Source organism: Azonexus hydrophilus, from assembly GCF_038368255.1.
In the GTDB taxonomy this organism is placed as follows: domain Bacteria; phylum Pseudomonadota; class Gammaproteobacteria; order Burkholderiales; family Rhodocyclaceae; genus Azonexus; species Azonexus hydrophilus.
Genome location: NZ_CP151407.1, coordinates 170,887 through 226,450, shown reverse-complemented (window position 1 = coordinate 226,450; position 55,564 = coordinate 170,887). Strand labels below are relative to the sequence as shown.

Genomic DNA, 55,564 nt, shown 5'->3' with positions numbered 1-55,564 from the left:
CGAGACCCTTGAGGTCTTTCGGTAGAAGCTCCTGGAACGCCATCATGCTCGGCGCACGAGACAGCAAGCGATTCAGTTGATACTTCAGGGAGGAACTGTCCGGCTCATTGGAGATGATGCACCGGCAGATATTGACCACCTGATCCCGGTTGTTCTCCAGTGCGTAGCGTGCCAGCGCCAGAACTTCTTGCCATTTAGCCATTTCGTTCTCTTTTTCGTCCTATTCGTCTGCTTCGAGATCGCGAAGCATTTCGTGGTGTTGTTGAATAGCTTCCGGCTTGCAACCCATGCAAATCCAGTGGCCGCCGACAACCTCCAAATGAGGCGACGGGGCACCGCACATGGCGCAAATCTCGGCGGAGGATGTGTCCATGATCTTTTCCCGGCCAATCAGAGGGGGGTGACCGCAGTAACGCGCAGACCGCGCAGGTCGGGGCCTGCTTCGTTCAGTGCATCGTCACGATCGCATGCGGAAACGATGAAGGCGAATGTCTGCCCATGCTCATCGATTGCGCCAACGCTCCAGGTTCTCCAGGCCATCATTCGCTCCTTTCGCTAGGGACTTGTCCACTGACGCGACAGACGGTGGCTGGGCCGCCTCCACGGGGTAGGAAGTTCTAGGGTTTTGAGAATTTGACATGCTCAATTCTCAAGTCCGTTATGCCAACCCGCTGATTGACTTGAACAAGAGGAAGTCATATTAGACCAATACCACGCAGTCATCCTGCGGGCGGTATTTGTATTGGGGGAAACGCTCGCGCCATGCCATAAGCTCGCGCTCAAGGTCTTGCGCGATGCCGACTGGATATACCTTGGCCGGATGAATCCACGGCAATAATTGAACTTCACCGGAGGCCGCATTTGCGCTTGGCAGAATAGCCCCCACGAAACCAAGAACCTCAACAATTCCAGGAAGCGACAACTCCAATTGCTCATGAACCGGGAGCCTCAGCGTTGCTTCCCCTGGTGTGATTGAAATCGTGGTTGTGACATCCTTTTCGGAATTTGCACAGAACAGGTCGAGGGCGATGTAGGTCATTGCCCCACACTCATAGGCGTACATTCGCAGCCGTGCGCTCTGGTCAATTCGACCAGCAATGTAGCTCTTGACCTGTTCCAGCCACCCCTTGTATTGCGGGACAGCCTGCAAGTCCTGCTTGCTGCAATCAATTCGGATGGTATCGAGTAGGCTCATGATCCCTGTTCCTTGTCAGTCTGTCGAAGTGACGGTTGCTTGAATCTTGGCCGCAATTTTCTGTAACTCGTTCTGGGCAATCGCAAGCTCTTCATCAGTTAGGCCAGATTGTTCCTGCTGCCATGCGGGTTCGGCATTCTCAACCAAGCCCGCAGCAAAACTCCTAGCCCAGTTTTTTGCGAAAATCTTGCGAGCAGTCGACATAGCGCTTTTCCTAGGCAGCGACTTCGAGTTGAACACGGACGACCTTGAAGCCTAGGGCCTCGCGTTTTGCCGCACGTTCGGCATCTCCCCACCAGGCACGCGTCTCGGCTTCGCTCGGCGCTAAGGTATCCATCCAGAGCGAATCGTCAGGATTCTGGATAATCCAGCCGGTGTGCTTGGCTGCCCAATCGTCATCACCATCCACCGGCAGAGGGTCGGCGTCCTGGGAGAGAGTCAGCAATACCGCCTTGACCGTTAGCCTCTCGTACTTCTTCTCCGATTCGGTAAGCTGGATACCTTTCTTTTTCTGGCTCAACTGGGCAAACCGAAAGCGCCCATTGGCATCAACTGGCGCATAGAGTGTGCAGCGTCCCGGCATGTCTCTGTTCCTTTTCCGATCCATCAGGCCCCGTATGGGGCGCCAAGTTTGATTGCAGCAGCGTCAATGCGACGAAGCTGCCCATGCTGTTTCTTCTTCAGGGTTTTGATGACCGACTCCATTCCTGTCACGGACTCAAGGATTCCAATTGCCGCCTCGGTAAGCTCGATGTCTCGGGTTGCTTTACTGTGGTCATTCAGCGCTTTACGCAAGTTGGTCATGGCCTTTTCCTTGATTCGTTTAATCTGGCTCTATTTTAGGTGCGAAATCGCACCATGTCAAGAAGCGTTTTCAAACAATTTTCGCGCCCGTTTCAATACCGCATCGGGGCAGGGCGAGCGACGAGCACTTTCTGGCGCAGCGAGATAGGCCTTCCACTGGGAAACCGATAGCGGGCGAGCCTGGCGTTTATTGAACGCATCGAGCGCATTGAGCTGAGTCATGCCGGCGGCTTCGATTAGTGCGCGGAGCTTTTGGCCATTGTCTGTATCTGTCATGCAATCTTCCGTGGTGCGAGATAGCACCGATCATAGCACCGCCTCAAACATTTTGCGAAGCGTGTCATCGAAGACGGGCAGGTACGGCTCAAGGTGGTCCAGGTCGGAGTGTCCCATTAACGATTGAATGTCCGTAAGCGACTGCCCCGCGGCAAGTAGCCGCGAGGCAAATGTGCGCCGACCGCTGTGGCTTGAGCAAAGCGGCAGCCCGGCCGCTCGATACAGCCCCTTGATGTAGCTCTGCAGACTGTCAGCGGCCAGGTATTCAACGACTTCGCCGGCTGTATTGCGCGCTCTCTTGCGATTGAGTTCATAAGGCCCACCCTTCCAGGTCAGAATGAGGCGCGCCCTTGGCATCAAGCCGCGATATTGGCGTCCATCGAGCGAGCAGCCGAACCGCTTGGACAGACGCCATTCGATGTAGCGATCCATTGCGGCGATCAGCTTTGGATTGGTCAGGTACGCCAGGCGCTGCCGGCACCCCTTCGTGATCTCAGCACGGAGGCTGATTTCGGTGCGCAATAGACCGGATGGCAGAAGCACGTCAGCGACCGTCAGCCGGGCGATCTCAGTAACTCGCATACCGCAACCAAAACTGAGCCACAAAACAAGAACGTCTCGCTCTGGATGGCGGCTAGTGGCTTCAGTGACGCGCATCAGGTGGCGAAGCTGGGAGGGAAGGAGGGCCGCTGCACGCTTGGTCATTTGGATGGTCCTCGTAACGCGATTAAAAATGCGCGCAGTTACGATCGAATGACATGCAGATCGCCCGACAAGAGTACAACATCATGGAGCCGCCCAACAAGCAGCATCCTCGGAAAGACTTTTCGTTACGAGAGCCGGCACCGTCAACGAAAAAACCCGCCGAGGCCAGAAGGCCAGGGCGGGTTCGAGTTTGAAAGATTGGTTGCCTAGCTCGCTTGTGCGGCAGGCGCCTTCCGGAGAGCGCCCAGTGCATCCTTGCACTTCTGAACGTGGCAGTCGCAGTGGTTGCTCTTTTGTTTCAGCAGGCCACAGTGCGGGTGGTGCTCCGACTGGGAAGCGTGTTGCAATGCGGCCTCGATTTGCTGGAAAAGTACCTTATCCATCTTTATCTCCTGATGCCGGAGTACGTCGCCCAAAGGGCTTATTGTACCCTTGGGCGATTGTTTGATTGGCGGCCGGTTGCCCGGCCTATCTCGTAACGCGATTCTCTCGGTTTAACCGCGATCCAGCACGTAGTCACAAACCGCAGCCGTTTCGGCTTGGGTTAGGTAGGCGCCCTCAATTTCCAGTACGGAACTACAGTTCTGAAAATCGTGGTCTTCCCACTTGCCACGGTGGTCACACTGCTCACCGGCACGCTTCATGTAGAACGAATCGACCGGAAGCGAACCGAGAAAGCGGTGGACTGCGATCTCTTCTTCCAAGTCCAGCGTGCATTGCTCACCACGCCCGTCTCGTGCCCACATCGGCGTGAAGTTGCTCTCATACACCACCATCGTTCCCCGTTCATCGGTCACGATTTCAGCCGTGTCCTTGTTTAGGTACTTGCGGACAGCCTCGGAGAGCCTGATGCCCGGCTTCAGCACAATGTAGTTCATTGAGCGAATGCCCATGATTTTCTCCTTGAATCGCGGAGCATCCCCTGGCGGGGATGGGTATCCCCGCTTGGGTTTTGAATGTAACGAGCCAGTTTTCCTCGGCGTCGCCACCTTGGAACAGGCTATTTGTCACATCCCCGGCCTGTGGGATGTGCCTTGCGGCTTTTCTGCCAAGTGATACTCGGCGATCAAGTCGGTGCAGTGCTTGTTGGCCTGATTGACCAAGTCGGCCTGCGTCCGAATTTTGTTGTGCAGCTCAGTGGCTTCCTTCTCGATGGCGGCGCCGAACATCACGTGCACCGGCTTGCCTTCGAGAACGGCGCGCGCATTGCCTGCGTTTGCCATTGGATACCCCATGCGCTCACCTGCGAGCACCATAACGGCTTGCGATTGTCCGTAGTTCACGGTTTTTTCCTTTCTCGGAATACGCTATTTCCCAGAGACACCTTCCCCAGATGGGAGGTGAATCCCATCGTGGCAGTTGTTTAATGTGTCAGGCCAGTTTTCCTACCTGGCCGTCGTACGGTTGGTTTGTTCCTCCACCGCGGTATAGAAAAACTTTTCCCGTGGTCGAAGGAAACCCGCCAAGGCCAGAGGCCAAGGCGGGTCGAGTCGTCACTTTCGTAACGTCATTTGTCACATACCCGGTGATGGGCTGTCTGCGAGTTGCTCGATGGTGGTTCCGACAAGATCGCCACCATCTCGCACCACAGTCTTCTCACCGTTGGTGTAATTGACACAGTCCTCGCTGTAAAAGCCGAGACTATTCAACATTGAAACGAGTTCGTCACTTCGACGACTGCTCATATCGATTTCCTTTTTCGTAACGCTATTTATCAGGCCGGCATTGCGGAACGTAGTTCGCGCACGCAGTCACTGTATTCGGCAGACATCGCTGGGTTGGAAAGTTGCGAGTTGCGTGCAATCTTTTCCGCATATGCGATGGCTGCTTGGTGCTCTCCGAATTCCCGCAAAAGAATTTGCGAGGACACGGACATACCGTTTGTTTTAAGCATTTTGCTTCTCCTAAAAGAAGCCCCGTTGCGCCATCAGTCCCTTGCGGGAAAGCTGATCCGCAGGGGCGTTGTTGTCGTAATGCGCTATTTCTCCCGGCTATTGCGCCGGAGCGCTCGCTGCGGCAAGACTGCCTGTAGCAAGACTCCGGTGAAGCGGCCTTGGCTGCTGGCCGGCGGAAGCCTCCGGAAGCAACACGACAGTGCCGCCATCAAGAGCTAAGACCTCGCCAGTCACACTCGAACACATGGGATTTCTGGGCGTCCAGGTGGCCCATTGACCGATGCTTGGTGCCATTTTCAGGGTCGAACTCGACTCCAAATCATCGGCTGCATTTTCAAGATATTCGGCTTCGGAAACTTCTTCTGTGGTTACGCCCTCGGCTTCTGGGGTAACTTTCAAAAGAGATTCTTCGGCCTCAACCTCTGAAGATGCCTTGCAATAAAAATCCGCAGCGTCTTCATAACCATCTGAGTTTTCCTCGTCAGGTATGTAGTAGTTCACACGGAAATACTTTGCTTGCTGTAACACTTTCATTTTCCTTCTCCTTGTTTGATGCCCAAGGAGGGAGTTCGCCCGGAAGGGGCGATTGAACTCCCCCGTGGGCGATTGATTAATGTGATGAGCCAGTTTCCCGGCCGGTTTTCGTAACGATTTCTACTCCTGGTCGTTGCTTGGTCTGGTGTTCTAGGCCGCAACGTACTCAGGATCTCACATGCCCGGACTGCGGGATGCGCCTTGCGGCGTTTCGGTGACATCGGTGCCGGGCCAAAGCTGCGAAGAGTTGATTACCCAACCTTTCACTGCTTGCAAACGCACTCCAAGCGTTTGGACGAACTTGGCATAGTCTGCTTTGGTTCCGCAGTACAACGTGACCTGCAACTCAGATTGAATGCAGAAGTCCGAGTCCAGCCCCAGTTCAGAAGCAACGGCGCTACATTGCTTTCGCACGTAGTCGTTTAGGGGTCCATACCCACAACCAATCGAATTGAATGGCTCCGGATAGACAACCGGATAAGCGTTGGAGCGCCGGGCTTCATCCTCTGCCTTGTTGTAGGCACTGCTGGAATCTGCGGCATAGCTTTCCTCAGCCAACTTTAGAATAACCAGGACACTCGTGGCCATTTAAGTTCCTTTTCCGCCCGAATGGGCTTGTTTGCCTTCGGCGCATCGCCCGGAGGCGGTCTGCGCCTCGGGCGGTTTTTGAATGTTCCAGCCAGATTTCGACCGGATTTGCCCTGCTAATGGGAAAAGGGGCAAACTGGCCCCTTAGTTACTTCCCTCGGCGATCAGTCTTACCTGAAGCACCTTCCCATTTGGGTATGCACTTTTTGCCTGTTCACTTGCGTGATCAGCTTCTTCTGCTTTGCACTCGAAGTGAATAAGGCTTTGGACTCCCGTTTCGTCACGGAGACTGACACGATAGTCTTTCAGTACGATGGGATTCCTTGCCGCTTTATCCGCAATTCGAGATTTAAGTGCGTCAGCATCACTGGGTAATGCAAAATCCGCATTACTACTCGGAGGCAATTCACAAAGACCTATGATTGCCCAACTTAGCTGATTTTCGTCAATGAACTGTTCGACGATTGCTTCGTCTGCAGCGGCGACCACAATGACCAAGTCATCTGTATCGTTACCACTGCCATCAAAGCCACGGACGATAAGTTCGATCTTTTCGTTGATTCGAAGTTCTTGCCCAGAGTGAGTCGAGGCATTTCCCTTCGTTATGGCTATATTGTTTTCGTGCATGGAATATCTCCTGAAAATACGCGGAGACACCATGCCCTTGTGGGGATGAGTCCCCACTGGGTTGAAGTTTAGTGGCTGGTTTTGGTGGGTTACCCAGGTTAGACCAGCTACCTGTCTTGGCATACGCCATATGAAATCCAAGTGTAGCATAGCTGAACACTTGGTTCACCGTCCTGGCAAAGCCTCATTTCATGTGCCGATAGCCTTGATCAAACCCTTTTAGGCGGCAAGACAATCGTTGCGACAGCCCATTCTTCAATAGAGAAAAAGGAGACTGAGGCCTGTTTTGTCTGAGCCGTATGGGTCACCGATGCTTTCATCTCGGATGCCTCCTGGGGAGCGTCAGAGAGCGGTAGCAATACCGTGACTTCCTCTTTTGAAGAGAAGAGTTGAGCCAATGTGTCATCGAGAGCCGCAGGGTGGGCGTGTTCTCGGCCGAGATAGACGATCGGCGAGGCAGTTTGCTCTGCGTTGAATTTAAGGCGTGAGCAGATGCCACGTTGTTCCGCCCGGTCTTTCAGCCGGGATGCAACGGAATCATCAAGCGGCGGGAGCGAAGAATAGATTCCGTGGTCAGCGAGACGAACCGCAAATTCCGGGTCGTCGCAAAGGACATGGATCGAGACAACGGTGCTTTTTGAGAGGTAAAGCGCCTTGAGAAAAATCCCGAACTCAAAAGAACGGAAATCACTTTCTGGACAGTGGCGTGTTTCCAAAAGGGTGCCTTCCTTGTCTGCACTGAAAAGAGAGAGCGAGGAACGGTCTTGCCTAGATACAGGGCTTTGGCGCGCTGCTGTGAAGGGTCGAGCCTCTTCGAGGGCGGAGAGATCAATGTCAAGCACAACCTCGGCTTCGCGCTCGGAAGCCGGCAAGCGTGCTGCAAGGGAAAGAGCATCGAAATCGTCGCCCTGATAGTTCCACATGCCGTGCACGCGGGAGGTCAGATTGATCTCTTCGCTGGTCTGGTCATCGGCGAACGGAGTAAGCATATCGGTCGAAGGTGCGTTCACGGGGGGCTCCATAAAAAAACTTCGTAAAGCATAGCGATCGCCAAGTTATGTGATCCACCGGCAAAAGCCTGCGTTTCCCCGAAAGAAACCGAGGCGGCAGTTTGCGTCGATACAAACCGTTGTTTTTGTCAGTCGCCGGGGCGTCTGCTGGCAAGTACGCTTGTCTGGTAATTCGTGCACGGAGTAGGTGATGAAGCGTTGCGACAACTGTGAGTATTGGAAAAGGCACTACGTCGGCAAATACAGCCGCTTTAAGGTGTCGGCTGACAATTGGCCGGGGGAGTGCTGGTTCAATCCGCCGCAGTTGATTGCCCGGACAAGTCATCGGGATGCGGAAGGCCATATGAAGCACAAGCTGGAAACGCTTTGGCCGGAAACAAAGGGCGGTCAGTGGTGCGGCAGCTTTTCGAAAGCCGAGGGAACGGTAGCAACGGTAATTGCGGCAGCGGCGTAACGGCGACGTATGCGCTACAATGGTGAGAGTTTCTGGCGCAAGCCTGATCCGGTAGCTGGATTCACCGGGGTCTTCGGACCTAACCCAGCCTTTCAATTCACCCTATGGGGACTTCATGTACCCCGCAGGGTCCATGGTGTCCCCAATTTTTTTTGGAGCGACACCATGCATCTCACCAAGCAGCAAATCGAAGCCATCAAGCGTTGCCTTGCTATGGCGGAAGCGCACGTAGAAGACATCAACTCCGGTCTGGAGGAAGGTCTCTACACCGAAGAAGACAACCAGGATATCGGCGAGAAGGAAGCGTCGGTTCAGGTTGTTCAGGACTTCCTGGAATCCATCGGGGAAGGCGAAGATCGCCCGACCAAGCAGTACACCGGGATTCTGGAAGTCGACGGGCTGCTCATCGAGCAGCGGATCACCGCCCCTCATAACGCATCCGTACCCGAGCTTGACCGTGCCTTCATGGCCAAGCTTGCCCAGGTCGCGTCTATCTCGTATGTCGAAGTGGCTCCGGCTGCCTGACGTGCGTATCAACGCAATTCATATCTAAACCCTTTCGGGGACTCACTCCCGAACGGGGTGAGTTCCCTCCTTTTTGGAGAAAAACATGGAACTCAAGCAAATCGAACCTCAAGAAATTTCTGTCATCGCCCTGAACGAGAAGTACGCCAAAGAAGGCGAGTCGATCCAGGACGTACGTCGTCGCGTTGCCAAAACGCTGGCGTCGAAGATGGAAAACAAGGAAGAGTTGGCCGACCTGTACTACGACGCCCAAGAAAACCTGGGCCTGGTGATGGCGGGCCGGATCAACTCGGCAGCGGGCATGGATCTCGAAGCCACGCTGATCAACTGCTTCGTGCAGCCGATCGACGACACGATGTCGGCCCCGGCCGGTTCTGGCAAGGTCGGTATTTTCAACGCGGTGGCTCAGTCCGCCGAAACGATGCGCCGTGGTGGCGGGGTTGGCTACAACTTCTCCGCAATCCGCCCGGCTAACGCGCTCGTCAAGGGTACGCATAGCCGCGCCAGCGGCCCGATCAGCTTCATGCGGGTGTTTGATCGCACCTGTGAGACGGTTGAATCGGCGGGTGCGCGTCGTGGTGCTCAGATGGGGATTCTCAACATTTCCCATCCGGACATCGAAGAGTTCATTGGCGCCAAGCAGGTTTCCGGCGCATTGAACAACTTCAACCTCTCGCTGGGTGTCTCAGACGCGTTCATCGAGGCAGTGCGTGATGATGCAGACTGGGAACTCGTTCATGCGGCCGAACCGCATCACGAGCTTCAGGGCTGCTATCAGCGTGCTGACGGGTTGTGGGTGTACAAGAAGGTCAAGGCCCGCGATCTGTGGGACAAGATCATGAAGTCCACCTACGAAGTCGCTGAACCGGGCATCCTGTTCCTCGACCGGATGAACAAGGAAAACAACCTCAACTACTGCGAAGTGATCGAGGCCACCAATCCTTGTGCTGAACAGCCGCTGCCGCCGTACGGTGCCTGCTGCCTGGGGTCCATCAACCTGACCGTTCATGTCCGCCACGCTTTCAGCGACAAGGCTATGTTCGATTTCGGCTCTTTCAGCGAAGCGGTTACCCGCGGCGTTGAAATGCTCGACAAGGTGCTGGATCACACGGTCTGGCCGCTGCCGGAGCAAGCTGAGTCGGCAGCGAACAAGCGCCGTATCGGTCTGGGCTTCCTCGGTCTGGGTGATGCGTTGACCATGCTGGGTATCCGCTATGACTCGCCGGAAGGCTTGGAAATGGCTCGGAAAATCTCTGAAGTCATGCGTGATGTTGCGTACATGACCTCGGTGGTTTTGGCTCAGAAGTTCGGGGCCTTCCCGCTGTTCAATGCGAAGAAGTATCTCGACCAGGGTGGTGAATTCACCAAGCGACTGCCGGAACGCATTCGCAAGGAAATTCGCAAGCATGGCATTCGCAATAGCCATCTGCTGTCGATTGCGCCGACCGGGACGATTTCTCTGGCGTTTGCCGACAATGCCTCCAACGGCATTGAGCCGGCTTTTAGCTGGACGTACAACCGTACGAAGATCGAGCTGGATGGCAGCAAGAAGACCTACGTCGTGGAAGACTACGCGCACCGCCTCTATCGCATGATGGGTGGTGACACGGAAAACCTCCCGGCGTCGTTCGTCAATGCGCAACAGATCAGCGCGATTTCCCATGCGGAAATGGTGGCCGCCGTGGCGCCGTTCATCGATTCGGCAATTTCGAAGACGGTGAATGTGCCCGAAGACTACCCGTATGAAGACTTCAAAAATCTTTATATGCGTGCCTGGGAGATGGGCCTGAAGGGGATTGCCACCTACCGCCCGAATAGCGTGTTGGGGGCGGTTCTCTCGGTGGAGCCGAAGGAGCCTGCAGCGCCCGCTGCAACGGTGGCGCCGGTTTCTGCCCATGATGACGACCCGCTGTTCAAGCGCTTTGCCAAGCGCCCGGCCGGCGAGTTGGATGCCAAGATTTCCAAGATCGAATACGGTACTCAGACGGGCAAGAAGACGGTGTATATCGCTGTTTCCTTCCAGACGGTCTCGGGGACGATCAACGGAAAGCAGGTCACCATCGAGCGGCCCATCGAGTTCTTCATGCCGGCAGGCCAGAAGGACAAGTCTCAGCAATGGATCACCGCTCACATGCGCAGCCTGTCTCTGGTTGCGCGGACGGGTGGTTCGGTCGCCGAAGCGCTGTCGGATATGCGTGAGGTGGTCTGGGACGATGGCCCGGTGCGCTGTGGGTCTTACATCCGTGAGGATCAGACCGAGGTGCCGCGTTACCACGAATCCGAAGTGGCGGCGTTGGGGTATGCCTTCCAGCAGATCCTGCACCGCAAGGGCTTCCTGGACGCAGACGGTGGTCAGGTGCCGGTGCATGTTTTGGCACGGGACTACGCGGCCAAGAATAACTGCGGCGGTGAGTGTCTTGAAGCGACGGAAGCTTACGAGCAACCGGAGCAAAGCGATGCTGCTGTGGTGTATTCGGGGAAGCCTTGCAAGGAGTGCGGAGCGCATGCCGTTCGTAAAATAGACGGATGTGAACGCTGCGAATCTTGCGGGGCTCAGGGAGCTTGCTCTTGATTCAACGGGGATGGCCGCAAAAACGGCTATAAAATCCTCAAATGGCGTGGTTTCTACCTCGCACCCAAGCCGTCGTTCCCCTTTTGGGGTTCGGCGGCTTTTTTCGTTTTCCGGCCAAAGGATGCGCCGACGCTGGCGCCGGGACCATGCTCAAATGACGGTTGAAATCGGGTTGTAGCTTGAGACAATAGATTGGTTACACGCAATGCGAGGTTGTCCGATATGCCGCAGTACCAAATTGGCGAAGAATTTTTCCGTGGGGTCATCCGAGAACCGGACGGCCCTGGCGAAAAGCTTGTGGTTGGGAAAGCGAACGAAGCCCTCGCTCGCCGCATCGCCATCAAGGAAGCGGAAAAGCTCAACTGGGATTGGATTGTTGAGCGCTGCCGGGCGATAGAGACCGGCCATGACACCGCGTTCACGGTGATCGAGCAATGGTCATCCGTGAGCGGACATGAATCTTTTGAAGGGGAAAAGTCTTGAACCTACCGCAACGCATGCTGGCTGCAGGATGGGAAAAGCTCGCCAAGGGACATCCCGATGCCTTTTCGGATGTTTCATTCACATGGAAACGCGGCCCTGTTCGCATGGCGATCACGGCCGAAACGCTGGGCGTCCACAATGGAACGGTGCACACGTACGTCGCATGCGGCGGCGAACTGACGCTCTATCGCGTGTTTGTCGATGAGCCGGCACGGGGGCAAGGCTACGCCAAAAAGGCGCTGACTGAACTATTCGCTTTCGCGGACGCCATGGGGCTGGAGTTTTACGTGGAGCCGTTGCCGTTCAAGATGGAAACAGGTGGATCAACACCGCTTTCCAGGCAAGATCTTCAACGGCTTTATGCCTCACTGGGCTTTCTTCCAGACGACGCTGGATGCAAAGTCATGCGCAGACCCGCCGTCACCGTGGCCTAGTGGCCGACTCTGCAAGCCTCTTGCGCGTAAATCTGGGCGAACTCTTCGTCGCTCTTGGCGAGCGCACGAAGAACGGAAGCTGTAATTAACGAGCCGGTGATCGCAACCATCATCAGGCAGGCGAGAAGCAGCCCGAGTTGAGGATCATCCGCTTTTGGCAGGAAAGCCAATGCCGCCATCCACAAAGCGCTACTCACAAAAAACAGGGATGAAAGACGACGATAGCCGCGTGCGCGTGTGGCGAGTTCAGTGGCGTAGTTGGCAGGGCTTGGCATGTACAAACGGGATCAAAGTTGGCATTCGCGAAGTCTGACAAAGACCACCTGAGAAAGCTTGCGCCGAAAACATTAAATTCCCCCACGGAAAACGAGAGGGCGATTTGTGTTTGGTGGGAAAAATCGCCGCTTTAGGCAAGTGCCTTGGGAATGTGCGGGAAATATCATCCTGTGCATGAATCGACGACAATTTCTCACTGGGATGGTCGGCATGGCACTGCCGACTTTCGGTATGGCCCAGTCCTTTTGGGACTACCCTCGATCACTCTGGATTGTCAGAGGCCGAGAGGAGGTTAAGGCGACCTATTGGGCAGAAGGCCAGTTCCAACTCGATGGCTACTCGCAAATCTGCCACATCATGCGAGATGTTCAGGCCAACGAACTGCAGCAGATGGACCCGGTGCTGCTCGATATTCTTCGCGGGCTGCAGGGGTGGCTGGTCGCTTCGGGGGTTAATCGGCCGATCAACCTACATAGCGGTTATCGAAGCGCGAAGACGAATGCCAAGACGGAGGGCGCGTCAAAAAACTCCAAACACAAGTCTGGCCGGGCGGCAGACCTGAGCATCAAATCCATCCCGCCAGATTATCTCCGGCAAGTAGCCAGGTATCTCAACGGCGGGGGGGTAGGGTTTTACCCTGACAGGAATTTCATTCATGTCGACACAGGTCGCGTCAGGGAGTGGCGGGGGTAAGTGCAGGCCGAGCGCTGGCTTTCTGGGGGGGCAGGAAAGATTTCTGTCTCGTTTCAGCCCATCTTCTCCCTCGAAAATGGATGTGTCGTCATCCACGAAGCCTTGCTTCGAGCCCAAAGCCTGGTCGGAAAGAAAAGCGTCCACCCAGAATTGCTCGATTGTAGCGAAAGATGGGGGTTCACCAAGGCGCTGGATCTCAGCGTACTGGCCATGACCTTTGATGCCCTTCGGCAAAACGAAGGCATGATTGCCTCGGTGAATTTCTCCCAGTCGTCCATTGATGGGGATAGCACCAAGATCATCGAAGCGTTGCGGCGATCAGGATTAGCCAATCGCGTCATCGTGGAAATCACCGAACGAGGTCGCGCCGGCCGCAAGGATCTGGCTTACTTCGCCGATCAAGTGAGGGAAATTGGTAGCGCGATTGCCGTTGATGATTATGAAACGGGCTGCGCCGATGATGCGCTGGTTTGCGCTGTTCGGCCATCGATCATCAAGGTCGTGCTGGATGATGTGGAAGATACCTCGATCAAGCGAATGGCAAGAGCTACCAACGCCTGTGCCGAATTTGGCGCGAAGCTGGTGGTCGAGAAAATCGACTCTCGTCGAAAGTACGACTTCGCCATGAAATATGGCGCGTCTTACCTACAGGGTTTCTTGCTCTGTCATCCTGTGCTTGCTGGCGAACTGCCGGCATCCCGCCTAATGACCTTGCATGCGCGAGTACCGAGCCACCAATGCGCTACAACGGGGGTCCGGGGCGATGCGACGGGGGCCAGCAGCCGTCTCGCTGGCAACAAGGATGTTGGCTTCGTAGAGAAACCGTGAGGCCGTGCATTTATCAGAGGCGTCGGACTTGCCAGAATGGGCGGCACGGATGAACGCTGGGTCGTGAGGGGCCAGCATGACCAGGCGCTCGATTGCTCGCGTTGAAGCCACGTAGAACAAGCGTCGTTCGCTTTCTACGTCTGCTTCCGTATGGCCGTCCCGCAGCGACGGGAAGGCGCTGTCTGATAGCTCAGGGAGAATGACGAGCGGCCACTCAAGGCCCTTGGCACGGTGGCAACTGGTCAATTCAACGCGGTCGTTCTCCGCACTGGAATTCGTGTAATGAATTGCCAGTTCATCGAGAAACGCACAGAACTCGCCTGGGGAGTAATTCTGCGAAGTCGCGAGCGTCATCAGTTGCGTGATCATGTGCTTCTTTTCGTTGGCGTCTCGCAGATCAGGCGTATTCCGGTCAATCTCTTTGTAGAGGTTGGTCTTGTCGATGATGGCAGTTAGCAAATCGCCTGCCTTCATCTTGGCGCCATGGCTCATAACCCAGCGCCAGCGCGACAGGGCTTCAAACCGGCGATTCTTGGTGAAGCTCTGAGCCTTGGTGTCACTGTTGAAGTGGTGCTCGGCGATCTGCAAGAAGTGTTCTGGTGAAGCGCTGGCCTGTTCGCTGATGGCGTCCAGTACCGGTCGGCGAAGGTAGAGCGTTGGCGTTTGAAGTAGTGCGTTAAACAGGGCAAATCGCCGGTCACTGTCGCTAATTGCATCAAAGCTACCGGAGGCGAGTTGCAAATAGGCACGAAGGCCAAGAACATCCGCCCGGTCGAAGAAGGGGGAAGCCCCAGAGATCACGTAGGGAATGCCCGAGCGGAGGAGGGCAATTTCAGTCGATGGCGTGTGCGAATACTCGCGGAAAAGCACGACGGCTTCTTTCAGGCTGCGGCCAGTGGCAACCCACTCTTTTAGAACGGTGGCTACTTCCGATCCATTGCTGCCTTTGGGCAAGCGAACATCGAGCGTCGTTTCGCGGTCTGTCCCGGAAATGCAGAGCTTATCCGTCCGGTTTTTGTTCTTCGTGATGACGAAATTCGCCATCATTGAGAGCGCATGGCCGTAGCGAAAGGTGTGCGGGAGGGTGTAACGGGTGGCGCCAGGGAAAACCGCATGGAAAAGATGCGTCATGTAATCCGGCCGAGCACCTCGCCAGGAATAAATGCACTGGTCGTCGTCACCAACGGCCATCACCGAAGCGCGGGTGCCGGCGATGATGCGCAGCATCACAACCTGAAGCTCATTTACGTCCTGAAATTCATCCACGATGATTTCGTCGTACCGATTGCCGATCAGTGCGGCAAGCTGGGGATCTTCGACCGCTTTCATCACGGGGTCGTAGATCAGGTCAGAGAGAAATCGCAGCCCCTTTTCTTGGCGGATTTCCTCGAAGGTGTTGAAGCCGTACAGAAAGCGCTTGTCGACGCCAATGCTGGCCGTGCGTTCCTTGTCACCGGGGTACATGTCACCCTTGAGTAGATCGACCGCCTCAAGGAATCTGTTTTGCACCTCGTAGGTCAGGTCAAGCTTATCGTCGTCAAAGCTGTTTTCATTGACCTCGGCAAGAACCTGTTTGGCAAGCTGTCGAAGCAGATAGTTGTCGGTTTCCAACCGAGCCGACCGAAGATGGCCAGTGCTTTCCAAGCGCTTGCAAAGACGCAGGCCAAAGCTGTGGAAGGTCTGAACCTCGGCTGGGGTTAGGCCGTGCGCTGCGCATTCTCTGGCAAGGCGGCGCACGAACTCCTTTTTGGCGCTTCGGTTGAACATCAGCACCAGGATGCGGCACGGATCAACGCCTTGTTTGAGTCGGCGAATCACCCGTGCAACCATTGTGTGCGTCTTGCCCGAACCGGCGACCGCACCAACGATGGCGTGGCCGTGTTCATGATCGACCACGGCGGATTGTTCGGGGGTTAGCTGACCGCTCACAGCGCTCAGTCCGAAATCATCGCGTAGCGCGGGAATTCGAGCGTCGTCATCGTGTTTTTGTAGGAAGGCCACGACTGGGTGTCCATGCTGCGCTTGAAAGCTTCCAGGCCGCGACGGAACTTGCGGTGACCGTTTTCCAGCATGGACGCGCCGGCGATATGCGGCCAAACGCCGAACGGGGCTTCTGTCTCGACGGCAACGAAGATGAAATCGATGATCGAGCCGGTGAAGCGACGGGCGGCTTCCGTGTACATGGCAGACTGTAGATCGTAGTCGAGGCGAGCCGCTTGGCGAACAAACGCTTCCGGGCGGGCATCGCCACAAGACTTCAAGTCCCAGATGGCAAACGGGTCATTGAGCGCATCGAAGCGAACGCGGCACTGAACGCCGGTTTCTTCGTCCGTCCAGAACACGGAAAATTCACGGCGGGCCGTAGACAGTGCCTTGAAGATCGGGAATTCGTCGAACTGCATTACGCTGTCGCGCATCCGGGCAACCCGGTCAAGCTCGTCGTCCGTCAGGATGATTTTTCCGGGGTTGTTAGCACGAAACTCGTCCCACTTCTTGCCACGACGGATGCCCTTGTAGCTGAGATAGTCGGTGGCAAAACGTTCCGGTTCCAGAAGGATCGCGTGCAGAGCCGTACCCAGGTCGTCACTGGGTTCAGGAGAGAAGGCCTCGCGCATCGCTTGGAAGTGTGCGGGAGAGCGCAGGATGCTCTTGATACCAGAACAGGAAATGGATTGGGGCAAGGAATGGTATTCGCCATTCGTCAACTCCAGCGCATAACAACCAGGCGTGGCGCCCTCAATGCGGCGAGGGGTAGGGGAGGCCACCAGAACATCGCTGGCGACGGCATCCGCCTTCACTGGCGTCTTCAGCTTCGGCATTACTTTGCGAACCGCCTTCTTTGGCATCGCTGGCAGAGTCAGCGGGGAGGGGGCGATAGGAGCGGTGTTAAGCATTTTGGAACTCAGTAAATGTTGTCTGGATACTTCCATCATACGGATCAGAGACGCCATTTCCACCCCGAAAACGCGGCCTTTTGGAAGGCGAGAAAAAAAAAGTGAAATTGCAAAATAGGCCTTGAAAACGGCAAGACGGATGATAAAAACGGCCCATGAACAAAATTATCTGCTGGAGCACATGGCTCGATCAAAAAACCATGTCCTTCCTTGTCCTTGACCAGATCGCACGACTGGGGCGCTTGGTTAAATCCGTGTATATCGATGGGCCGCGTTACCACATCGCAGCCGAACACCTTGGCGAGGGTGCTTTCGATACATCCGCCCGAACTGGAACTGTCTCAACGGAAAACCTGCTCTCATTGGTTGTCATTCTCGGTATCGCAAAACGGCACAGCAACCGCCTATTCCTATCCACCAAGGATGGGGTTGGCCTGGGCGTACCAGAAGCGATTTCGGCCATTCTGAATGAGGTGACGACAGGCCTTCCGGAAGACATAGGGACGCTCATACAAAACAGTTGCGGCATCCCGAAAGTTATCCACAGAAAATGTGGATAAAAAGCGGCAAAAAAGAAATTAGTCTCAGCAAAACAGCAAGATAGAAAACGCACAAAGAACAGGCAAGAACAGGAAAATGCCCAACAATTCAATCCAGGAAAAGACCAATCAAATGCACGGCATCATCAGCACGCTGAATCAGGCTCTACTATCGCCAGACGCCGAGGAGGCCGTGTATTTCACGATGCAACAAGCTTCGATCAACAATCCGGGGATTAATATCCGGGACTGTATCTCTCAGGTCTTGAGCCACAAAACAACCATGGTAGATGGGCGTCCTTACGAGCTTCGGCTGATGGCAATACCTGTTGTCGGCTCTTTCCAGCTTGAGAAAGGCGCAATCAAAAACTGCCGGCAGATCCTTTTGAACGCCAAGCAAATGGGACTGACCGGCAAGATGGATGGCGTTGTTATTTTGGATGCGCCTCTTTCCCGTCGCTACCTCCAGCAGATCGGCCTGGGCGATATCAACGAATTGGCTGTGCGGCTTTTTGAACGGGGGGCACTTAGTAAGGAGCAAAAGGTCATCCCCGACAAGATACAAGGAGAGTCGGATCTTCATGGATCGGTCGTGATTGCTTTGGCCTACTGGAAGAAGGGGGCTGCCACACCGAAGCTGGTTACCAACGCTGAATACCGGCGTGACTTTGCCAAGCTGGTCGAGAATCAACTCCGCTTCGAGGCCGCAAAGCCTGGGTTCATCCCACAGATTCACGCGCACCCGATGCAGAACCTCTTGGACGCAACAGCATTGTGCTTGAGAGCCACACTAGCGTCGCTGCTGCCGCGTGTCATTCAAGAAGGCAACAATGTCAGGATTCAGGTCGCCGACATGGGGGGCGAACACCATCTACTCATTTCGGATGCAAATGGCCCGATGGAGAACGGCTTGGCAATTTCCGTTGATGAAATTCGTGACGGGAATCTCAGCGAAATCATTGAGTACATTAAATCCGAATGCTGCGCCAAAATCGGGGCGGCAGGGACTGATCTGAACTACGGCCACGGCAAGTTTGTTGAAAGTGGCATCAGTTATCAAAAAACCGCCTTGCATTAAAAAAGGCGGTTGAAATGCGAGGTCCGCTCCGTAAACTGGGTCACATAGAGGTGTCTTTTCCGGCACCGGACCCAGTTTGAGGAATGCAACCATGATCAAGAATCTCGCTATCACCATCCCAACGCTCGGCGCAATCCGCCTCGGCGAAGTTGCCGTGGATGCCAAGGGGCGCCGGCTACCTGTCCGCCTGAATCACTTCATGATCACTGGCCTGTTCCGTGGCAAAGATCAGAAGTGGGTCAAGCATCCGATGCATACCTCCGTCGCCAACGAAGCCAAGGTGCCGGAAGACAAGGTGACGGAAATCCCGATTCGCCTGATGTTCAACAATGAGTCGCTGAATATTCGCAGCCGCTATGAGGCCTACGATGAAGGGCGCCTTGTCTGCGCTGGCAATGGCGAAACGGCCCGCCGCCGCAGCGGTGAAAACATCACGGACTGCAAGTGTCCTGGCGCCGAGTTCTGTGAATTTGGCAAGACCAAGCGCTGCGACCTCTTTGGTCGTCTGAATGTGCAGATTGAAGGTCAGGACGATCCTTTCTCCAGTTTCATCCTCCGCACGAAGTCCGTGAATTCGGTCAACGCCTTGACGGCGAAGATCAATAACATGGCTGCATTTTTTGGCAACCGGCTGGTTGGACTGCCGCTCAAGCTAAAGCTGCGCCAGAAGGCCACGGCGGAATCCTACTGGACTCCGTTCTGGTTTGCCGACATCGTGCTGGCCACTGACATCTTCAGCGCTGCCAAGGCAGTTGATGATTACGAAAAGAAACTGGCGCAGGCGGGGATTTCTCAAGCGGCCTATGAGCAAACCGTGCTTGCGGGCTTCGACAACGGACCATTCGAGGAATCCTTCGGCGACTTAGGCGCGGAAATGTCATTTGACGAAGATGCGCCGGCCGAGGGACCGCAGGCCGAGGAACCGGCAGCACAACAGGAAGGGGCCGAGGTGACCGTTGAAAAGGCGTTCAGCGAAACCGCAGACGACCTAGAAACTGACGTTGCGCCTAGCGGGCTTGCTGGCCTGCGTGCCTTCCTGGAGAACCAGCAACTGGCGCCGAGTGAACCGGCTGTGCCGTTGGCTGCTGCTGCCTTGCCGGAAGAGGAAGAAGCGCTCGCTTAAAAGAAATTCGCCATGTCTTTCGTCACCATCACCACTGCTCAGAATTCCGAAAGTGCAGATATGCGCTTCGTGTTCTCGCCGACCAATTCTTGGCAGGCGTTTGCGGTGCTTGGTTTGCCAGAAAGGCTGGGCCATCTGGAGGGTAAGGGGTTGTCTTTGGCGAAAGCCGTGGAGACATGGAATCTCGCTGTTCGCAGTCGCAAAGCAGCGCTCCAGGTGGCCAGCGTGTCGGCAAAGATTCGAGCCATCATCAACGCAGAGCGGGACGCCAAAAAAGCGGCCTCCAAAACGCAAATCATCCCCGCCTCGATGCTTTCATAACTGCCGTTCAAAAGTCTGCATGGAACACCTTTTCCCTTTGTACTCCGCGATGCCTCCGGACATGATCCGAGTGATCAATTCGTGCAAAAGCGTCATGCCGGCCATGGTCAACCTACCGCATACACTCAGCCGCATCACCGACAAAGCCGTGCCGGTAGAAATCTGCCCGTTCTGCGAAGGGCGGGTCGCGTTGGTGAACAATGCCTGCTTTTACGGGGGGCGCGAATACGGTTGGCCGCTGGCCTACGCCTGTGATGACTGCGGGGCTAGGGTAGGGTGCCATCCGGGATCTACCGTGCCTCTTGGCACGTTGGCCGACAAGCAAACTCAAGCTGCGCGGAAAATGGCGCACGATGCCTTCGATCCAATCTGGAAGGCAAGCGCCCTGCCTGGTGCGCGTAGGAGAGCGTACGCAGCCTTAGCGAAAGCGATGGGGGGCGTTGCCCATATATCCTCCATGAACGTGACCCAATGCACGAAAGTTGTCGCGATCTGCGCACGGGGAGGGCTGACGCTATGACGCCGCTACGCAAAGCACAGATCAATCTGTGGATCGCTTTTGTCAGTATTTTCTTCGCGATCGGAGGCATTGTGATGCCGGTCCCAGCCCAAATGCTGGACCGCTTACCGGCTTACATTCAAGCGAACTTCGACGCAATAAACCTGTGGGGGAATCTGGCATTAGTCCTTCTCGCAGTCGTTGCCGTTTTCCATAATCGCGCAAAGATCAATCGTCTTTCGAGGCCAGCCGCATGAACCTTTATATGCAACTCACCGCGGCCGCCAACTCCGGCACGGTGGATTCAAACTACTACAAGGCGCTCTTGGCAAACCGCAATGTCAGGCCAACAGCCCACCGGGTCCAGGTTGGCTTGAGCAAAGAAGAAGAACGCCTCATTGAGTTCCTGAAAGAACCCCGGAACGCCAAGGAGATTGCGGCCGAATTTTCCATCACGGTATCCGCCGCAAATGCATGGCTGCGACGGCTGGAAGCCAAAGAGCGTGTATTCCGAAGTGCTGGCCGAGTGTTGCTGTGGGCGAGCAAGAAGCCGGTGGCAGAGCAGTAATGGATATCAAGCACAGATTCATCTCAGCGTACGCCCTGGGGATAGTCACTGCTGCCATGTTATCTCTTGGCGTGGCGCAGCAAACCAGACTGCAAACGCAAGCTGAAATTTTTAGCGTGTGCAGTTATATGCAGACGCCGGAAGATGCCAAGCGCTGTGAGTTGGTGCTGAACGGCAACCGGGCCAGAGGGCGAGGGGAGCCATTATTCCGGCTGGTACGCAGCCAAAACAAGACGGATCTCCAGTCCAGGTCGGGCGTTCTTTTCAAAAGTCGATTCAACGATTTGATTAAGAGTGTCATTGTCGATAGCACGCACGAAACGAGAGTGCGCCTGAGTAACGGCGCTGAATGTGTTGTGTGGGTTGGCAATACCGAAGATCGAATGACGCCGCTGGACGATCCAAAGATGTTGAGTTCGGCGATTCGCCTTTATGGTGACCAGGACGCTTCGCTGAAACGCATTTCGAAAAGCGAGCTTGGTGGCAAACAGGCCGTGCTATTTGAAGCGGACAACCAGCGCGGCGCCTACATTGATGATAGTGCAAACAACGCTGGGATTTGGATCACTTGTCTTGGGCAAGATCGCGGGCTGTCCAAGGCCACGAATCACCTTTTGGGCACAGTTATCGGGTCATCAAAAAAATTCTGACGATGAAAAATCTAAGCTTGGGATTTCTGATTAAGTGGGGAGCCATCGGGCTGGCGCTGATCATGTGCGTCCAGATAACTCCCCTCTATGTTGATGCCTGGAAGACAAAAAAGATTGTCGATCTGGCCGCTGCCAAAAGCATCGGCATGAGCCGTGCTGAAATCATGGCAGAAGCGGCAAGAAAGATTGACGAAGCCAATCTGGCGTCAGTCCCAAACAAGGGCTTGATCAAGGTCGACCGCGTTCGAGAAGGGTGGGTCGTATCTGCCGCCTATTCCACCGAGAAGCATATTTGGGGGAGGGTCACCTTGGTCTTTGATTTCGATCTGGCATCAGATCGAGCCTTCATGCGATAGAGACAATCAATTTATCACTGGATAAACAATCGTTTTTGGCAGACGACAGGCGTTGCTTCACTCCATAAAGTTCGTAGCTTCATGGTTTCTTTCGCTTGCGCCTCATGCTTAATGTCCTGACATCCCTACGCAAACTGATCGGCCCGCTCAATTCTGGAGCGCAGTGCAAAGCCTTCCTCGCGCTGGTAAAGTTCAGCGGCCAAAATCCTTGGCGCGTCTATTCGGATTGCCGCGATCTGTGCGGCAAAGAAGTTGCCGATGCAGGCCTGTGTTTTGCCTTCCCTCGCGACATGGATACGCCAATTGCGATGCGAATCGCAACATGGGCAGGTGAGGCTGATCCGATTTCCCAAGTCGAATGGGAACAGCAGACGGCTATGCGGAAAATCCTGAGCAATAGGGCTTCGGTTATTGACCGCTTTTACCCGCAAGCAACGCTGGAATTCGAAAAACTGATTAAAGAAGGCGTTGATCGGGCGAGGTTCAGAAGCGAGATGTTGATGTTCATGTCTCGTTCGGAATACGCCTATCTCGTCAATTCAGTGGCCGTATAAGGCAACGTCAAAACCCCGTTTGTGTTGGAAAAACCGGCGTTTTAGGAACGCGACCTGCGTCTGATTGTTGCCGAGAATGGCCTCTAATCTATTAGGGGCCTGTTCTATGACTGAAGAAGCTATAGCGATACCGCAAAAGCCATTTGTGGATCTGGCACGGTTCCGGGAGGCTATCAAGTGGGCCGGCACGGTGCTCTTTGCTATCGGCGCCATAGCGATCTCTGTTTTGCCACAGACGGCAGAAAGCTGGATTCCGTTTGCCGGCTTCGCCATCGGCCACGCAATGTGGCTCGGTGCCGGTTTCTTAATGAGCGACAAAGCAGTGATGGCGCTCAATGGCATGTATCTCCCAATCGATTTCTACGCAATTATTGTTCGACTTTGAGGTGTCTTATGGGCGCAATTGAAACGGATCAAATGGAAGCTGGGGTTACTTTTAAGCAAGAGGAACAGCAGGCTACCATGGCGGTTTATACGGATGAACGCGCCAAAAACGAACTTGGCGCGTGGCAAGGGGGTATCCTCGACCTGGCCGCCAGTATGCTGACAGACGGCGAGCAGGAAAAGATTCAGGCACAGGCTGATGTCTGGCAACACGCCAAGGCAATCCCGTTCCCGAAGCGGGATGCGATCAAGATTCTCCCGAACGGCTGCTTGGTTTTCGATGTGGGTGTCGGCCAGCATCACGTTCATTTCTGCGTGTGGATTACGGCGGGCGAGTGCCGGATTGGCGCCAAGGTTGCTACTGCATTGATCGGCAGCGAGATGATGCGTCGCAGGGTATCCGAGGCTTATGATGGCAAGCCTTGCCAGCGAGAAGTCCCGGTTGGACAAATGATCATGTTTGACTGGATCTTCCGTGAAGGCTTTGCCGGGTTCGATACGATGACCAAGGCAATGCGCGATCCACTGCTGGGCGCTGTGGTTGCTCGACGAATCGGTGAAATCCTGACTCATCTCTACGTCAACATCCTGTCCACGATCATCGAGCACAACCAGATGGCCATCACGATCACTCCAGGGAGTCGCGGCGTCCGTCGCATCAAAAAACTGGTGTGCGTTAGTGGAGACCGCCCAGGTTTCATGGCCTATACGGCGTCCCGCGGAATTCGGATTCGGAGTGAATTCCCTCTGGAGTCAAACTCCATGATTCATGTCAGCGTGGAGACAGACGAAGGCGGGAATGGCCTGCGCTGTGGCATCTTCCACGGCGAAAACGGCGAACCCTTCAACATCCGCAGCATCACCTAAAAATAACTGATGAAATTCGTCGTCAAGCCGGTCTTGGCGACGAATTTTGGCTTCCGCTTGCAATGTCCATTTCGATCAAACTCGTAGCCGCGCCGGCCTTCTCTATTGCAAGTACCGCCGCCCTTGCGGGACTGTCTTACACAGGGGTGGAATCCAATTCTGTCATTTTGGGGATTGCCGCACTCGGAATCTTCGGATCGATCGCGCTGGCCTGGCTGGTACTTCGGCAATTGCGGCTCGGCATCGATGCTTTGGCGCATGCCATGGACACCGCCGCCAACGGCGACCTTCGCACCAAGATTCCTCAACGTCACGACGAAATTGGCCTGGCTGCCGATTCATTCAACCGCCTGATCGAGACAATGCGCCAGATGATTGGCGACGCCAGATCGGCCGATATGAAACTGATTGCGGTTGCCGGGGGAATGGCTGGCGAAGCTGCCATGATGGCCGAGCGCAATAGCGTGATCGCCGAGCGAATGCAGGAAGGGTCAGCGGCGACGGAGCAAATGGCTCACGCTGCCACGGATATTTCCGAACACGCCGTCTTGGTGTCGAATCACGCCGAGCAAACGAGAGTAGCAGCAGGCGATGGCATTCTCGACATGAAGTCGGCGATTACTGGTGTTTCAGATGCCGCCAATGCCATTGAGTCGGCATCGGCATCCGTAGTAAATCTATCCGAACGAATTACTGAGATTGGCGACGTAGCAGGCATCATCCGGGAAATTGCGGATCAAACAAACCTGCTGGCCTTGAACGCCGCCATCGAAGCGGCTCGCGCCGGCGAGGCTGGCCGTGGATTTGCCGTGGTTGCCGATGAAGTGCGGAAGCTGGCAGAGAAAACGTCCGCCTCAACGGTGAGAATCACTGACAGCGTGAAGGCTGTTCACGGCGCAGCCCAGGCGGCAACTGAGGCAATGAGCAAGACCAAGGATCGTACCTCAGTGATGCGCGAAGGGATGATCCGACTGGACGCCTCCCTCCACAAAATCAATCAGCAGGCGCTAGGTCTTGTGGGGGTCGCGCAATCGATTGTGGCAGCAACCACAGAGCAACGTGTTGCAAGTGAAACCACGGCGGGATCGTTCAGCCTGATCAGCCAGTTGAGCAACGAGTCACAGTCCATGGCCAACAACCTTCGTAGCTTGGCCGACCAAGTGAAAGATTCAGCATCCGAGACGGATTTCAAGCTGGCGAGGTTCAAAATTAGTGCAGTCGATACGCCGGATCTGATTAAGTGGTCGAGTGCCATCGCCACGGGCAATAAGGACATCGATCAACAGCACCAAATTCTGATCGGCTACATCAACCGACTCAACTTGGCGATGCAAACGAACGACACATCGGCAACCAAGGAGGTGGTTTCTGGACTGGTTGAATACACGGTTGATCACTTCGCGTTTGAAGAACGCCTGATGAAGCAAACGCAGTACCCTGATTACGATGCCCACAAGGCTCGCCACGAAGACTTGTTGAAGACGGTGACCCAACGAACGGAAGCGTTTATGGCGGGCCAGTTATCGGCGCACGAAATCATCGCTTTCTTAACGGAATGGCTGACAGTTCATATCCAGAACACAGATAAGGCGTTGGCAAAACACCTTTGCTAGTTCACATCGAAACAGGAGAAAGCGTGGGGAAACATCAAGAAATAATGCAGGCCGAAAGCATCTGCGGTGACATGTCGTTGCTTGGTCTGGCGAAGGAGTATCACTCATGGGCCACAGAGGAGGCCGTACGTCGGTTGTCTGTTCTTGAGAGCTTCAGCCAAGGAGAACAGTTGCTGACGACAGAAGGGATGCGTCAGTGCTTGGACGCGTACCTTGGTCTTGCCCACCTGGCGGTGCTGGTTGGAGATGCGGCTGAACGACATGAGGTTGCCGTGCCGGCGCTTCGAGACAAGACCAAGCAAGAAGTTTGCTGTTACCTTGGCACAGCCAAGAGTTACTACGACGACCTGAAGACTGTTTTTCAAGTAGTCGAGCAACCAGAAAAAAACTGACCGGAATCAACTCAGCTTCATCCTGATAACCGCCGATCAAACAGTGGGTTTTTGGCCTCTCTTGTAAATCAATAACTTGCAAGCGCTTGCCAGTGGCAATCCCCGCCTGAATCAAGGCTGAACCAGTCTGTTTAAGGTGGGGTGCGTCACAACCTCGCCACACCGGCTCCGCCCAATTTCCGCCGTTTCGACCCGGTGATAAGCACGGTGCATTCATGAAAAATCAGCTACGAACGATCCTGGTCCTTGGCGTCACTTTGGCCGTCGCTTGGGGCATCGTCAAATGGTCGTTTGAGGATTTCTACCTCGGGCAGGGACAAGTAACCACGCAGGCCCAGGCCAGGCCGTTACCCATGGCCGCGCCAGCCTGCGGGCCACTACCCGGCCTGGGTACAACATCCTTTCTCGACAACGGGACGATTCTGCGCGAGAACGTCCATTACGGTGTCCTGGCGATCAGGAACGATCAGCCGGTCACGGTGGTTGCCGTCCTGGGCGACGCGTCGATGACCCGACGCTATCAAGCCATCACGGTAGGACCAGGCAGCGAGGCCAAAGTACAGATGCCCGCCGGGTATTATGGACTCGGGATCATGTCGGGACGCGCCTGGTGCAACCTGGATAGGGGCTTTACGGATGGCACGAAGCATTCGATCAACGGCGGCGTCACGATCAAAGCCGACTCCACAATTCAGACTATAGTCGGAACCGGAGCGGTGCCAGGCGAAATCTCGGTCCTCTATCGCAACCAGTACCGCATGGAAGAAACGCGGGATGGCGGTCTGGAAGTCCGCCAATCGGTAAATGGCTACATCACGTCGGGCAGCGTCAATGGAAGGCCAGCGTCGTTTATGATCGACACCGGGGCATCGCAAGTATCTTTGCCCGCCTGGCTGGCCGAACAGGCAGGTATTCGATGCAATCAATATGCTCACTACTCCACTTCGGCTGGATCAATTTCCGGATGCACCGGCACGGCTGCGGAAGTGAGCTTCGGACCATTCCGCCTCCAGAATGTAGAGGTCGCCGTCATTTCGGGCGCCGAAAATGCCCTGCTGGGCATGGACGTACTGAGGCGCTTCAACATGGTTTGGCGTGGGGATGCGGTTCGCATCACTTCCATGGAAGCCGGAAGCCAAGCCCCAAACGGACCACTAACCGCGAAAGCCTTTGCCCCTGTCGTTCCATGGATCACGCCTGCTCCAGTACCGCAATTCATGTCGCCGGCGATGCAATCAGCCAAATCATATGACAGGAGCCTGGAAATGGTGCTCCAATTCGGCCTGCCATTGCTCGCTGCAATCGTTGGTGTAGCGTGGGCCAAACGGCGGCAACGCCAGCAGGTTGAGCCCCGTCGCCAGTCGGCAAAGGATTGCTACTACAACCCGAAGGAATTTCGATCTGAGCGCCAGGCCCCTCAGCGCAACTCGCAAACGCCAGGCACGCCGCAAAGTCGATTGCTGTTGGCATGCGGAGGCGACAAAGCTCGCGTGGCACGTCTGATGGAATACGAGAAGCGAAAAGCACCGTCAATCACAGATGCCGAAGCGGCGCGACGGGCGCTAGAACGTATTGAACGAGATAGACATTAGGGGCAAACATTGCAAAGAAAAACCACTCATCCCCGGAATGGAGAAAAATCAATGAAAGAAAGCAACCGCGAACTAATCAGAAAGGCAATGCTCGAAGTGCTAGAGCATGCCTTAATTGCAATACGCTCGGAAGCGAGGCTCGTGCTGAAGGGGGTTTCCCCGGAAGGCCCGGTGTCTTCGATACATAACATCGCAGACATCGTGCATTACTTTCCAGAGATGTTGTCCGACCCCTCGCGATTTTCGCTGGAGCGTTACCGCGAGCATCTGGATCAGTGTTCGATCGACGGTGCGTGGCCATCCGGCCTTGTTCTTCAAGCGCTACGACGACTCGAAAGTGTTGTGGAGGACGTTCGGCGCGATGAGGCTGCCGTCTAGCCGCTGATTGATGCCCAACCGTTTCGGCGGGGAGGTCAACTGCTCGAAATCGGTGGTCAGATCCGATGAGGTTGGCAGGTCAGGTCGGATGCGTTTGGGTAGTCAACTGGATGTAGGTTCCGCAATCAATTTCATTCTTGCCCGCAATGATCGCAAGTCGAATAGAGCAATTCGACATCCCGTAATTCTCCGCCGATTTCAACAATATTCTTTCCAAGTTGGGGCGTAAGGCTTCCTTCGCCGCAAACCGGGCAGGGGGCCTTGTTCTGGCAATTGCTTGATCTCATGAATCCACCTGCTTGCCGATCCAGGCGGTCATTTTTCTTCAGGGTCGATCTTGTTGATGCTCAATAGGCTACGCCAGCCTTCAATGACCCCTTCTTTGTAGAGATCGCGGAAAAACGCTTGCCCCGCTTCGGGCATTATCGCTAGGAATTCCTCGCGGCGACGTGCAATTTCGAGTAACTCGTCGTCACTCAGTTCTCTCGCCGGCCGGACGGCGGGCTTAGGATCGGCGAGAAGCGGCGTGTGGCGACGCTTTGGGTACTGGCCGTCCATTTTCGTCGATCAAAAAGGGGGTGAATGGGACTCCTGCAGACTTCAAGGACTCTGCAAGCATCCGCGAGTAGCGGCTCCCAGGATGCCCGAAAATAACAGCATGGCTTGATTGTTTGGCAAGTGCGATAAGCGCCTGATCCTTTACTGGGTGAGCCGGCGTGTCACGAATCGGGCTGTGAATGGCGGGGATGTAGTTGTTGATCGCCCAAAGTTCCGCCATGGCATCGACGCCCCTTCGACAAGGAATGACGATTTGATTTGGCGGGGATTTCTGCACGATTGGGGCGATCTTGCTGGAGAGCAGGAAGGGATTGAAGATGTCAGTGTCGCCGCTAATGAGGAGCGATTCGATCTTCGACCTTCGCAGGAAGCTCAGGGTGGTATCGACGACTGCGGCTGCCCAGCGATTCTGTCCGTCCTCCCCTAGCCAAGCTTTGCCGAGCTTATCGGCGCTGCCAATCGATAGTCGCTTCCGATAGAGATGGACAGGCAAGGAAGGGAGGGCGCAAAACTGCTTCCAGAGCGCCATCCTGATGATTTTGTCCTGGTGGTCGACCCACTTGTCGGAGGAAGTGGATCGAGAAGCCTTCTTCGCTTCAGACAAAGACATGTCGAGGACTTGGCGTCGCATCGCCTCGTCAACACCCCTAAACGCTTCGGAAAAGAGAAAGACAGCAACCGATGGCGCTGTCTCTGGGCCTCCGCTAAGAAAGCCCTTTTGGTCTGCCCGCGGGGTGCGGTAAGTTTGAAAAGGAAAGAGCCCGTTCGGCGTAAAGCCAGCAGGAAATAGCCGCCGTACAAACTCCGGGTTACTGGGATCTTGGGTCATGTGCGCTAGAAAGCAGTCAATGCGCAATGGTATGACGCTGCGGGGCGCTGCGTTAAGCGGCAAAAACGTGGCTTTGGGCCATGCAATCAGGCTGTCTGGGCGGGAGGTGGCGTATTGTCGTCTTCCTGGTTCTCTTTTTTGAGCATGGAATTCAGCAGCGTTCGGTAGTCCTCGCGAAGCTCTGCCAGTTCAGTGGCCAGGGCGGTCGATCTGGTTTCTTCGACGCTCAGGCGTAGGCTCTTTTGCTGTAGCTGCTCGAAAACACTGGTGTACTTCGTCTTATAGAGTTCTGCATCAGAGCTTAGTCGAGCAATATCTTGGGACATGGACTGACGGATCTGATCCGTCTGCATCATTAGGTGCTTGCGTTCGCCGGCGGCAATCTCAGCGTCACGATTGCGTTCGGCAATCAGGGTTTGTCGAATGCTTGCCACGTTCTCTTCGTGATCGGCATGTATACGCGCCAACTCGCCGGCGTGCGCCGTTTGCAGATTCGCAATCGATTGAACGGCAACAACATGGTCTTCGCGTAGGTTCTGGTAGGTATCGGAGAGGGTGGCGACCTCTTGCTCAAGCTGGGCTGTACGCGAGAGCAAGTCGTTGTGCCGGTTTTCCATGCCTTGCTTCTCAGCCTCTCGAAGCGCTACGAGATTCTGTAGCTCTTGCACCTCGGCAGCCAATAGCTTGTTCTCGGCTATGAGTGCCGATTTGGCGTCTTCCAGTTCGGCGGCTTGCCGCTCAAATACCGATTTCTCAGTCAGAACACGATTCTCGGCGTGCTCAACGCTTGCGGCCATGATGCCTTCGGCGGCGGTTAGCAGCGCCCGAACAACAGAAGGGTTGAGGGTGTCGCCGGCCTGACGGGCATCTTTGAGGCTCTGGCCGGTTTCCATGACGAACCTGCTCATCATTTCTTGAACCACGCTGGCGCTGCCGCGCCGCCCCAGTCGCCCGTAGATGTTGTCGAACGTGATCCGTCCGCCTTCGGCCATCTCGTCAATGATGGCTTGAGAAACGGACTCGTAATTGACGCTAGACGGGCGTGCCATGGCGAAACCTCGCGGATAAAGGAAGTAAAAGTGAGCCTTTTTGGCCTGGGGACAGGGGGTCGGCTACAGGCGTCTTGATTCTAGCATTACATTTCGGACGTATAACGTATATTTTAGGACGATTAGTGGGTGTTATTTCCCATTATGCCTAATAATGGGAAATAACGGAAAATCGGCGACGCCGTAGGTGTACCTGTCTCGAAGTCTGCCGAAGTAAATTTCACACATTTCCGGAACTAATTGTTCCACATTGACTTTGTGTCGCTATGTGCAAAATTTAGTTCTGGGAATACCACGTGCGGGTTCGTTTTACTCTTGGCATGCGCGAGCCAAGCATTACTGCGCGCCTTTTCGTTTTCTGTTCGGCTTGGCCTCTGATTGTTGCTTCAGTCCGCTCTCGAGCCTAGCGACGTTTTCTAGGGAAGCCGCTAATTCGTGTTCTAGCAAATTTTTTCTAGCATCACTCTCTGCAACGGTTGTGCGCAAAAGTTTCAGCTCGTCGGTTTGCTGTTGCCTTAGCGCCCGTAGTTCCTGGAGCACACCTTCTGCTACACCCAGTTTTTGGCGGGTGTCTGCGAGGTTTGCCTGAAGTTGCGCTACTTCGATACGGTGGCGCTCTTCGGTATTCTGTTGATGTTGGCGAAATTGAGCCAAATCTTTTTGCAATTTTGCGGCGGTAGTGCGTTCCCGATCTATTTCCAGTAAAGCTCGCTTTTCGGAGGCTTCATATCGCTCTTCGGAACGTTTCAATGCTTGGCGGTGTTTTTCTATTTCGGCCGCGAAATCGTGCCGAGCCTCGCTCAATGCAGTTTGGAGAGTGGCTTGCTGGTACCCGGCTGCTTCCAATTGGGATGCCAGAACTGCTTTGCTAGCGCGTTCTGCGGCCAAGTCGCGCTCTAGCTGCTGTATTCGCTCCGTGGCATCCTTGGTTGTTTGCCGAGCCCGATCTCGCTCTACCAAAGCGGCGGCACGTTCTCTCTCGGCAAAATCTTGAACTGTTTGTGCCTCCACTACCGCTGCTTGGGCTTCGGACCTGAATGTTTCCAGCCCCTCCTGGGCGGCCGACTGGGCTTGAGTCCACAGGGCGGCGACTAGCTCCCCTGCCGCCGACTTGAGTGTGTCTGGCAGATCGGGATGCTCGATCCGCACCCGGCTCTTTTCGCGCAGATCCTCCCAGAATTTCGCCAAGGCTTCCGCCGGTGCTGACATGCTGCCCTTCCTGACGTATTGGTACAGCTTGTTGGCCGTGGGCGTGATGCCGTAACGGAAGAAGAGAATTGTGCACACCTCGCGATATAGGTCCTGGGTCTCGGAAACCTGGGCGCGGAGGGCTTCGATGTCAGCGTGTATTTGGGCTTCGTTTGGCATCGCGCAGGTTCGGTGAGGTGGAATTATTAAAATAATACAACGTAAAACATTATATATATAACTAAACCGGTACAACATTTGACATTACGACTATAATGTCGAATTATTGCAAACTGATGGCCTTGAGGAAATACTGAGACCTATATCCACGATTTCAGGCCAAAAATGACTGATACCGCGCTCGCGCCAATCCCTGTTGAGCAGATCCTGTTGCCCGCCGACCTCGACGGCAGCCAAGGGCGCAATCGTGCCGTTGGTCGTGTCGCTCAGATTGCAGCCACCAATGATCTGCAGGCCATTCACGCCTGGTTGGCGCGTTTCATCGAAACCAAGACAACGTTCGACAACTATCGAAAAGAAGCCGAACGACTCTTGCTGTGGTCGACGCTGCAACTGGGCAAACCCCTCTCCTCCCTGACCCATGAGGATTTCCTGGTCTACCAGCAGTTCCTGCTGGATCCCCAACCCCGGGAAAAATGGGTAGCCGGTGGTGGACGTAAGCATCCCCGGGATGATCCACGCTGGCGGCCATTCTATGGGCCGCTCTCGACGGCCAGTCAGCGCCAGGCGATGATCATCTTGAATGTGATGTTTTCCTGGTTGGTCGATGCCGGCTATCTGGCTGGCAATCCCTTATCTTTATCCCGGCACCGGGCGCGACGTGCCAAACCACGGATCACCCGCTATCTTGATCCTGACCTTTGGCAGGAACTGAAAGTCTTCATTGATAGCATGCCCAGAGAAACCGATCGCCAGCGAGCACACTATTTTCGCGTCCGGTGGCTATTCACCCTCCTCTACTTGGGCGGCCTTCGGATTTCTGAAGTCGCTGAAAACACCATGGGCAGTTTCTTTTGCCGGCGTGACCGTGAGGGCGATGAGCGCTGGTGGCTGGAGGTTCTGGGTAAAGGCGACAAGGAACGTCTGGTGCCAGCGACCACCGAACTGATGGTGGAATTAGCCCGTTATCGGCGTGAGATAGGCATGGCGCCCTACCCTAGCCCCAACGAGGAAACGCCTCTACTGTTGCCGATCGGGAAATCGCGTGAGGCATTGACTCGAGCGGCACTGCATTCGATCGTGAAAAAGGTTTTCGAGGGTGCCGCGGAGCGCTTGCGGCAGCGCGGTGATGCGTATGTGGTTCGAGCGGACTTACTGGAGCGTGCTTCGGCGCACTGGCTGCGCCATACCGCCGGTTCGCATATGGCCGATCAACAGATCGACTTGCGCCTGGTTAGGGATAATCTTGGCCATGAGTCATTGAGTACGACGAGCCAATACCTTCATGTTGATGATGACCGTCGCCACAAAGAAACCGAAGAAAAGCATCGCATACGATGGTAAAGGCGATAGCTGAATCTCGGCCATCCGATGACTTTGTATTCCGCCAATCCTGACTACTACTTCCGCGTCGATGCCCATTATGGCTTGCGCTACATGCGCGAAGACAACCAGTTCCGTTTGGCAATACTGGCAGGACGGAAAGCCCCAATCGCAGCATCGCGCCTTGGTTAGGCTAACCGGCAAGTTGACGAAAGCAAAACACTTAGGGGGGATCACCATGCGCAGAGGCCCGCATCGAACAATGAGATCGGAATCCGATGTTTTCGCCGAACTGGCGGTGCTTTCCACAAGTCCAGGATACGTCCATGCTCTTGCTTACATTTGCCACCAAGACAACTTCATCACGTACGAGAAAGAGATGAAGGTGGCGGATATGCAAAAGCTGTTCACGCACAGTCGATTGATCCGCACCGAAATCACCACACTTATTGGTCTCGTGGTGCAGAAAGAGATCGACTGGCAACTTCCAGAGCCTGCGACCATGCAGGAATACATCGATCGAACCTATCGCCTAATGGATGAATTTCACGCAGCAATAGGGGCATCTCTTTTTCACAGTATAAAGACAATTGGTGACCCATCCACCCCACAGGGCTCGATTTTGCGGGAGCCCATTTTCTATGGCGGCGAGTCGGCTTATTCATTTCAGTACCGCGATTTCTCCGTAGAAAAATACGGCCACGATGAGGTGTGGTTGAGCAGCAAAAAAGGGTTCTCTATCCAGGCTGCCGCCGGAGTCGTTCGTGCCATAGGCGAAATACAGAACACAAAAGTTTTGGCAACCCATAGGGCAATGCTCAAGGCTCCTCCCGCCGACTGGACGATACTTCCTGGTTTTTGTCTATCTGCTGAAGAAGTCGAGTGCATCAGCGGCGTTTCGTTGAAGGAAGTAAAGGCAGTACTAGACGCCTTCACGCTTCAAGACCGGAATACGCACTTTAGCGATGCCAGCGCTTTCAACTCTGTTGCTGCGTCTCCCCTGATCCCTCTCCCAGACGGCCGCGTGTTGCTGCTTCAGTATTACAGCATCGTAGAAGCTTTGTATGAGTCGCCTTTTTACTGGATGGCGGCCGATGATGCCTACAAAGCAACAGCTTTTAAACATCGCGGCGAGTTCACAGAATCGTTTGTTGTTAACCGGTTGACCAAGGTTTTTGGAGCAGAAAACGTTCTGCGCAATGTCGATCTATTTCAAGGAAAAAATAAAGCCGGCGAGATTGATGTTCTGGTTACTTTTGGGGATCGACTGATTGTCGTTCAAGCCAAATCGAAGCGACTCACCTTGGAAGCCAGAAAGGGGAATGATGGTCAGATCAAAGCCGACTTCCAAAAGGCAATCACGGACTCCTATGAACAGGGGCTACTGTGTGCTCGGCACCTCTTGGCCGGTGACTGCGTGTTACGCAGTCCTCAGAATAGCGAGATCAAACTCCCCTGGAAACCCAAAGAGGTTTTTATTTTAAATGTCGTCTCAGACCACTATCCCGCCCTTAGCTTTCAAGCTAGGCAATTCTTGAAACAAGAAGTATCCGAAGGCATCAGGCCTCCTTTCATCATGGACATATTCCTCCTTGATGCGATGACCGAGATGCTGGAAACCCCTCTGCGACTTCTCGGATACATCAATCAGCGTGTACTGCATGCCGACAAATTGCTTATACAGCATGAACTGATTGCCTTATCGTTTCATCTCAAAGAGAACCTGTGGCTCTCCGATGAGCATGACATGGTTCTCCTTGACGACGACATTAGCGCCGACTTGGACCTGGCGATGACCATTCGTCGGGAAGGAATTCCTGGCAACAGAACACCTGACGGGATTCTCACTCGCTTTGCTGGGACAGCATTTGAGCGCCTCATTAGACAGATTGAACAGAGAGGTGATCCCGCTACCATTGAACTCGGATTCCTCTTGCTCACGATTGGCGAGGACACGTGTCGCCATATCGATAACGGAATTCAAGAAGTCATACGACAAGCCAAATTTGATGGAGCGGTCCATGACTTCACTGTTTCCCTAGGAGAGGCACAAGAGGGAATTTGCATCCATTGCAATCCAGGGGAAACAGACGCGGCAGCGAAAAAACTCGCAGCGCATTGCCATCTACGGAAATACACACTAAAAGCGCGGAAATGGTTTGGACTCTGTCTTGATACCGATGAAAGCATCCGAACGGGAGTCGTTCTAGATTACCCATGGCATCAGTCAGACGAAATGGACGCTCAAACTGCAGGCATGCAGCGCAGGCCAGGAATAACCCTAAGTGGATCATCCGCTATGAGAGGAAAGGCAAAAATTGGCCGTAATGATCTCTGTCCGTGTGGTAGTGGCATGAAGTACAAGAAGTGCCATCTGGGAAAGGCAGACTGAGAAACGGTAGTTATGAAGCATGCGAATCGAGTCGGGGTGGATGGCCAACTGGCATTCAATGGCGGCCCATGTTTAGGCCAATGAACACCTTATCCGATAAAGTGTTCGACTAATCACGCTCCCAGCCGTGGCTGGAGCAGATAGCACACACCGGAGGCTGAGTTGCCGATGCGCATGGATTTCACTGAAATTCGAGAACACCGGGGCACCCAGATGGGTGGCTTCGAAGAGCTCTGCTGCCAGCTAGCTGCCTTGGAGGATCCGGCGGAGGGCTCACGGTTCGTTCGGAAAGGACCGGGAGCGGACCAGGGGCTGGAGTGCTACCGCGCGTACGCAGACGGGTACGAGGTTGGCTGGCAGGCCAAGTACTTCATGAATGGGTTCGAATCGCCCCAGGTCGCGGATCTGGCCGAATCCCTGCAGCGTGCGATGGCAGCCCATCCGCAACTTATGACGTTTATCGTTTGCCTGCCCATCGACCTTCGAGACAACCGCTCGGGTAGGAAGCTGAGTGAGGTACAGCTGTACGAAAAGTGGCGAGATAAGAGCATCGCGGCCGCTGTGGCGCAGGGCCGCTCGTTGAAGCTCGAACTTTGGAGCGCGTCAAGCATCCAGGAACGGCTCGGCCGCGACACTCCAGCCTATTCGGGGCGGGCCCGCTACTGGTTCGACACCGTCAGCTTCAGCTCAGCCTGGTTTCGCGAGAAGTTCGAGATCCAGCGCCGCAATCTCGGCGAGCGTTACAGCCCCGAGAGCCATGTCGACTTGCCTATCCGGCAAGCCCTGGAAGCACTCGCGCGGGACCCGGAACTGCTGAACGAGCCAAACGCCTGGGCTGCAGAAATCACGTACCGACTCGACGGGGCGACCCGCAGCTTGGCGCGGGAAGGCTTGACGTCCGCCGCTGATCAGATGAAGCAAGCTTGCGAGCCGCTAATCGATGCCCTCGCGGGTTCACCGGCTGCGCTGGATGCTTATATCCCCTTGGACACTTGGATCCCGCTGTTAGAGGCTGGCGCACAGAGTGTCTCAAGTGCGCTAGCCGAACTTCAAGACAAAGTCGCCGACAAGGACCGTGCTATTGCTCGCCGGGACCTGTTCGATCTGTATTCATCGGTAGACCACGTTCGCCGCGAGCTAGCAAGCACGCGTTGGCGGCTGGCGAACAAGCGGGAACTGCTTATCTCTGGACAGGCTGGCATCGGCAAGTCGCATCTGCTGGCCGACTTCGGAGTAAAGCAGCTCGAACTGACACGCCCCTTCGTCCTGGTCCTGACTGGAACCCTGACCGAGGCCGACCCGTGGGAGCAAATTCGAGCGCAGCTGGACCTGACACAGGTCAGCACCAACGAGTTTCTCGGAGCTTTGGATGCTGCTGCTGAGGCCGCGGGCTACCGAGCGGTGCTTGCAGTTGATGCCCTGAACGAGAGGCATGGGGTTGACCTGTGGGAAACGCGCCTGCAAGGCTTCGTTGCGCACATACAGCGATTTCCGCGCTTGGCCTTGGTCCTGACTGTGCGCGACACGTACCTGCACTACCTCCCGCTGGATGGCATTGAGCACTTGGTTCACCACGGGTTCGCGGGCCGTGCTGGGGCTGCAGCCAAAGCATACCTGGACCGGCGCGGCATTGCGCGGCCCAGCTCGCCAAATCTGGCCCACGAGTTTGAGAACCCCCTGTTCCTGCGGACGTGCTGTAGATACCTGGAGCAGAAGAACCTCAAACAACTGCCCAAGGGTCTGCAAGGAATCACAGCCATTTTCAATTTCTACCTGTCGGCGGTCGCGGAGAAGGTGGAAACGGAGCTGCGCCTTGTTCCCCAGCAGAAGATTGCGCGTAAGGCGCTCGACGGCTTCCTTGATGCTTCCACTGCTGACGGGGACGGTGGCAGTTTGCCACTCGAGACAACGATTGAGCTATTCGAACGCTACCTCAATTCAGGGGGCAGAGTGGAACGTAGCCTTCTGTCGGCGTTCCTCTCCGAAGGCGTGCTTACGCAGGAAATCGAGCGCCACCAAGGCAGAACTGTCGAAACCATCAGGTTTACGTTCGAGCGGCTGTCGGACCACCTGCGAGCCGGACGCCTCATCGCGCAAATCGACCCCGCCGACCTTCAGGGCTCGATCCAACAGCAGCCGCTGATTACCTACTTTGGCCCCCAAGCATCTTGGCGCTTTGCTGGGGTCATCGAGGCGCTTGCGGTCCAGTTTCCCGAGCAGTTCGGGTACGAACTGCTCGATGTGCTGTCCGCAGATGCAATCAAGGATGCATCGTTAGCTGACGCGTTTGTGAGCTCGCTTGCCTGGCGTGCTCCCGAAGCGTTCACGCAGCGGACGGTCGATTGGGTGTACACGCTCTGTAAGTTGACCGGTCAGTCTTCGTATGCGTTGCTGCTGCTGGTTTGCACCGAGCCGGAAAATCAGTTCAATGCCGAATGGCTGCACCTTGACCTCTGGCAGCGTCCTCTGCCTCAAAGGGACGCCGTGTGGTCTATCTTCTTGGCGGAAGACGACTTGAGTGAGGGTGGTACCGTGGAGTCCCTCATCGACTGGGCTTGGCAGGTGGAAGCCGGCGAAGTGGAAGAACAGCGTCTATGGCTGGCGGCCGTCGCGCTGACTTGGTTCCTGTCTGCCAGCAACCGCGCTGTGCGGGATCGGGCTACGAAAGCCCTGGTAAATTTGCTGTCCTCCAACCTTAATGTGGCAGCTGCCCTGCTCGACAAGTTCGTCGACGTCGACGACCCGTATATATCTGAGCGTCTGCTCGCTGCATGTTACGGAGCAGTGATGCAGGGAGTAGACCGTGCCGGATCCGGGGCCGTAGCGTCAGCAGTTTGGGCGAACCACTTCGCCAGGGATCGCACCCCTCCACTTCACCTACCCGCACGCGATTATGCTATTGGTATTCTCCTGTATTCTCAAGCTGCTGGGCACTTGCCCTCGGAGGTGGACATTGAAACCGGAAAGGCCAAGTTCACATCGCCTTGGCCTTTGGAGTCGATAACCGATGACGACCTCAAGGAGTTCCGCAAGAAGGGGTACGGCGACTCCATTTTCTCTTCGACTGAAGAACATGGAGATTTTGGCAATTACACCTTAGGCACTTGGCTGAACGATATCATGAGCCTGCCGCGGGCATTCGCGGGGCTTACCACGCAGCAGCTCTACGAGCGCTGGGAAGCCGACTTCGAGCGTAAGGCTACGGCAGCGCAACTTCAGGCCTACACAAACCTGCTTCGCGCAAGCCTGAACTACCGCCAACGACCCGAGCGTGGTTGGTTCAGCGAGAAGGACAGGGAGGAGTCAGAGAGACTATGGGAAGAGCTGGCGCAGGCAAACATGGCTCTGAAGGACCAACTCCCCCCCGGGATACTCGCTGAGTACAGCGGTTTCGCCGAACAGCACCTGCTTGAAGCGACTAGGATGAACGACGACGACAGGCGCCCACCCGAGTTTGACCACGCGACCGTGAGGCGCTGGATATGTGCTCGTGCGCACTCGATAGGGTGGACTGAGGAGCTCTTCGAGAAGTTTGACGAGGGTCCCCGCATCTCTCGCGAGCGTATGGGCAATCATCGGGTCGAGCGGATAGGAAAGAAGTACCAGTACATAGCGCTTGCGGAGGTCACGGCTCGGCTGACCGACAACCTTGCTGTGTCCTCCTACCACGACGATGGCAAGCTGCGGGCTTTCAAGTACGGCCCCAGTGGCCGCGCCATGAAGAAGGATATTGACCCGTCACTCCTTGTACGCAACACCCAAGAGTCTGGCTGGTCTTCGACTCCAGTCACCTGGTGGACGCCTTCCTCCCCGCGACTGCCGTCCGGCGATACGGACTTGCTCCTTGCCTGGGTTGCGGTAGAGAGTGACCTGTGCAACGGTCCCGAAGAGATTGAAGTGGTCAGCCCTGACGGCCACCGGTGGCTTGTAGTGCACAGTTTTCGCCACTGGAAGGTTCCGGGTCAGAGCAGGCGTAACCACGCAGATGCCTGGTCCCACATCAGGTGCTTGGTCACCCGCCAGGGTGCCGGCCCTGCATTGGCCAAGGAACTGCTGAGCGAGCAACGTGGTGACTCGTCGAGACTGTCGGATGAAGGGCATCTGGAAACCTTCTTGGGGGAGCACGGCTGGCGCGGCGAAAAGACAATTAAGCTATCGAGGAACACTTACATAGGTATTGCCACGCCCTACGCCGGCATCGTCGAGTCCCTTACCGCTGAGGGCAACACCAAGGATAATTCGGTCGAGGAGTCGTTCACGCTCCACCTTCCGTCTGTAGCCGCCATGAAGCTTCTTGATCTTCGCCTTCGCAGCGGAAAGAAGCCGGAATACCTTGACGCTGAAGGTATTCTTCGATGGCAAGACCCCTCCCTTCACACGCGTGGGGCCGGAGCAGGAGTGGTCTCTCGTGACTATTTCCTGGAACACCTCACCCAAGCCGGACTCGAGCCGGTGTGGGTTCTAGCCGGCGAGAAGAACGTGTATGGAGGTCAGAGCTTGGGAGGCAGCAATGGGTTTGGCGGCCGCCTCCATCACACCACCGTGTTCACCGTTGATGGCGGAAGCTTGGCGCCGTTTGGTCAGAGGACTGAAATGCTTCAGCCCAGTAAGGAACAGTTGAAAGCGCTCCATGAGAACCGATAAAACATAGCGGTCATGGCTGGTCGCTACACTCTACAGTGTCTCTAGGATAGACTGGCGAATGGCAACAATGGGGCAGACGGCCGCAGTGACGACTCCTGACCAGAGACGGTCTGCAGCGTTCTTCCGCACGGTGGCTGCTGCAAACCCTAACCGGTCGGCTAGAGAACGGAATCAGCCTAGATGTACGAGCAGCCGCTTTTGAAATTCTCTTTGGCGAGTAGTTGCTTTGGAGCTGGTGAGTGGAAGGAGCGCTCAAGGAAGGGAAAGTTCGCTCTCACACCAGTAAGCTACCACCCAATTCCTAACCAGAACACCAACGGCAGCTTTGCGGCAGTGCAACCAGAGCGTCAATTTCGGCCAGAAGCAGCCGTCCGCGACCGGCTGCTCCGGCGTAGCAGATCTGTTCGAGCTTTTGGCCGGGGCGCCGTGGCTCACACCCGCCGTGCCCCGGAACGCAGAAGCGGCGGCGGGCTAAACGAAAAAGACGCCGCTCTTTAGCGTCTCGCCGAACTCGTCGTACGTGTTGCTCCGGTGAAGCAGGCGCACTTGCCAGAGATAAAACGATCGAACCACGTGTCCTTCGGCGGCCGGGATCTCGCGGTACTTCGTTCCGCGAGAGACCAAGGCCGCACCGCAGGCTCCGCTCAGCGGTCCCGGATGCACCGGACCCCAGCCCGCGTTCCAGTGAGCGTAGTCCGCCACCACTTGTTCATCCACGAGGACCTCGAGCGTGGAGCCCACCTGGCGCACCTCGGTTTGAGCAGCCCCCACTAGCATCGGCACGAATAGTCGAGATGGATAGAGGCTCAATTGCAGGTATCCCATGCGACCAAAGTCCATCCGTCCGGCCAAAGGCAACGACGCAGACCGATCGTCCAGCAACTGATCGATAGGCACCGCTCCCAACCAAGTCTTCTTGTCGAGCGGCGTCGTGGACACGCTTGGCAGCATCGGCATGTCGCGCCAGAAAGAATCGAGATGTGAAGCCAGATCCTGGTCTGCCACTTCGCTGTCGCCGGCCTGCAGCCAGTGCACCAGCGACACCTCCACGCAGCGTCCCATCGTTATCTCGACGGGAGTGCTGAGCGCGATCAGCTCATCGCCGGGTCGCTCGGCCGCGACGCGGTGGACGACTCCTCGCAGGATTCCCTCGATCGAGTTCGCGTCCCCGCTGAAGTCCCCTCGCACAGGCACCCATGCCGGACGTGAAGGCCTCAGCGCGGCCAGCGTTGGATGAATAGGCAACGCCTTAAGCGCGAAATGGCGCACGACACCAGACGGCAGCCCCCACAACCGTTCCGCTACAACCAAGGTGCGCAAGTATGCAGAGATCGCACGAAGGGCGGCGCGGGCAGAGTACGGGCCCACGAAACCTTTGCCCAGCGGTCGCGCAAAGTGCCAGGTGTCGCCCTGCAGGGGAGCCTCGGGATAGGTCGTCCGGTTTTGAGCCCACTCGAACGCCATCTGGCGAATCAGTGGGAGTTTGGTCCGAAGCTCCAGTTTCGTCAGCGTGGTCCGGAAGATCCTGGCCACGTCTCCCCCCTGCACACCATCGAAATCACCGGAGATCTTGAAGTCCTTTGGCGCCGCTTTGAGGTCGGCATCGAGCGCCTGCGCTTCGAAGCCAAGGTTTTCGAGGAACAGGTTGGACAGTAGCGACGTTTTCGGTATGCGGTTCGGCAAATCCGGACTGGGGACGTAGCCGTACTCAGCCGCAGCCATCCAAAAGATGCAGAGCGCCTCGACGACTTCCGCCTCAAGCTTGCGCGAGTGCAGCAGTACCAGGAGCGCGGCCTCGGTCTCTGCCGTCGTCCCAAGGGCGCCCAGTCGTTTTGCCAACTCCTGCATTGTCCACCATCGGGCGGCCGGTGTCGGCCATCCGAGACGAGCGATGAGAATTCGAAGGTCGTCCATCAAGCCCCCGGCACGTCCGCTGCAGCCAGCTCGATTCCCCAGCGCGGGACAGTCAGCGGGAGGGTTCGGGTGTCTTCGAGCACGCAGTCGACCATGACCTGCGCGAACACGACCGCCGCATCGATGCGCCCCTGCTTCGCGTAGAAGTACACCATGGCTTCGCCCGGCGCGAATCGCGGCCGCTCCGGCTCACCGAACATGGCATAGGCCGTTTCGGTCACGAAGTCGTCGCACCGTGTCGGGTAGTACTGGGCCACAAGGTCCAGCCGCGCGAGCGTCTTCTCTTCGCGCTCCATGTAGCCAATCCACCCGCCTCTGTTGATCTGCGCGCTGACGAGGTACTTCCAGGCCGACTTTAGGCCACTCAGCTTGCGTCGGGTGTGGAAGGCGTGGCCGGATAGGTGAAGCAGGTCCCGGCCTCGACCTCGGTCGGACAAGAGCGAAGCATCGAGCGCGTCAAGGAGCCGCTTCCCCTGGCCCTGCCCCTCCCAGTACCGATACCAAGCCAGAAGCACCGCTTCGTCGTCGTAACCACCACCAGAGAGACGATCGAGCAAGGCCTTCAGCTGCTCGGGCTCGAAGGCCGAGACGTCACCATCGAAGGGCTTTCCATCCGTACTGGAGCCTGCGTGTTCCTCGCGATCCAGAACGCCGATGTCCCACCCTCCGTGAGCGTTGAGTACCAGCAGTCGCTCGCCGGCCCCCGCGACGCCCTCATTGGCAAGCCGCTGCAGCACATCGCCAACATCCGGGTGCAGGCCCGTTCGCATCAGCGCATCAAGTGGCCAGCCGGCCTTCACGCCCTGCTCGACGTATGCACTTAGGCTGTTCTCGGCCTGAGACCACTGTCCGGCGTCGACATGCTCCTCGTACTTAACCACCAATGCGGCGGGAGCCAGCTTGGCCAGCAGCGCGTCCGCCTCGGTCAGAGCATGCCGGGTGCCGCTGCCGTCCGTGTAGTCCAGTACCGAGTGAACTTGAGAGGCCAACTGCGCCAACAGTCGTCGTGCATCCTTCGGCGCGGGTTCGACTAGGAAGCCGATCGCGTCAAGGGTGTTGTTCAGGGTCGGGTCCTTGCGATGCGAGAAACCCGTTGCCAGCTCCCAGGTCTGCCGGCAGAGTTCGCGCGCTGGCACCACCAATGTATGGGCGACCGCGATCCCGCACAGTTGCAGCGGCGTCTGCAGATGCACACTGGTCTCCTCGCGGACCTCCACATCGAACAGCGTGCGTTGGGATCGCACGAAAGCCGCTGCGGCCTCATCGGACATCTTCGTCAAGAGTCCAGCGGCGTACTGCTCACGGAAGGACGTGGCGTCGAACCATTTGAAGGCCCCCGCGGTGACCAGCGTCGCTTCCGTCAGATCGACCTCCACGGTATGGCCCAACAGGATGCTGCCGAGTCGAACGTCGCAGGCCACACGATGCAGCGCAGCCCGGAAGTCATCGGCCGCTGATTGCCAGGCGTGGCTCTGTCGGAAATGCCTGAACTCCATTGGGTCTAATATTTCAAAGACCTCGTGAAAGTCTACGAACTCTCCCCGCCACCAGTGATGGGCCACCTGGGCAGCGACGCCGGAGAGCGCGTTCAGGAAGTCTGTGACGTTCTCTCGGTCGGCATAGAGCGGCGCGCGTGCAAAGCTGAACTCGGTCTGCCCTTCCGCGGCCATGCACAGGCTCAAATGCACTGTGCTGAAGAACCAGTGGTGCACCAACCTCGCAAGGGCCAGCTTGCGCTCGCGGTAGTCGAGTCCCAGCCAGTCGACCGGGATCGAAGCGTTTAAGGTCGTCACAGCCCGCCTGTGGGCCGTCTCCACGGCTGCAACAAAGGGCGTTCTGGCGAGTGCGTTGAAGTCGGGGCGCTCGACGATGCTTGCATTAACCTGAGCCGCGGCCCGGAGGCACGCATCGCTGACCACGCGCTTGCGCCGGCCGGTGCCCATCGAAGTCGCGAGCGCCATCAGTTCGTCCAGTTGCCCCTCCGCGGCCATTAGCCGTATGCTCGGCAGCCACCCCTCTGGGTGAGTCTGTGTCACGAGCCGCTTGAGTCCCTCCGGTGTGGTCCCTATCGCGCCCAGGCGCGCAAACGCACCCGCCAGGAACTTGAAAGCATCCAAGCCGTTGCCCGTGGCGTACTCGCTTGAGAACCGACTCGCACCCCGGAAGCGTCGCAGCGCCTCCTCGCCGCATGCCTTGGCCATGACATTATCGCCGCGCGCCCGCAACGCGAGACCCAGCGCCGCCACGAGCTTGATATCCGTCTCGTGCCTGGAAGCAACAGCCTCGCGGATCACCCCATCGTCTGGCGCCAGCATCCAGGTGTAAGAGACCAACCGGGCCATGTCCTCGTCCTGCATCTGATACTGGCTGCCCTCAACCATGCGGGCCTTCAGGTGCTGGAGGCGATAGGCCTGCGCGAACTCAGCCCGGTCCAGCGCCGCGGACACGGCGTCGGTGATCAAGGTGTCGAACAGCGACTGCGGATATCCCTCTTCCAGGCGCAGCAGGATCCAGTCCCGTGTCAGGCCGGCGATCAGCTGGCTTGGATCGCCGAGCTGTGCCTGGACCGTCCAGAGCCAGTTTACCCGCAAAGCGTTTGGTGCCAACGTCTCCAGCCAGCGCGCGACCTCCGGCCTCAGCGCGGCAATGCGATCGACGTAGCCATCGGTCGAGCGCACGTACACGGCCAGGCTCTCGTGGAAGACCTTCAGCCCGGCAGCCGACGAATGCAGCAAATGCTCGACCTTTTCGATCTCGGGCGCCGCCAGCCTCATCTCGGCCGCGACCTCATCGAACGCGGTCCGCGGCCAGAAGAATGGGAAAGCGCACACCAGTCGCAGCACATCCTTCAAGCTAGGCGAAAGACGCTCCCACAGCGATCCGTAGTAGAACTTCGCGTCTTGGCTCAGATCGCCGGCAAGTTGCTCGACGTCCCATCGCGTGACCTTGCCACCTGCAAGCACCAGCGCGGAGGTCGCATAGATGACGTGCAGCGGGTGACCGTTGGTCCTGGCGCGCAGCGCTGCCGCGGCACTCTGCAACTCCTGGTCAGCGATAGCTTGGCGCGCAGCAGAAACCCCTGGGGCTTCGACCGCCTCCGGCTCTGCATGAACATCCGGCTCATCGGGCTCAAAGCCCGTGCTCAGCCGACCGGTCTGCACCGCCTGACGCAAGTACGAAAGGACGGCATCGCCGGACATGGCGGGAAGCGTCTTCCAGTTCGCCTTCGGCGCCGCAACCAACAGATCTGCCGGTAGTTGAGCGTCGTCCACCGGCTGCGTGCCTACGATGAGCACCATGTTCTCAGGACATGGCACCACCTGCGCAAAGAGGTCCTCCAGCGGTTGTTTGTCCTCGGCGTTGATGCGCCAGACGTGGTCGAGACCATCCAAGATCAGAACAAAGGGCTTGTCGAGCGTCTTGTAGTGCACCGCAGTGGCTTCCAAAAGCGCGCGCAGACCACCGGGCGGACGGGGGACGCCGGGATGAAATCGCTCGATTTGCGATCGGATCGACTCCTCGACGACGTAGCTGTGCACGCGGTCCCGGCCGCGCTCAGTTGTGGACAGGAAGTAGTGGTGGCGGACCGTCGGAATGTCTCTGTCGGCGAGTGTGTCGCACAGCGCGCTGAGGTAGGTGCTCTTGCCGCGACCAGGCGGACCGGTCAGAACGATCGCGTTGCCGGCTGAACGCAGCGCGTCTTCGACGAAAGCGTCGTGGAAGTCAGCATCGGGCACCTCATAGCCCTTGGGGACCGCAAAGTCTTCCGGCAGCGGTGCCGGCGGCGTCGCCTGGAGGATCGCGCGAAGGTCTGGCAACGTGATCCAGCCGAATGGCGGCGGAGAGTTCTTCTGAGTCGCCCAGTTCAAGGCGACGTTCTTGAGGACGGCGATGCCCTCCGGCGTGCCATGCGCGCGCAGCCGCGCATTGATCTCGTGCTCGAGGGTCTCGTAGCCCTTGTCGCTGTGCGTGATCTGCAGTCGGCCGAGAAACTCCTCACAGTCCTTCTCACCGCCGAGTTCGGCGATGAGCATCGCGCGCCTCGGTTCAGGAACCTTGGAAAAGTCAATCTTTCCCCCGGCCAGGCAGGCTTCAATCTCGGCATCCGGTCGCCGGTTTGTCAGGAGAGAGAGTTCGCCGGTGCGTGCCGGGTCCAGCAACCTGTACGCATCAAACCACTTCTTGAACATCGACCGGGACCGTTCCGTCTTGCCGGACTTCTCAAGCAGCCAATCCCAGGACAGCGGGTGTGCATTTGGGTTTGGAGTGAACTTGACCTGCTTGAGGTCATACAGCCCGTCCGTGCGTTCGACCACGATGTCGTCCAGACCCTTCGGTGCATCCGCCTCAACGTCACACTCGAACTTGACCTTTGCGTAGCGACTCGGTGAATCCAGCCAGTCGCACAACACCCGCAGCCCTTGCCAGTTCTGATAGATGTAGCCAGCGGCGGTGATCGCCGTGTTCTTGATGTTCTCAGTCATAGTTCGCAGTCCCTTACCCCGCGAGAACTTCCCGCCCAGTCGCTTCTGAGTTGGAAGCGGTCGTTGCCAGGCGAAGCCTCGAACGCCCGCTTCGGCCGAACGACGGAAGTTGGGTGTTCTTCCCTGCCCTACTTCGTTTTGACATTATCGCCCGAATAACCCAATGATCTGGGCGAACAGCAATGGAAGTATTGTGAGGCGCCCACTACGTAACCCAAAGGCGTAGGTCAGTGCGATGCACCTAATCGAGTGAGAACTTCGGCCAGGAGCATTTTTCGTTGCACCATGTTCTCGATCGCTTTCTGGTTTAGCGCAAGCCATTTGTCTAAAGTTAGACAAAGGCCAGAAGGATACGACTCATAGCTCTTGGGCAAAGAAGATCTGGCTTCTATTTGACTATCCGTTGCTTCAGCCATCCCCTTAATGTCTTCTACGTCTATGTCTGGATCATATGCGAATGATCGTTTGATTAAGTTCATTGAACTTTCTGCATCGATGCGGATTGTCTCGCTCAACATAGCCTCAAACCGACCGTCAGCAAATCTCCTATGTGCTTCCCTATCGATCATTTCGAGCCGAGCAATCATGGCGACGAGCGAGGGATCTCCAGCTTGCCCGAGATGTTGCTTATGACTTAAACCAATTGCAAGGAACTGGATCAACTCAAAGAAACTTTCCGGAAGTTCATTGAGAAATTCGGGAAAGTCCTTCTTGAGTGCCTGGCACTCTCCGAAAACACCATAAAAGTGCTCGGCTAGAAGTGAAGCCTGATATTCCCGTATCGGGTTGGATGCACGGTCGCCATCGAGTGCGCTCATTTCACCCAGATTCGGCGGCGTAAGTACTGATATAAATATGTCATTTGTAATATCGTCGAAGGCGCCGATTTCTTCGAATGTTTTCGGCGTGACTTTCATCGGATTTCGGCCGACAAAGTCCTTCGACTTCGCAGCCGCGTATACAGCGGCCACCAGTGCGGAGCAAAAAGTAGCATGACCTCCCGTCGCACCAGCCGAGAAGGCAGGAAGAATTGATGCAATAGCACGCTGCACAGAGTAAGGTCGCCCTAGAAACATTAGCGCTGCATCACTGGCTGCTTTTGCGACTTCCGGATCTCTGTAACGCATTACGCGGACATTTCCCGAGTCGTAGGCAAAGCAGGTTTGGATGCTGATGTTCGAGACTCCATCCCCTACCGCTTCAATAAAAGTCGGTATTCCAGTGCACATCATTACGTGGCTATAGTTCCCGCCAGTTGCGTTCCGTATTGCCAAAGATTGAGCTCTATCGGCTGGACTCCTGGCAAAAATATTGCGGGTTAGCAGGACGTCCCCAGGACGTATTCTTGCGAGCTTGGCCAGCCAGACTCTTTCTGGTGTGGCAACCTTGGATTCATCACCGTTCGGACGAGTATGCATGCGAGTGCGCGACCATTTTTTTAGACATTATCCCCCTAGCGCTCAATCTTCGACGGTGAAATGCACCGAGCCGTATTCAGGGCACCAGTCAAATCTAAGCAAAGTGAGGCGAATGAGCGCCGCCCTATAGCCTCTGGTAACGCCCAATCCCTTTTATTGAAGGATCTGTCTAAGGCGTCCTATTAAAGAGGACGGCTTGCCAAGGCCCTACCCAAAAAATTGCAATAGAATAGAAAGTAGTGAAGTCGGAATTTCTGAAACACAGGCCTTGTAGGGAATGAATTTCCGCAAGTTCGACAAAATGGTCCATGCCTGGTCCTGGCCAGGGGCACTGGGCATACGCAATTACGGGAGCCGGCCCATGTATTTCAATCGTTTCCACAGCATTGCCGCGGTAGTGTTGTCCAGTACGCTGGCGTTCTCTAACGCAGCCAGCGCCGCCGGCCGCACTTCCTGCCCGCCGCTGCTGCAACATACCTTTCCGCGATTGCAAGACGATCAACCGCAGTCGCTTTGCCAGTACACCGGCAAAGTGTTGTTAGTCGTAAATACGGCAAGCTATTGCGGTTTCACGGGCCAATACGCCGGTCTGGAAGCGCTGTATGCACGCCACAAGGACCAGGGTCTGGTGGTGCTCGGTTTTCCTTCCAACGACTTCAAGCAGGAAACCGGCAGCAACCAGCAAATCGGGGCTTTTTGCCAAAATACCTTTGGCGTGAAATTCCCGATGTTTGCCAAGAGCTCGGTCAAGGGGGCGCAGGCGTCGCCCTTTTACCGACAACTGGCCGCTGCCACCGGCAAAGAGCCGGGCTGGAACTTCTATAAGTACCTGATCGGGCGCGACGGCAAGGTGGCGAGCGCTTATTCGAGCATGACCGGCCCAGCAAACAAGGGCTTGCAGCAGGAGATCGACCGACTGCTGGCGCAGCCGGCACCCGCAGGGCAGTGATGGCCGCCCGCCTCGCTCACGGCGGGTAGCAATGTTGGGTATCATGATCTGACCGTCCAGGACTGGACATGAAGAAGACTGCCAACCCATGAGTACCCTTTTCGCTCCCATCGAACTTGGAACGCTGACACTGCCCAACCGTATCGTGATAGCGCCGATGTGCCAGTATTCGGCACAGGACGGCAATGCCACATCCTGGCACCTGATGCACCTGGGCCAGCTGGCGCTTTCCGGCGCCGGCATGCTGATCATCGAGGCTACCGCCGTTGAGGCAGAGGGCCGCATTTCGGCGCAAGATCTCGGCCTGTGGTCAGATGAGAACGAGCAGGCGCTGGCGTCCACGCTGGCGCAAGTGCGCCGGCATTCGGCCATGCCGATTGCAGTGCAGCTGGCGCATGCCGGCCGCAAGGCATCCACTGTTCCACCCTGGCTGGGCGGGCAGCTGCGCCCGTCTGGCGAAGGCGGCTGGCGCACGTGGGCGCCCTCGGCCTTGCCTTTCACTCCCGGCAATGAAGCGCCGCAGGCGCTGGATGCGGCTGGCCTTGTGCGCATTCGCCAGGCCTTTGCTGCGGCCGCGGCGCGCGCGGCCCGTATCGGCATCGATGCCATCGAAGTCCATGGCGCGCATGGATACCTGCTGCACCAGTTCCTTTCGCCGCTTTCTAACCGGCGTGACGATGCCTATGGCGGGTCGCTGGAAAATCGCATGCGTTTTCCCTTGGAAGTATTCGAGGCGGTGCGTGCAGCCTTTCCGGCCGGCCGGCCGGTCGGCATCCGCGTCTCGGCAACCGACTGGGTCGAAGATGGCTGGGATATCGAGCAAACTTTGGCATTTGCCGCCGCTCTGAAAGTGCGCGGCTGCGATTTTCTGGACGTGTCCACCGGCGGGCTGTCGCCACAGCAAAAAATTTCCCTAAGCCCGGGTTACCAGGTGCCGTTCGCGGAAAGATTGAAGCGGGACGTCGGCATGCCGACCATTGCCGTCGGCCTGATTACCGAAGCACGGCATGCCGAGTCCATCGTCGCCAGCGGCCAGGCCGACATGGTGGCGCTGGCGCGCGGCATCCTGTACGACCCGCGCTGGCCTTGGCATGCGGCCGCCGAACTGGGCGCGCAAGTGGATGCGCCGCCGCAGTACTGGCGTTGTCAGCCGCGCGAGCTCAAGGCGCTGTTTCGCGACGCCCGGATCAGCTAGGGTGCGGGCGCCAGCGGCGCGGTTTCACCCTGCAGCAAAAATTCGCAAAAATGACGCGCCGGCGCGTCCGGCAAGAGGTCCTCGCGGCTGATCACGTACAGGTCCTTGTGCAGTGCGCCGCCTTCGAGGGGAATTGCCCGCAGACTGCCATCGCGGTTTTCATCGGTCACGGCGGCCGCCATCACGAGCGAGATGCCGAGTCCGGCCCGCACCGCATGCTTGACCGCTTCGGTGCTGCCAAGTTGCATGGCGATCCCGATGTTGCGCGCATCGTCGCCGAAATAGGACTGCAGCAGCCGCCCTGTGCCGCTGCCGGCTTCGCCGCCCAGTAGCGCCTGCCCGCACAGCCAGTTGCGTGGAATGCTGGTGCACCCGGCCCAGGGATGGTCGGGCGGCACGATGACCTGCAATTCCTCGCGATGCCAGACGGTGGCGGTAAAGCCGGGGCGTGGATCCCACCATTCCATGATGGCGACGTCGATCTCGAAATTCTGCAGTTGCTCGGCGATGCGGTTGTTGCTGCCAATAGCTATCTGGAGCTTGTGCGCAACGCGGTCGCGGTAGGCGCGCAGACGCGGCTGCAGCAAGTAGATGCCGGTATTGGAACTGGCGCCGATGCTGAGGACTGTCTTGTCGAACAAGGCTTGCGCGCGGGCGCCGGCGCGTACCAGATGTTTAGCGTAGGGCAGGAATGAAGTGCCTTCCGGCGTCAGTGTGCAGCCGGCATTGCTGCGCTGGATCAGCGCCACCTTGAGCGATTGCTCGAGCCGCTTGATATGTTGCGTGACGGCCGGTTGCGACTGGCCAGTCTGCCTGGCCGCCTCGCGGAATCCCCCCTGATTTGCGACCGCAAGGAATGTGGCGACGCACTCCAGGTTGATCATGTCGCCGTCTTCCTGCCGGGACGGTTGATGGCGCCGGCAGGCGCCTCGCCATTGAGCGCCTGGATAATGTTGCAGGCGGCCTGACGTTCGATCTCCAGGCGCACTTCGGCAACGGCCGAACCGAGGTGCGGCGTGAAAAAAGTTTGTGCAGGATTGTCCAGCAAGGCTTGCGGAATGGCGCGCGGCCGGTCTGGCCGTGCCCATTCTTCCAGCTCGAACACGTCGGCGGCATAGCCGGCAAGGCGGCCGCTGGCGAGCGCTGCAACGACTGCGGCTTCATCGACCACCGAGCCGCGGCAGGCATTCACCAGGTAGCTTCCCGGACGCATCCTGGCGAGCGTGTCAGCATTGATCAGGTGCAGGGTCTCCGGCGTCATCGGCAGCATCGGCACGATGAAATCGCTGGCGGCCAGCAATTCATCGAGTTCGACTTGGCGCGCATTCCATTGCGCAGACTGTTCGGTCGGCAGGGCAACGTGGTCGCAATACAGAATCTGCATGTCGAAGCCAGCCAGCCGCTGTGCGATGGCGCGGCCGACCGCACCCATGCCGATGATGCCGATCGTACGCCCGGTGAGCCCCGTGCCGTACAGCTGCGGGAGCCACCCCTGAAAGCCGCTGCTGCGGATCTGGCGGTCACCTTCCAGCATGCGGCGTGTTAACCCGAGCAGCAGGCCGATGGTCAGTTCCGCGGTCGGGATGGTCAGCAGGTCGGGCACGATGGAAAACCAGATGCCGCGGCGGGTGCAGGCGGCGACGTCGAAGTTGTCATAACCCTTGAGCGCCGCGCCGACGATTTTCAGTTGCGGGCAGGCTTGCAGGAAGGCGTCGTCGATACTGTCGGGCATGAAGACCATGATGGCTTGCGCATCGCGCGCGCGCGCCAGCACTTCTTCGCGCGGCAGGGTGTCGCGCGAAGTATTGGGAATGACTTCGGCAACGCCTTGCAGCAGTTCGATGATTTCCGGATGCACCCAGTGGGTGAGCACGACTTTGGGTTTCATGTAACGATTTCCGTAAATGATTTACTTGAAGGTGCGGCGCAGGAAGGCGCTCAGGGCGTCGACCAGGCTCACCATGACGAGGATGACGATCAGGATTGCCGAGACATCCGTGTATTGCATGATGCGCAGCGATCCCATCAGTTCGAAGCCGATGCCGCCGGCGCCGACCATGCCCATGACCGTCGAGGCGCGGAAGTTGTATTCCCAGCGGTAGATCGCTGTATCGGCCATCTGCGGCAAGACTTGCGGCAGGATGCCGTGGAAGATCACCTGCAGCGGGCTGCAACCGGCGGCGCGCGCGGCTTCCACCGGCGCGCGGTCGGCATGTTCGATGGCTTCGGCAAAGAACTTGCCGACCATGCCCACCGAATGCAGGCCAAGCGCCAGCACGCCCGGCAGCGCGCCGAAGCCGACTGCAGCGACGAACACGATGCCCATGATGAGTTCAGGGATCGAGCGCAAGCCGTTCAGCAGGCCCCGGGCGCATTGGTAGACCAGCGGATGCGGCGTGGTATTGCGCGCTGCCAGCACCGCCAGTGGCAGCGACAGCAGCACCGCAACCGCCGTGCCGGCCACGCTCATGGCCAGGGTGTCGAGCAGTGGCTTGACCCAGGAGCCGGCCTGGCTGAAGTTCGGCGGAAACATCTCGCCGACCAGTGACGCCAGGCTGGGGATCCCTTCGCCCAGGCGTTCGGCGTCGAACAGGCCAACGTAATACCAGCAAGCGATGACGATTGCCAGCACGGTGGCCAGGGAGACCATCGAGCGGTTCCAGGCGCGCTGCCGGCGGTCCAGCAGCAGTGCGAATTGAGCGTGCATGAAGACTCCTGATTGCTTGTGCGATGTGTGCCTAGAACTTGGACAGATCCAGCTTGAGCAGCGTGCCGAGATTGCGCACGACATCGTATTCCTTGTCGCTGATCGGGCCGAAGCCGTCGGCTTTGAATGGCTTCAGCACGGCCGGGTCATTCAGGCCCAGGAAAGCGGCGCGGATCTTTTCCTTCAGCGCGGCATTCAGGTTGGAGCGCATGGTCCACGGGTACTGCGGAAAGGGCTTGGATTCGACCAGCACCTTGACCTTGTTGGCGTCGATGATGCCGCGCTGGACCAGCGATTCGAAAATCGGCTTGGACAGGCCGCCCGCCTGCGCGTGGCCATTCTGCACGGCGATGGCGACGGCGTCATGGGCGCCGACGAAGTGTTCCTGGTAATTCTCGCCGGCTTTCAAGCCATTTTCCGCCAGCATCGATTTCGGGATCAGGTGGCTGGAGGTCGAGGCCTTGTCGCCATAAGCAACGTTCTTTTTTGCGATGTCGGCAATGCCGTTGATGCCGGCGCCGGTATTGATGACCAGGACCGACTGGTAAGTGGTGCTGCCTTTTTGCTTGATCGCGGCGAAGGCTTCGATTTCGCTCTTCTGCCGGGCCAGCACATAGGACAGCGGGCCGAAGTAAGCCAGATCCAGGCGGCCATGGCGCATCGCCTCGATCATCGAGGAGTAATCGGTGGTGACGATCAGTTCAATCTTCTTGCCCAGCGTTTTTTCCAGATACTCTTCCAGCGGCTTGTTGTTCTTGATGACGGTCGAGGCATTTTCATCCGGCAGCAGGGCCACTTTCAGGGTGTCCGGATCCGGATTGGGCGCAGCATGCGCGACGGCGCCCAGAAGGGCAAGCGAGGCCAGGCTAATGGCGGCAAACAGTTTCTTCATAATGCTTCCTTTGCGGTTGCGATGGGAAAGGGAGAACGGACGGTGGCAGCGACGTCTGCCGGCGGCGTGCCCGCCGCCTTGTGCTCGTACAGGGCGGCGGCTTGCGCCGGTGTCAGGGCATCCGGTGTGGCGTCGAACACGAGACGTCCGTGTGCCAGGCCAACGATGCGGTCAGCATACTTGCGGGCAAGTTCGACCTGGTGCAGGCTGATGACCGCCGAGATGCCGTCTTCCTTGCAGATACGGTGCAGCAGCGACAGGACTTTGTCGGCGCTGACGGGATCGAGGCTGGCCACCGGTTCGTCGGCAAGAATCAGGCGTGGTCGCTGCGCCAGGGCGCGGGCGATGCCGACGCGTTGCTGCTGGCCGCCGCTTAACTGGTCCACCCGCGTCAGCGCCTTGTCCAGCAAGCCGACACGCTCCAGGCATTGCAACGCAAATTCCTGTTCGGCGCGCGGCAACGGAAACAGGCTGCGCAGGGTCGAGTGGTAACCGAGACGTCCCATGAGCACGTTTTGCAGGGCCGGGAGGCGGCCGATCAGTTGATGCTGCTGGAAAATCATGCCTGTCTGACGGCGGTGCATCTGCAGCGTCTTGCGGTCCTGGAGGGGGCCGTGTCCGTCGACGCGGACCTCGCCGGCATGCGGGGTGTGCATCAGGTTCAGGCAGCGCAGGAGGGTTGATTTGCCGGCACCGGAGGCGCCCAGCAAAACGGTAAACTGGCCCTGGCAGAAGTCCAGGGTGGTTGGATGCAGGGCAACAAGATTGCCGAATTGCACCGATACTTTGTGCAGATGAATCATGGCGAGTCCTTCGTTGGTTTCGCAATCAAACTGCGATGACGATTACAAAATCGAATTGCCAGGCCATGGTAGGGGGGCTGTGTTACCTGCGCGTGACGAACCGATGAAGAATCTGTGACATCGCCACCGGCGGCACCATTTTTATTGGGGTAAGCGGATTAAATGGTTGATCTTACCTTTGCATGAGAGTGAGACAGACCGGCATCTCATCGGATTATCTGGTTGATGCTTCACCTACTGCTGGTGCATGTTTCCTTCGCTAATTCCAGCAAGAACCCCACACGCCTCAACTTCCCGGTCATCGTTGCAACTCGCTCTCAGTGAAACGAGTTGTTTCTCAAGCGCTTGCAGAGCGGTTATCTGCGACCGCACATGAGAGATGTGATCATCGAGCAAGGCGTTGACGGCGGTACAAGGCTGATGAGGGTCGTCCTGATAGCTCTGTAGTTCGTGAATCTCAGCCAGTGACAGGCCCAGGATTCTGCAGCGACGGATGAAGGCCAGCCAAGCACGAGAAACACGAGAAGCATGAGAAGACCGAAGGCAAGCCAGAGGTGAAGCCGGAAGCCAAGCCGGCACCTCAAGCCCCGGTTGCCAAGTGAGTCTTGCTGTCTGGTAATACCGTAATCTCGTAGTCCCGCAGAACCCCTCGGCGTCCAAAACCGAGGGGTTTTGTTATTCTGCCGGGCATGTGTGCCCACTATGATCCGCAGACCGATCCTGCCCAGCTGAAAGCCTATTTCGGCGTTCACGACCTGCCACTCGGCCTGAAACCCAGCCTGTGGCCCGGGTATCACGGCCCTTTCCTGCGCAAACATGAGTTTGCCGATGTCGGCGACGAAGCGGTTCCGTTCCGGGAATTACTGGTCGGCTCGTTCGGTCTGATTCCTCACTGGGCAAAAGATACGACGATTGCCCGCAACACCTACAACGCACGCTCGGAAACGGTGCATGAGAAACCGTCGTACCGGGATGCCTGGCGTCTGGCTCGGCACTGCATCATTCCGGCCGAAGCGTTCTATGAACCCGACTGGCGCACTGGCCGTGCAGTGCCAACCCGGATTTCCCGCGCCGATGGCAAACCGATGGGGATTGCCGGGCTGTGGTCGATCTGGAAGAACCCGGGTGGCGAAACGACCTACAGCTACACGATGCTGACGATCAATGCAGACCAGCATCCACTCATGCGCCAGTTTCATAAACCTGACGATGAAAAGCGGTCCATCGTGATCCTGCATGAGCAGGACTACGATGGCTGGCTCCAGGCATCAGTGTCAGATAGCCGACGTTTCCTCTACGCCTATCCGGCTGACAACCTCGTCGCCGAAAACC

At 56.9% G+C, this 55,564-nt stretch carries 59 protein-coding genes and 1 pseudogene (2 of these 60 running past the window's edge); 29 read left to right on the top strand and 31 right to left on the bottom strand.

Annotated features, from left to right (window positions below; translation table 11 throughout):
- From AADV58_RS17825 to AADV58_RS17755, 15 genes are all read right to left on the bottom strand, one after another.
- Positions 1-202: the 5' portion of an ATP-binding protein gene (locus tag AADV58_RS17825; RefSeq protein WP_341744607.1), read on the bottom strand. Its footprint begins 746 nt before the window's first position; only the first 202 of its 948 coding nucleotides appear in the window; its start codon is at positions 200-202; its stop codon lies beyond the left edge, outside the window.
- 498 nt (positions 203-700) lie between these two features.
- Positions 701-1,195 carry a hypothetical protein gene (locus AADV58_RS17820; protein ID WP_341744606.1) on the bottom strand — a complete coding sequence of 165 codons (495 nt, stop codon included), beginning with the start codon at positions 1,193-1,195 and terminating at the stop codon, positions 701-703.
- Between the two features lie 15 nt (positions 1,196-1,210).
- Entirely contained in the window at positions 1,211-1,399 is a 189-nt protein-coding gene (locus tag AADV58_RS17815; RefSeq protein ID WP_341744605.1) for a hypothetical protein, read from the bottom strand.
- A 10-nt stretch (positions 1,400-1,409) separates the two neighbouring features.
- A complete protein-coding gene (locus tag AADV58_RS17810) occupies positions 1,410-1,778 on the bottom strand; it encodes a hypothetical protein (protein ID WP_341744604.1) in 369 nt (122 codons plus the stop codon).
- A 23-nt stretch (positions 1,779-1,801) separates the two neighbouring features.
- Positions 1,802-1,999, bottom strand: coding sequence for a hypothetical protein (locus AADV58_RS17805; protein WP_341744603.1), 198 nt, complete (start codon positions 1,997-1,999; stop codon positions 1,802-1,804).
- A 57-nt stretch (positions 2,000-2,056) separates the two neighbouring features.
- Complete coding sequence (locus AADV58_RS17800) at positions 2,057-2,275, bottom strand: hypothetical protein (protein WP_341744602.1); 219 nt, start codon at positions 2,273-2,275, stop codon at positions 2,057-2,059.
- Between the two features lie 30 nt (positions 2,276-2,305).
- Positions 2,306-2,980 carry a site-specific integrase gene (locus tag AADV58_RS17795; RefSeq protein ID WP_341744601.1) on the bottom strand — a complete coding sequence of 225 codons (675 nt, stop codon included), beginning with the start codon at positions 2,978-2,980 and terminating at the stop codon, positions 2,306-2,308.
- Between the two features lie 494 nt (positions 2,981-3,474).
- Positions 3,475-3,873: a hypothetical protein gene (locus tag AADV58_RS17790; protein ID WP_341744600.1), complete on the bottom strand. Its 399-nt coding sequence runs from the start codon at positions 3,871-3,873 to the stop codon at positions 3,475-3,477.
- 114 nt (positions 3,874-3,987) lie between these two features.
- Positions 3,988-4,263, bottom strand: coding sequence for a hypothetical protein (locus tag AADV58_RS17785; protein ID WP_341744599.1), 276 nt, complete (start codon positions 4,261-4,263; stop codon positions 3,988-3,990).
- Positions 4,264-4,494: 231 nt separating this feature from the next.
- The gene (locus tag AADV58_RS17780; protein ID WP_341744598.1) at positions 4,495-4,665 is read right to left on the bottom strand and encodes a hypothetical protein; all 171 of its coding nucleotides are present in this window, start codon (positions 4,663-4,665) and stop codon (positions 4,495-4,497) included.
- 29 nt (positions 4,666-4,694) lie between these two features.
- The gene (locus AADV58_RS17775) at positions 4,695-4,874 is read right to left on the bottom strand and encodes a hypothetical protein (RefSeq protein ID WP_341744597.1); all 180 of its coding nucleotides are present in this window, start codon (positions 4,872-4,874) and stop codon (positions 4,695-4,697) included.
- A 97-nt stretch (positions 4,875-4,971) separates the two neighbouring features.
- Positions 4,972-5,409, bottom strand: coding sequence for a hypothetical protein (locus tag AADV58_RS17770; protein WP_341744596.1), 438 nt, complete (start codon positions 5,407-5,409; stop codon positions 4,972-4,974).
- Positions 5,410-5,583: 174 nt separating this feature from the next.
- A complete protein-coding gene (locus tag AADV58_RS17765) occupies positions 5,584-5,997 on the bottom strand; it encodes a hypothetical protein (RefSeq protein ID WP_341744595.1) in 414 nt (137 codons plus the stop codon).
- A gap of 144 nt (positions 5,998-6,141) precedes the next feature.
- Entirely contained in the window at positions 6,142-6,624 is a 483-nt protein-coding gene (locus tag AADV58_RS17760) for a hypothetical protein (protein WP_341744594.1), read from the bottom strand.
- Between the two features lie 209 nt (positions 6,625-6,833).
- Positions 6,834-7,634 carry a hypothetical protein gene (locus AADV58_RS17755; protein ID WP_341744593.1) on the bottom strand — a complete coding sequence of 267 codons (801 nt, stop codon included), beginning with the start codon at positions 7,632-7,634 and terminating at the stop codon, positions 6,834-6,836.
- Between the two features lie 190 nt (positions 7,635-7,824).
- On the opposite strand from AADV58_RS17755, the gene AADV58_RS17750 reads away from it, so the two are divergent.
- The 5 genes from AADV58_RS17750 (at position 7,825) to AADV58_RS17730 (ending at position 12,102) form a co-directional block, all read left to right on the top strand.
- On the top strand, positions 7,825-8,088 hold the full coding sequence (locus AADV58_RS17750; protein ID WP_341744592.1) for a hypothetical protein: 264 nt from the start codon (positions 7,825-7,827) through the stop codon (positions 8,086-8,088).
- A gap of 165 nt (positions 8,089-8,253) precedes the next feature.
- Complete coding sequence (locus AADV58_RS17745) at positions 8,254-8,613, top strand: hypothetical protein (protein ID WP_341744591.1); 360 nt, start codon at positions 8,254-8,256, stop codon at positions 8,611-8,613.
- An 85-nt stretch (positions 8,614-8,698) separates the two neighbouring features.
- Positions 8,699-11,185: an adenosylcobalamin-dependent ribonucleoside-diphosphate reductase gene (locus tag AADV58_RS17740; protein ID WP_341744590.1), complete on the top strand. Its 2,487-nt coding sequence runs from the start codon at positions 8,699-8,701 to the stop codon at positions 11,183-11,185.
- Positions 11,186-11,398: 213 nt separating this feature from the next.
- On the top strand, positions 11,399-11,668 hold the full coding sequence (locus tag AADV58_RS17735; RefSeq protein WP_341744589.1) for a hypothetical protein: 270 nt from the start codon (positions 11,399-11,401) through the stop codon (positions 11,666-11,668).
- Positions 11,665-12,102 (top strand): GNAT family N-acetyltransferase, encoded by a 438-nt coding sequence (locus AADV58_RS17730; protein ID WP_341744588.1) that lies wholly within the window; start codon positions 11,665-11,667, stop codon positions 12,100-12,102. The genes AADV58_RS17735 and AADV58_RS17730 overlap by 4 nt, the downstream gene beginning before the upstream one ends.
- Here the strand turns inward: AADV58_RS17730 and AADV58_RS17725 are convergent.
- Positions 12,099-12,377, bottom strand: coding sequence for a hypothetical protein (locus AADV58_RS17725; protein WP_341744587.1), 279 nt, complete (start codon positions 12,375-12,377; stop codon positions 12,099-12,101). The genes AADV58_RS17730 and AADV58_RS17725 overlap by 4 nt on opposite strands.
- A gap of 211 nt (positions 12,378-12,588) precedes the next feature.
- Between AADV58_RS17725 and AADV58_RS17720 the strand changes: the two genes are divergently transcribed.
- Both AADV58_RS17720 and AADV58_RS17715 read left to right on the top strand, forming a co-directional pair.
- The gene (locus AADV58_RS17720; RefSeq protein ID WP_341744586.1) at positions 12,589-13,071 is read left to right on the top strand and encodes a YcbK family protein; all 483 of its coding nucleotides are present in this window, start codon (positions 12,589-12,591) and stop codon (positions 13,069-13,071) included.
- Positions 13,072-13,683: pseudogene (locus AADV58_RS17715) on the top strand (EAL domain-containing protein); the annotation flags it as partial.
- Between the two features lie 90 nt (positions 13,684-13,773).
- Here AADV58_RS17715 and AADV58_RS17710 read toward each other — a convergent pair.
- The gene (locus tag AADV58_RS17710) at positions 13,774-15,900 is read right to left on the bottom strand and encodes an ATP-dependent helicase (protein WP_341744585.1); all 2,127 of its coding nucleotides are present in this window, start codon (positions 15,898-15,900) and stop codon (positions 13,774-13,776) included.
- Complete coding sequence (locus tag AADV58_RS17705; RefSeq protein ID WP_341744584.1) at positions 15,834-16,850, bottom strand: PD-(D/E)XK nuclease-like domain-containing protein; 1,017 nt, start codon at positions 16,848-16,850, stop codon at positions 15,834-15,836. Before AADV58_RS17705 ends, AADV58_RS17710 begins: the two co-directional genes overlap by 67 nt.
- Before the next feature lie 98 nt (positions 16,851-16,948).
- On the opposite strand from AADV58_RS17705, the gene AADV58_RS17700 reads away from it, so the two are divergent.
- The 16 genes from AADV58_RS17700 to AADV58_RS17630 all read left to right on the top strand — a co-directional run bounded on the left by AADV58_RS17700 (position 16,949) and on the right by AADV58_RS17630 (position 27,707).
- Positions 16,949-17,353, top strand: a complete 405-nt coding sequence (locus AADV58_RS17700) for a hypothetical protein (RefSeq protein ID WP_341744583.1) — start codon at positions 16,949-16,951, stop codon at positions 17,351-17,353.
- A 76-nt stretch (positions 17,354-17,429) separates the two neighbouring features.
- Positions 17,430-18,410, top strand: a complete 981-nt coding sequence (locus AADV58_RS17695; protein WP_341744582.1) for a hypothetical protein — start codon at positions 17,430-17,432, stop codon at positions 18,408-18,410.
- A 91-nt stretch (positions 18,411-18,501) separates the two neighbouring features.
- On the top strand, positions 18,502-19,533 hold the full coding sequence (locus AADV58_RS17690; protein ID WP_341744581.1) for a hydrolase or metal-binding protein: 1,032 nt from the start codon (positions 18,502-18,504) through the stop codon (positions 19,531-19,533).
- A gap of 12 nt (positions 19,534-19,545) precedes the next feature.
- Positions 19,546-19,854 carry a hypothetical protein gene (locus AADV58_RS17685; RefSeq protein WP_341744580.1) on the top strand — a complete coding sequence of 103 codons (309 nt, stop codon included), beginning with the start codon at positions 19,546-19,548 and terminating at the stop codon, positions 19,852-19,854.
- A 19-nt stretch (positions 19,855-19,873) separates the two neighbouring features.
- Positions 19,874-20,374, top strand: coding sequence for a zinc-finger-containing protein (locus tag AADV58_RS18695; protein ID WP_424243858.1), 501 nt, complete (start codon positions 19,874-19,876; stop codon positions 20,372-20,374).
- On the top strand, positions 20,371-20,610 hold the full coding sequence (locus AADV58_RS17680) for a hypothetical protein (protein WP_341744579.1): 240 nt from the start codon (positions 20,371-20,373) through the stop codon (positions 20,608-20,610). Before AADV58_RS18695 ends, AADV58_RS17680 begins: the two co-directional genes overlap by 4 nt.
- Positions 20,607-20,921 carry a hypothetical protein gene (locus tag AADV58_RS17675; RefSeq protein WP_341744578.1) on the top strand — a complete coding sequence of 105 codons (315 nt, stop codon included), beginning with the start codon at positions 20,607-20,609 and terminating at the stop codon, positions 20,919-20,921. Before AADV58_RS17680 ends, AADV58_RS17675 begins: the two co-directional genes overlap by 4 nt.
- A complete protein-coding gene (locus AADV58_RS17670) occupies positions 20,921-21,571 on the top strand; it encodes a hypothetical protein (RefSeq protein WP_341744577.1) in 651 nt (216 codons plus the stop codon). Before AADV58_RS17675 ends, AADV58_RS17670 begins: the two co-directional genes overlap by 1 nt.
- Positions 21,572-21,588: 17 nt before the next feature.
- The gene (locus AADV58_RS17665; RefSeq protein WP_341744576.1) at positions 21,589-21,927 is read left to right on the top strand and encodes a DUF4845 domain-containing protein; all 339 of its coding nucleotides are present in this window, start codon (positions 21,589-21,591) and stop codon (positions 21,925-21,927) included.
- 95 nt (positions 21,928-22,022) lie between these two features.
- Positions 22,023-22,481: a hypothetical protein gene (locus AADV58_RS17660; RefSeq protein WP_341744575.1), complete on the top strand. Its 459-nt coding sequence runs from the start codon at positions 22,023-22,025 to the stop codon at positions 22,479-22,481.
- 106 nt (positions 22,482-22,587) lie between these two features.
- Positions 22,588-22,866, top strand: a complete 279-nt coding sequence (locus tag AADV58_RS17655; protein WP_341744574.1) for a hypothetical protein — start codon at positions 22,588-22,590, stop codon at positions 22,864-22,866.
- 8 nt (positions 22,867-22,874) lie between these two features.
- Entirely contained in the window at positions 22,875-23,732 is an 858-nt protein-coding gene (locus AADV58_RS17650) for a hypothetical protein (protein WP_341744573.1), read from the top strand.
- A 62-nt stretch (positions 23,733-23,794) separates the two neighbouring features.
- Positions 23,795-25,345: a bacteriohemerythrin gene (locus AADV58_RS17645; protein ID WP_341744572.1), complete on the top strand. Its 1,551-nt coding sequence runs from the start codon at positions 23,795-23,797 to the stop codon at positions 25,343-25,345.
- Between the two features lie 23 nt (positions 25,346-25,368).
- Positions 25,369-25,737: a hypothetical protein gene (locus AADV58_RS17640; RefSeq protein ID WP_341744571.1), complete on the top strand. Its 369-nt coding sequence runs from the start codon at positions 25,369-25,371 to the stop codon at positions 25,735-25,737.
- Between the two features lie 215 nt (positions 25,738-25,952).
- Positions 25,953-27,329, top strand: a complete 1,377-nt coding sequence (locus AADV58_RS17635) for a retropepsin-like aspartic protease (RefSeq protein WP_341744570.1) — start codon at positions 25,953-25,955, stop codon at positions 27,327-27,329.
- Positions 27,330-27,380: 51 nt separating this feature from the next.
- Positions 27,381-27,707: a hypothetical protein gene (locus tag AADV58_RS17630; RefSeq protein WP_341744569.1), complete on the top strand. Its 327-nt coding sequence runs from the start codon at positions 27,381-27,383 to the stop codon at positions 27,705-27,707.
- A 315-nt stretch (positions 27,708-28,022) separates the two neighbouring features.
- Here the strand turns inward: AADV58_RS17630 and AADV58_RS17625 are convergent, their stop codons facing one another.
- The 4 genes from AADV58_RS17625 to AADV58_RS17610 all read right to left on the bottom strand — a co-directional run bounded on the left by AADV58_RS17625 (position 28,023) and on the right by AADV58_RS17610 (position 31,511).
- Positions 28,023-28,265 (bottom strand): hypothetical protein, encoded by a 243-nt coding sequence (locus tag AADV58_RS17625; RefSeq protein ID WP_341744568.1) that lies wholly within the window; start codon positions 28,263-28,265, stop codon positions 28,023-28,025.
- A complete protein-coding gene (locus AADV58_RS17620; RefSeq protein ID WP_341744567.1) occupies positions 28,213-29,094 on the bottom strand; it encodes a hypothetical protein in 882 nt (293 codons plus the stop codon). Before AADV58_RS17620 ends, AADV58_RS17625 begins: the two co-directional genes overlap by 53 nt.
- 86 nt (positions 29,095-29,180) lie before the next feature.
- Entirely contained in the window at positions 29,181-30,143 is a 963-nt protein-coding gene (locus AADV58_RS17615; RefSeq protein ID WP_341744566.1) for a DNA-binding protein, read from the bottom strand.
- 336 nt (positions 30,144-30,479) lie between these two features.
- On the bottom strand, positions 30,480-31,511 hold the full coding sequence (locus AADV58_RS17610) for a DNA-binding protein (protein WP_341743047.1): 1,032 nt from the start codon (positions 31,509-31,511) through the stop codon (positions 30,480-30,482).
- 165 nt (positions 31,512-31,676) lie between these two features.
- Here AADV58_RS17610 and AADV58_RS17605 point away from each other — a divergent pair, with 165 nt between their 5' ends.
- The 3 genes from AADV58_RS17605 to AADV58_RS17595 all read left to right on the top strand — a co-directional run bounded on the left by AADV58_RS17605 (position 31,677) and on the right by AADV58_RS17595 (position 39,870).
- Complete coding sequence (locus AADV58_RS17605) at positions 31,677-32,855, top strand: tyrosine-type recombinase/integrase (RefSeq protein ID WP_341743048.1); 1,179 nt, start codon at positions 31,677-31,679, stop codon at positions 32,853-32,855.
- A gap of 241 nt (positions 32,856-33,096) precedes the next feature.
- Complete coding sequence (locus tag AADV58_RS17600) at positions 33,097-35,226, top strand: SEC-C metal-binding domain-containing protein (protein ID WP_341743049.1); 2,130 nt, start codon at positions 33,097-33,099, stop codon at positions 35,224-35,226.
- Between the two features lie 372 nt (positions 35,227-35,598).
- Positions 35,599-39,870 carry a hypothetical protein gene (locus AADV58_RS17595; protein WP_341743050.1) on the top strand — a complete coding sequence of 1,424 codons (4,272 nt, stop codon included), beginning with the start codon at positions 35,599-35,601 and terminating at the stop codon, positions 39,868-39,870.
- 471 nt (positions 39,871-40,341) lie between these two features.
- On the opposite strand, the gene AADV58_RS17590 is transcribed toward AADV58_RS17595, so the two are convergent.
- From AADV58_RS17590 to AADV58_RS17580, 3 genes are all read right to left on the bottom strand, one after another.
- Positions 40,342-41,784, bottom strand: a complete 1,443-nt coding sequence (locus AADV58_RS17590; protein ID WP_341743051.1) for a hypothetical protein — start codon at positions 41,782-41,784, stop codon at positions 40,342-40,344.
- On the bottom strand, positions 41,784-46,268 hold the full coding sequence (locus AADV58_RS17585; protein WP_341743052.1) for an ATP-binding protein: 4,485 nt from the start codon (positions 46,266-46,268) through the stop codon (positions 41,784-41,786). Before AADV58_RS17585 ends, AADV58_RS17590 begins: the two co-directional genes overlap by 1 nt.
- 227 nt (positions 46,269-46,495) lie before the next feature.
- Entirely contained in the window at positions 46,496-47,686 is a 1,191-nt protein-coding gene (locus AADV58_RS17580; protein WP_341743053.1) for a hypothetical protein, read from the bottom strand.
- A 361-nt stretch (positions 47,687-48,047) separates the two neighbouring features.
- Between AADV58_RS17580 and AADV58_RS17575 the strand changes: the two genes are divergently transcribed.
- Positions 48,048-48,635, top strand: coding sequence for a glutathione peroxidase (locus AADV58_RS17575; protein WP_027458821.1), 588 nt, complete (start codon positions 48,048-48,050; stop codon positions 48,633-48,635).
- An 88-nt stretch (positions 48,636-48,723) separates the two neighbouring features.
- Positions 48,724-49,830: an NADH:flavin oxidoreductase/NADH oxidase gene (locus AADV58_RS17570; protein ID WP_027458820.1), complete on the top strand. Its 1,107-nt coding sequence runs from the start codon at positions 48,724-48,726 to the stop codon at positions 49,828-49,830.
- Here the strand turns inward: AADV58_RS17570 and AADV58_RS17565 are convergent.
- The 6 genes from AADV58_RS17565 to AADV58_RS18690 form a co-directional block, all read right to left on the bottom strand.
- Positions 49,827-50,714: a LysR family transcriptional regulator gene (locus AADV58_RS17565; RefSeq protein ID WP_341743054.1), complete on the bottom strand. Its 888-nt coding sequence runs from the start codon at positions 50,712-50,714 to the stop codon at positions 49,827-49,829. The genes AADV58_RS17570 and AADV58_RS17565 overlap by 4 nt on opposite strands.
- Entirely contained in the window at positions 50,711-51,718 is a 1,008-nt protein-coding gene (locus tag AADV58_RS17560; protein ID WP_027458818.1) for a phosphonate dehydrogenase, read from the bottom strand. Before AADV58_RS17560 ends, AADV58_RS17565 begins: the two co-directional genes overlap by 4 nt.
- A gap of 21 nt (positions 51,719-51,739) precedes the next feature.
- Positions 51,740-52,537 carry a phosphonate ABC transporter, permease protein PhnE gene (gene phnE, locus AADV58_RS17555; RefSeq protein WP_341744565.1) on the bottom strand — a complete coding sequence of 266 codons (798 nt, stop codon included), beginning with the start codon at positions 52,535-52,537 and terminating at the stop codon, positions 51,740-51,742.
- A gap of 31 nt (positions 52,538-52,568) precedes the next feature.
- On the bottom strand, positions 52,569-53,429 hold the full coding sequence (gene phnD, locus AADV58_RS17550; protein WP_027458816.1) for a phosphate/phosphite/phosphonate ABC transporter substrate-binding protein: 861 nt from the start codon (positions 53,427-53,429) through the stop codon (positions 52,569-52,571).
- Positions 53,426-54,232: a phosphonate ABC transporter ATP-binding protein gene (gene phnC, locus AADV58_RS17545; RefSeq protein ID WP_341743055.1), complete on the bottom strand. Its 807-nt coding sequence runs from the start codon at positions 54,230-54,232 to the stop codon at positions 53,426-53,428. The genes phnD and phnC overlap by 4 nt, the downstream gene beginning before the upstream one ends.
- 234 nt (positions 54,233-54,466) lie before the next feature.
- Positions 54,467-54,892, bottom strand: a complete 426-nt coding sequence (locus AADV58_RS18690) for a MerR family DNA-binding protein (protein WP_424243806.1) — start codon at positions 54,890-54,892, stop codon at positions 54,467-54,469.
- Between the two features lie 29 nt (positions 54,893-54,921).
- Between AADV58_RS18690 and AADV58_RS17535 the strand changes: the two genes are divergently transcribed.
- Positions 54,922-55,564 carry the 5' portion of an SOS response-associated peptidase gene (locus AADV58_RS17535; protein ID WP_341743056.1) on the top strand. Its footprint extends 20 nt past the window's final position, so the window shows 643 of its 663 coding nt (coding positions 1-643); its start codon is at positions 54,922-54,924; its stop codon lies beyond the right edge, outside the window.

Excerpts from the sequence above, each read along its gene's own strand:
- AADV58_RS17820 (WP_341744606.1), bottom strand. The coding sequence starts at position 1,195 with ATGAGCCTACTCGATACCATCCGAATTGATTGCAGCAAGCAGGACTTG.
- AADV58_RS17815 (WP_341744605.1), bottom strand. The coding sequence starts at position 1,399 with ATGTCGACTGCTCGCAAGATTTTCGCAAAAAACTGGGCTAGGAGTTTT.
- AADV58_RS17810 (WP_341744604.1), bottom strand. The coding sequence starts at position 1,778 with ATGCCGGGACGCTGCACACTCTATGCGCCAGTTGATGCCAATGGGCGC.
- AADV58_RS17805 (WP_341744603.1), bottom strand. The coding sequence starts at position 1,999 with ATGACCAACTTGCGTAAAGCGCTGAATGACCACAGTAAAGCAACCCGA.
- AADV58_RS17800 (WP_341744602.1), bottom strand. The coding sequence starts at position 2,275 with ATGACAGATACAGACAATGGCCAAAAGCTCCGCGCACTAATCGAAGCC.
- AADV58_RS17795 (WP_341744601.1), bottom strand. The coding sequence starts at position 2,980 with ATGACCAAGCGTGCAGCGGCCCTCCTTCCCTCCCAGCTTCGCCACCTG.
- AADV58_RS17790 (WP_341744600.1), bottom strand. The coding sequence starts at position 3,873 with ATGGGCATTCGCTCAATGAACTACATTGTGCTGAAGCCGGGCATCAGG.
- AADV58_RS17780 (WP_341744598.1), bottom strand. The coding sequence starts at position 4,665 with ATGAGCAGTCGTCGAAGTGACGAACTCGTTTCAATGTTGAATAGTCTC.
- AADV58_RS17775 (WP_341744597.1), bottom strand. The coding sequence starts at position 4,874 with ATGCTTAAAACAAACGGTATGTCCGTGTCCTCGCAAATTCTTTTGCGG.
- AADV58_RS17770 (WP_341744596.1), bottom strand. The coding sequence starts at position 5,409 with ATGAAAGTGTTACAGCAAGCAAAGTATTTCCGTGTGAACTACTACATA.
- AADV58_RS17765 (WP_341744595.1), bottom strand. The coding sequence starts at position 5,997 with ATGGCCACGAGTGTCCTGGTTATTCTAAAGTTGGCTGAGGAAAGCTAT.
- AADV58_RS17760 (WP_341744594.1), bottom strand. The coding sequence starts at position 6,624 with ATGCACGAAAACAATATAGCCATAACGAAGGGAAATGCCTCGACTCAC.
- AADV58_RS17750 (WP_341744592.1), top strand. The coding sequence starts at position 7,825 with ATGAAGCGTTGCGACAACTGTGAGTATTGGAAAAGGCACTACGTCGGC.
- AADV58_RS17745 (WP_341744591.1), top strand. The coding sequence starts at position 8,254 with ATGCATCTCACCAAGCAGCAAATCGAAGCCATCAAGCGTTGCCTTGCT.
- AADV58_RS17740 (WP_341744590.1), top strand. The coding sequence starts at position 8,699 with ATGGAACTCAAGCAAATCGAACCTCAAGAAATTTCTGTCATCGCCCTG.
- AADV58_RS17725 (WP_341744587.1), bottom strand. The coding sequence starts at position 12,377 with ATGCCAAGCCCTGCCAACTACGCCACTGAACTCGCCACACGCGCACGC.
- AADV58_RS17720 (WP_341744586.1), top strand. The coding sequence starts at position 12,589 with ATGGCACTGCCGACTTTCGGTATGGCCCAGTCCTTTTGGGACTACCCT.
- AADV58_RS17705 (WP_341744584.1), bottom strand. The coding sequence starts at position 16,850 with ATGGCGTCTCTGATCCGTATGATGGAAGTATCCAGACAACATTTACTG.
- AADV58_RS17700 (WP_341744583.1), top strand. The coding sequence starts at position 16,949 with ATGAACAAAATTATCTGCTGGAGCACATGGCTCGATCAAAAAACCATG.
- AADV58_RS17695 (WP_341744582.1), top strand. The coding sequence starts at position 17,430 with ATGCCCAACAATTCAATCCAGGAAAAGACCAATCAAATGCACGGCATC.
- AADV58_RS17690 (WP_341744581.1), top strand. The coding sequence starts at position 18,502 with ATGATCAAGAATCTCGCTATCACCATCCCAACGCTCGGCGCAATCCGC.
- AADV58_RS17685 (WP_341744580.1), top strand. The coding sequence starts at position 19,546 with ATGTCTTTCGTCACCATCACCACTGCTCAGAATTCCGAAAGTGCAGAT.
- AADV58_RS18695 (WP_424243858.1), top strand. The coding sequence starts at position 19,874 with ATGGAACACCTTTTCCCTTTGTACTCCGCGATGCCTCCGGACATGATC.
- AADV58_RS17680 (WP_341744579.1), top strand. The coding sequence starts at position 20,371 with ATGACGCCGCTACGCAAAGCACAGATCAATCTGTGGATCGCTTTTGTC.
- AADV58_RS17675 (WP_341744578.1), top strand. The coding sequence starts at position 20,607 with ATGAACCTTTATATGCAACTCACCGCGGCCGCCAACTCCGGCACGGTG.
- AADV58_RS17670 (WP_341744577.1), top strand. The coding sequence starts at position 20,921 with ATGGATATCAAGCACAGATTCATCTCAGCGTACGCCCTGGGGATAGTC.
- AADV58_RS17655 (WP_341744574.1), top strand. The coding sequence starts at position 22,588 with ATGACTGAAGAAGCTATAGCGATACCGCAAAAGCCATTTGTGGATCTG.
- AADV58_RS17650 (WP_341744573.1), top strand. The coding sequence starts at position 22,875 with ATGGGCGCAATTGAAACGGATCAAATGGAAGCTGGGGTTACTTTTAAG.
- AADV58_RS17645 (WP_341744572.1), top strand. The coding sequence starts at position 23,795 with ATGTCCATTTCGATCAAACTCGTAGCCGCGCCGGCCTTCTCTATTGCA.
- AADV58_RS17635 (WP_341744570.1), top strand. The coding sequence starts at position 25,953 with ATGAAAAATCAGCTACGAACGATCCTGGTCCTTGGCGTCACTTTGGCC.
- AADV58_RS17630 (WP_341744569.1), top strand. The coding sequence starts at position 27,381 with ATGAAAGAAAGCAACCGCGAACTAATCAGAAAGGCAATGCTCGAAGTG.
- AADV58_RS17625 (WP_341744568.1), bottom strand. The coding sequence starts at position 28,265 with ATGGACGGCCAGTACCCAAAGCGTCGCCACACGCCGCTTCTCGCCGAT.
- AADV58_RS17620 (WP_341744567.1), bottom strand. The coding sequence starts at position 29,094 with ATGACCCAAGATCCCAGTAACCCGGAGTTTGTACGGCGGCTATTTCCT.
- AADV58_RS17615 (WP_341744566.1), bottom strand. The coding sequence starts at position 30,143 with ATGGCACGCCCGTCTAGCGTCAATTACGAGTCCGTTTCTCAAGCCATC.
- AADV58_RS17610 (WP_341743047.1), bottom strand. The coding sequence starts at position 31,511 with ATGCCAAACGAAGCCCAAATACACGCTGACATCGAAGCCCTCCGCGCC.
- AADV58_RS17605 (WP_341743048.1), top strand. The coding sequence starts at position 31,677 with ATGACTGATACCGCGCTCGCGCCAATCCCTGTTGAGCAGATCCTGTTG.
- AADV58_RS17600 (WP_341743049.1), top strand. The coding sequence starts at position 33,097 with ATGAGATCGGAATCCGATGTTTTCGCCGAACTGGCGGTGCTTTCCACA.
- AADV58_RS17595 (WP_341743050.1), top strand. The coding sequence starts at position 35,599 with ATGAATGGGTTCGAATCGCCCCAGGTCGCGGATCTGGCCGAATCCCTG.
- AADV58_RS17590 (WP_341743051.1), bottom strand. The coding sequence starts at position 41,784 with ATGGACGACCTTCGAATTCTCATCGCTCGTCTCGGATGGCCGACACCG.
- AADV58_RS17585 (WP_341743052.1), bottom strand. The coding sequence starts at position 46,268 with ATGACTGAGAACATCAAGAACACGGCGATCACCGCCGCTGGCTACATC.
- AADV58_RS17580 (WP_341743053.1), bottom strand. The coding sequence starts at position 47,686 with ATGCATACTCGTCCGAACGGTGATGAATCCAAGGTTGCCACACCAGAA.
- AADV58_RS17575 (WP_027458821.1), top strand. The coding sequence starts at position 48,048 with ATGTATTTCAATCGTTTCCACAGCATTGCCGCGGTAGTGTTGTCCAGT.
- AADV58_RS17570 (WP_027458820.1), top strand. The coding sequence starts at position 48,724 with ATGAGTACCCTTTTCGCTCCCATCGAACTTGGAACGCTGACACTGCCC.
- AADV58_RS17565 (WP_341743054.1), bottom strand. The coding sequence starts at position 50,714 with ATGATCAACCTGGAGTGCGTCGCCACATTCCTTGCGGTCGCAAATCAG.
- AADV58_RS17560 (WP_027458818.1), bottom strand. The coding sequence starts at position 51,718 with ATGAAACCCAAAGTCGTGCTCACCCACTGGGTGCATCCGGAAATCATC.
- phnE (WP_341744565.1), bottom strand. The coding sequence starts at position 52,537 with ATGCACGCTCAATTCGCACTGCTGCTGGACCGCCGGCAGCGCGCCTGG.
- phnD (WP_027458816.1), bottom strand. The coding sequence starts at position 53,429 with ATGAAGAAACTGTTTGCCGCCATTAGCCTGGCCTCGCTTGCCCTTCTG.
- phnC (WP_341743055.1), bottom strand. The coding sequence starts at position 54,232 with ATGATTCATCTGCACAAAGTATCGGTGCAATTCGGCAATCTTGTTGCC.